Origin of the sequence: Vibrio methylphosphonaticus, assembly GCF_023634655.1 — a bacterium.
GTDB lineage: Bacteria > Pseudomonadota > Gammaproteobacteria > Enterobacterales > Vibrionaceae > Vibrio > Vibrio methylphosphonaticus.
This window is the reverse complement of record NZ_JAMKMS010000008.1, coordinates 1-57,671: the sequence shown is the minus strand read 5'-3', so window position 1 is coordinate 57,671 and position 57,671 is coordinate 1. Positions and strand designations below refer to the sequence as shown.

The following is a 57,671-nucleotide window of genomic DNA, read 5'->3' as shown; positions in this document are numbered from 1 at the left end:
GAGTAGCTACTTTGTGACCTACGCTATCGGTCTACTATTTTGGGGACCGCTCAGCGAAAAGTTCGGACGAAAGCCGATATTATTAACGGGTATTGGCGGTTATATGCTCGCAAGCATCTTTTGTGCCTTAGCCGGTAATATCGAACAGCTCATCGCTGCACGAGTACTGCAAGCCTTCGCGGGTAGTGCAATTACCGTAGTCGCAACGGCTATTGTTAAAGATCTCTATGAGGGCAGGGAACGCGAAAAGATTATGGCGACCATCATGTCACTGGTGATCATCGCACCTATGATTGCACCCGTGCTTGGTGCATTTTTGCTGCAGATTGCGTCTTGGCGAATGATGTTTGTCACCCTAGCGGTGTTCGGTTTCTTCGCTTCCATACTGGCGTTTTGCTACAAAGAAACGCTCGAGACTAAATACGATGGCTCTATGCTACGTTCGTGGAGCCGACTTGGCGTTGTCATGAAAAATCCGCGATTTGTTGCGTTACTCGCTATTTTTTCCGTGACACCGATGGCACTCATGGCGTTCTTGGCGAGCGGATCGTATATCTATATCAATGGATTTGGTTTAACAGAACAAGAATTTAGCTACGCCTTTGCTTTTAATGCCTTGTGTGCTTCCTTTGGACCGACTCTCTATATGAAGCTGTCACGTCACATCTCGGTACAAAAGGTCATTTCACTTTGCTTTGCTCTACTTGCATGTGCTGGCATTCTGACTCTCACCATTGGGGATACCTCTCCTTGGCTATTTGCCTGTATTGCGGCCCCAGCTACTGTCATGGTCATTGCCATGCGAGTACCTGGTACGAACTTAATGCTAGACCAACAAGATCATGACACCGGCTCTGCCGTCGCCTTAATTCAGTTTTTTGCGATGATTTGCGGCTCCATTGGCATGGTTTTAGTGTCACTTCGCCCAGAATCCCTAATCAGTAACTTGGGCGCAATTCAGCTATTTGTCGGTATCACCGGGGGACTATTATGGTTATTGGTTCGTCATCGCTCATTTGTGACCGACAACTTGGCAAAGTACAGTAATCAAAAACACTAATCATATAACCGCTAGTCGATAAGTAATAACCACTTATCTCTTATCAATGACGACCACGATCCCGTTGCTCTACGCCGACGCTTTATGCGTCGGTGTTGTCTTTTGGGCTAAAGGTTTTTTGAATCTAGCGGTTTTTTGAACCGAAAAAGAAAAAGTGGTTAGCGGGCTTTGTATTTGTGCAGAATATCTTGCGGGATATGACAGTAATCGTTAGGGCGTACAGTGAGCCTATCTTGATGTTCATCGTCACTTTTCACATAATTTGATAGCGGCAATACTTCTATTGCAATCCTATCAGCGTCTTCTCTGGCTCGAAGATAATTAGTCACTTTTAGCAAATGCTCCGAGTGAAGACTATAGACACCCGTTCGATACTTCTCCCCTACATCATCACCTTGCCTATTCACACTGTATGGGTCGATGATTTCGAAAAAGAAATCCATTAACTCTTCTACCGATACCTGCTTTGGATCGAACTGAGTACGAACACACTCGGCATAGCCGTCATAGGTGGCCGTGGTGGTATCCGAAGTGCCGTTAGCTCGCCCTGCTTGCGTTGACGCAACACCCGGTAAATGGCGCATAAATTCCTGCACACCCCATAGACAACCACCCGCAAAGTAAATCTCTTCCACCTGTTACTCCCATCGAACACCTGTATCGTTAGCGACGAACTGTAGCAAAAATAGCCGCCTAGCATAACTAAAAAAGGAGAATGCCTTACCTAGACAGTATCACGCAGATACACTAACTTAGTCTTGACCTGTCTATAACTTCATAGTTTACAGTCCAGTTAATACATCGATGATGTGGAGTACTAACGTGTATCGAATCTCAGAGTTAGCGAGCAAAGTTGGGCTATCGCGCAGCGCCCTACTCTATTACGAGAAGCAAGGCCTTATCCAAGGTCATCGACTCGATAATGGGTATCGCGTCTATAACGACCATGATGTGCAAAGAATTCTTTTGATCCAGCGCCTACAAGCTGGTGGGCTGACGCTTAAAGAGTGTCAATCTTGCTTGCAAGCGAAGATTGATCGGCACTTGCTACTTGAGCGGTTAACAGCCTTAGATGAAGAGATTGCGCACAAGCAACAATCTCGCCAGCTGCTGGCGGCAATGTTGGGCGAAGCAGATACCCGCAGCTGGCATGAGCAAACCGACAAGCTTGCCCCCGATGCACATTTAGATTGGTTAAAGAAGCAAGGCTTTAACGAGAAAGAAGCCCTGCGATTAAAATGGTTATCAAAAAACATGAATGAACATGAACAGTACATGGCAGACTTTATGACTGTCTTTGAAACACTTGAGCGATGGGGACCTGGCAGCGAGAGCGAAACCTTACGTGCTCTTCAAGAACTTCCAAACACACCCAAGAAAATTCTTGAAATTGGCTGTGGAAAAGGGTTAGCGACAACAATGTTGGCAACTCATAGTAGTGCAGAAATAACCGCGGTAGATAATGAACCAAGCGCTCTAGAACAGCTGACACAGCGACTAGAAGCCACTGCGCTATCATCACAAGTCACCCCGGTGTGCGCCAGTATGACGGAGCTTCCATTTGAGCACTCAAGCTTTGACCTTATCTGGGCGGAAGGCAGCGCCTATATCATGGGCGTCACTAACGCGTTATCACAATGGAAGCCTCTATTAGAGCACGATGGCCTACTGATGGTCAGTGACATGGTTTGGTTAACCGATTCACCAAGCCAAGAAGCGCAATCATTTTTCCAAAGTGAATATCCCGATATGCAAACGGTCGAGACTCGCCTTGAACAAATGGATTCGGCAGGTTATGAGGTAGTGAGTCACTTCACTCTCAGCTTAGAGGCATGGCAAAATTATTATCATCCACTTAAGTGTCGTCTTGAGGCACTTGTTCCAACGATGGTAGATTCCGCCGCATTGAAAGACATCGCAAAAGAGATCGACGTGTTTAATCATGCGATTGGTGAATATGGCTATCAGATGTTCACGCTAAAGAAGCGCTGATAAGAAGAGCCAGCGGTTTTGCTGGCTCCTTATTTATTGATAGGTAATTACTCAGTAGGGTAAGAGATAAACAGAAGCCGTTTAGCGTCCAACGGATAGCACAATCTTACCGACATGATTTTTCTCTTGGAATGCAGATTGAGCTTGTTGGATCTGCTCTAATCTAAAGGTTTTGGCGACCAAAGGTTTAATGCGGCCTTGTTCAATATGTTGAACCAAATTACCAAAAACTTCTGGCTCCAATACCGTACAACCAAAAAAACTCAGATCTTTTAGATAAAGAGTTCGTACGTCTAATTCAACTAATGCCCCGCCAATAGCCCCCGATACCGCATAGCGCCCCTTAGGACGAAGTACCTCTAAGAACTGCGGCCATTTTTCACCAGCCACTAGGTCAATCACGACATCAATGCTATTGATACCTAGCACATCCACTAGATGGTCATCTCTATCTATTACTTGGTCTGCCCCAAGAGTAAGCACTTGCGTACTTTTGCTTAGACTTGTAATGGCAATGACCGTCGCACCACGAGCCTTAGCAAGCTGAATCGCGGCAGAACCTACTCCACCTGATGCACCAGAAATCAGCACTCGCTCCCCACTGCGAACATCTGCTCGAGTTAACATGTTCTCGGCAGTCGAGTAGGAACAGGGAAAGGACGCCAGCTCTACATCACTGAGCGTTGAATCGACGTTGTGGGCATGTTGCGATGAAATCACGGTGTACTCCGCAAAGCCACCATCACACTCCGAACCGAAGTACCATGGTGGGTTCATAGTTTCGCCATTGACGTCGTAGAGACAAGGTTCAATGAGTACACGTTCGCCAATTCGGGCTTCATTGACAGACCGACCAACCGCGACAATTTGGCCACACACATCGGCACCTTGAATACGAGGCAGGTTCAATGCATTTCCTCCCCACCCCGCATCATCGCTGTTATTATCATTTTTTGAATACCAACCAATACGAGTATTAATATCGGTATTATTAACGCCGGCGGCAAAGACCTGAACAAGCACTTCATGATCGTTTGGCGTCGGAACGGGGATATTAGCGCAATACTCCAACATCTCAGGTCCACCGTGCCCCTTCAAAAGCACACCTTTCATCGTTAACGGTACTGCCATCATTATTTCTCTCCTTTTAACAAAGTGAGCACAGTCGCATGTGCCGATTTTAACGTTTCATCACCCATAATTGGCCAAGCATTCGACACACCTTCATGGAGTAAGAACAATTGCATGGCAAGATCATCACGTAAGCTTTGCCCTCCCAGAAATCGTCTCACTTCCTCTTTATGTGCCTTCACGGTTTGGTTGATGACGGCATGCTCAGGAAATGCTGCGATGGCACTCATCGACAGACACCCATTTTGAGCATAACTTTCCATCCATTGTTTAAGCTTGTTAAAAATATGCAGAACCGCGTTAACCCCTTTTTCAGGTGAGTCCGCTAATAAAAAATTGAGGTAACGTTGATGTCGATGTTCCAACGCCGCCACGATCATGTCTTCTTTGGAAGGGAAATATTTGTATAAGGTTCTTAAGCTCACGCCACAAGCAACTTTAAGCTGAGCGACACTCGGCTCGGCAAAACCCTGCTCGCTAAATGCTTGCTCCAAACTGGCCGCAATTTGTTCTTTCATCGTATGACCTTTAGGTAGAACGTTCACTCTACACAGAGTAGAACGAACGCTCTACTTTTGTCAATCAGCAAAAATTACGCTTCCCATTGAATCGCCCCAGTGTTATACCTATATATAACACCAAATCACGCAAGGAAGATATTCATGACGAATTGGCACGATCGCCAACCGATTTTTCGTCAACTGGCTGATCACATCACTCAACAAATCCTGCAAGGGGTTTGGCAAGAGGGTCAGGCCTTGCCTTCGGTACGAAGCGTCTCTGCGAATATGAAAATCAATCACCTCACCGTCATGAAAGGCTATCAATTGCTCGTTGACGATGGGTTGGTAGAGAAGAAACGCGGTCAAGGTATGTTTGTGATTCCCGGTGCAAAATTAAAACTTTTAGCCGATGAAAAAGCGCGCTTTCTTCAACAACAAATACCGCAAATCGCCGCCACATTACAACATCTGGATATGTCACTGTCAGAGTTTATCCAGCAACTAAAACCACATCTTGAAGGTGATCAATGAGCGCACTTGTTAGCGTAAAGCACGCATCTAAGCAGTATCATACAAAGGCTGAAGCCTTACATGACGTGAGCTTTGAATTACATGCCGGCCAAGTTCTTGGTCTGCTCGGACATAATGGTGCCGGAAAATCGACCTTGATTAATGCCCTGCTTGGCGCGCACCAATACCAAGGTACTATTCGTATCAATGGTTTTGAGCCCGTCACGCAACGCGATCAAATCATGCAAAGCTTATCTTACATCTCTGATGTCAATGTGCTGCCAGGTTGGATGACGGTCGCGCAGCTTCTCAATTATACCGAAGGCGTTCATCCGAGCTTTAACCGCAATAAAGCAGACGAAGTCCTTAACCAAACCGACATAAAATCCCGAGCACGCATCAAAACCCTTTCGAAAGGAATGAAGGTTCAATTGCACCTCGCGATTGTGATCGCCACCAATACGCAAATTTTAATTTTGGATGAGCCCACTCTTGGGCTGGATCTGGTCTACCGAGACACATTCTATCGCCATCTATTAGAGTGGTTTCACGATGGCGAGCGAGCGCTCATCATTGCCAGTCATGAAGTAGCGGAAATTGAGCATCTACTCACCGATGTGTTGATTCTTAAGCATGGCCGCCCAGTCCTGCACACTTCAATGGATAGCATCAGCGATGATTACTTTATTCTTGATGCTAGTGATGAACATAAAGAGCACATTGCAACCATGAACCCGTTATCTTCTCAAAAAGGGCTAGGCACCACTAAGTGGCTACTTTCGTCTCAATATGCCTCACAAGCCCAAGCGCTTGGGGAGAGGTATGGCGTGAAGTTAGCGGATCTGTTTTTGGCGCTACAGAAGGAGAAAGTGTAATGCGTTCGACTGTTGCTATGTTACGTAAAGAATGGTTAGAAAATCCGCTGGTTACGCGCGTTCCTTTGTTTATGTTTGCCTGTGGATTGCTCCTTTTTGTCACTTTGATGAGCAGCTCAACCTTACAGCACAATCTATTTTTTCAAATGAATTTCAGCGGCGATGTCAGTGAGATTCATAGAGAAATGGGTGACGACGTCAATATGTTAATCGCGGGTGGTGTGGGACTACTTTCCATTTTACTTGGCACCCAATATTTCCCTAGAACACTTCGTAAAGAACGTGTGGAGGGCAGCCTGATGTTTTGGCGCAGTATGCCCGTTAGCGATGTAAAAACCCACCTCGTTAAACTTGTGTTTGGTTTATTGGTGATTCCTTTGGTGTGCTCGATATTGGTCTTTTTTGCCGATCTGATGCTGTGGATGCTCAATGCCTCAACTGACCACCAGCTGGCGCTGCTCTATCGTCATGCATCTCTCATGGACGTTGTGCTCAACTGGTTTTCATTTTGTTTGAGAATGGCAATAGCCGGCGTTCTTCTATTGCCCTTCGCACTGACCGCAATGGCGATTTCGCAGAAAGTAAATTCACCACTATTGGTGTTATTAATTGCCATTTATGCGCTACGCTGGATGCCAATCGCACTATTTGGTTATTACGGTGTCGACCAGTTCTTTTCCAACATATTCTATTTACCTCTGCATGCCATTCTTGCCGCTAATCCACTGAGTGCCATACCCGAAGCGGGTTGGGCTCACATCGCGATTTACGTGGGCATTGGCGTGTTGGCTTGGATGACGAGCCTTAGATTTCGCCGAACCGTGAGATAATCCGTTTAAGATATGAGAACAAGCGAGGAGACTATCCTCGCTTGTTTTATTAAAACTTCACCCCAACAGTCACGCCAAACTGGGCGTTTTCTTTCACCGGAGTTCTTGCTTCTTGATTATCTGTCAGATAAAGGCTCTGTACTCGTGTATCGACATAAATACCTAACGGTGCAGTCAGCCTAATACCCGCCGCGGATGTAAGATAATTTCCTGAGAAGCTCTCTTTATGAATACCAGTACCTTCATGGTTCGAGTTCGTAGGAACGGCAATCGGTCCGGTATTGTATAACTCTCTGCTGCCACTCACATGCGCGCCGCCAATCGCAACGTAGGGCTTGAGATCCCAACTGCCGCCTAAATTGAACGCGTACCCTACCTCACCTTCAAGTCGAGCATCATAGCCATCAGTATTGCCACCAGAGTAAACACCGGATGAATACTGGTTATGCTCGCCTTGAAACTTCATCAATGACGTATTAATTGAGAAGATCCTATTAAAATCATAGCCAAATTCGATTTTTGGCTGCGCTTTTAGTGTCCCTATCGTATCCACTTTCATCCCTGTTGTTGCGCCAGCGCCTATTCGAAAGCCTGTATAGTCATTGCTCGCGTGAACCATACTTGAGCAGCCAACCATCAGTGCAACTAACAGTACTTTTTTCATTTTAAAACCTCAATTTTTTGGAAAATGGTGCGCCAATCGACGCAAGTTACAACCCTCTAACCCCGCATTAATGCGGGGGAGAAGGAGAGGTCAGTTAATGATTACTCAGAGCGAAATGAGTCAGTTCAACTGGCAATTTAATGGTTTCTACAGGGCATTCATGCGCGAGGCTTTGGTCTCGCTTGGCTACCCGTTCTAATGCCGCTTCCTCCCATCCTTGGATGCGTTTTGTCGCGTCTCCATGTATCGGCTCAACCCCCGTGTCATATCCCTCGATAAACACGTCGTTATTCTTAATCTTTGAGTAACACGTATGCTGGTCACCATATGGACAATTTGATATCACCACATACACATCTTTTTCGGCATACCATTCAATGGCTGTGCCATCCTTAACTGGTGGCGTTGGGCACATTCGAGCGCGAGTGATACGATTTTCATCTTGAGTAAAACGGTTACCTTGAAAGATATTCCAATCATTACGGTCTGAAAAAAACTGAATCACTTCCTTTCGAATCTCCGAGTCTTCAATGTTGGCAATAGCCGGATTACGTCCAAATCCGTGAAGAAAGTTTTCATGGCATGAATTACGCACGTTCTCTTTGCCTTGAGCTAAACCGATCAGTTCTGGTGAACAATGCGCGGCCAACCAAATATGAGAGAACTCTTCTGGCAACTCATCATATGGAAACTCATCTTCGATGAGTGTTGCCATTTTTTCGAAATGGCGACTTTGAGACCAAATACCCGAATAAAGTCGCTGATTTAAGCCTTCGACTGCCGTTGAACTTAGGTGGCAACTGTATTGCTGTAGATCTGGCGTCACCATCAATACGTCCATAATTTGGGTACGTCCATTGTTGCCGTCTGCATTTGGACGCTGCTCAATACGAATGACTTGCCCTTTTTTTACTAAAAATGCATTTCCGGTTTCCGCTTTGAGTACATCCGTGTAAACCCGTTGTCGGGTCCCTTTCGATTTTGTAGCTCTTACTCTTTGATAAAATTCAAGATCCGGACTAATAGCTCGCGCAAACGTTGCTACCGGATCGACATCCGAGTTATAGCTAGAATCGAAATTATCTAATTGAATTGCAGTTTTTTTGCACATAAGTATTTACCTATGATGGCAACGTCCATGTAGGCGATGGTCGAGGGTTCCGGGCTCGACGTCTAAATAAGTGTCTAGCATCCTTGCTCTAATGGCTCTCCCTTTAACAAACCCGTTCTCACTATTTGTAGCTAGACGGTTTGAGAATATTTTGAATTTTTTGCTTTAACATGCTGACTAACGGCTTTCCTAAGATAGCAATGGAGACAAAGAGAACCACTTCATTAGCAGCAAAACTGATCCCTGCTAAAGAGAGCGTATCGGCTGCTGGCCAGTTCATTGATGTCCCCAAAGCGCCTACAAGCGCGGGTACCGCAAACATGCCTATGTTGGTCAATATGAAGGCGGCTAGTGCCACCTTCTTTAGTGGTGTATCGACCAACGCTTTAATGCCTGTTTCTGGTTGATGTGACATACCGACCCCAAGTTACTTAATTGAATTGTCTTTCGTCGCAATGCGCTCATAAATACGCTGTTCCCATCCGCCAATCTTGCCAAGGTGCATAGTTTCTGGCTTGATTCCAGTATCAAAAACGCTGACGTAAACTGGATTCGGTTTTGCCTCTGGATAAGGCAGAGCTTGGTCCGCATAAGGGCAGTTACTCACAACAACATAAATATCTTTTTCCGCATAAAACTCGCAGCCTACGCCATCTGCAACAGAAGGAGTGGGTGCCAATACGCAACGAGTAATCCCATTGTCGTCTTGCGTAAATTTATTAGGCTGGAACATATTGACATCATTTCGATCAGCGAACATTTGCACGACTTTACGACGCTCAATTTCGTCTTCCATCGCGGCAATAGCCGGAACACGGTTAAAGGCTTGGATAAAGTTCTCCTGACAGCTGTTTACATTCCCTTCTTCGCCGTAGCACATGTGCAGCCATTCCGGACAACAGTGCGCTGCAAAGAAGATATGGCTAAAACCGTCATCCATTTTTTCATAAGGGAACTCATCTTCAACCAGAGTGACCATTTTCGCCATATTGCTCGAGGTCAGGGGTAACAAAATGCACATCGATAATTTGCGTGCGGTTATTATGCAAGCTCGGGCGCTGTTCAAAACGAATCACTTGGCCGGCTTTCACTAAAAATGCGTTGCCCGTATGGGGCAGTAGAATATCGTCATAGACATGCTGGCGAGTTTCAAACGCTTTTGTGCCGCGAACATGGTCATAAAATTCAGTGTTTGGAGAAACTTTACGCTCGTATGTTTTTACTGGGTCAATGTCTTTGTTATAAACCGATTGGATGTTAGTCGTCATAGTGTTTACCTTCTCGTGTCACCTAGTTGAGCGCATCCATTCAATGTTGTTGTCAGTGCGTGTTTAGCGCTTTCCCCTCTGACACCGACTATATTAGTCATTTTTTTTAAATACAAATTCAGTAAACCTTAAGAAAAACTGACAGGTCATACATGCAACGTCGGCTTGGTAGACGAAGTTGCAACGGACAACCAATGCTCTACTATTAAGTAGAAAGAACACATTCACTCTATAAGGTGTAAATATTACTGACATGTTGACCGTCAACTTGCTACAGCTTCAAGCCTTTGTCAGCGCCGCCGAAACGGGATCATTTTCCGCTGCCGCCAGAAAGATGAAGAAAACCCACTCAGCGATAAGCATGACCATCTCCAATTTAGAATTAGACCTGAATCAAGAGTTGTTTGACCGCTCCACGCGAAACCCAACCTTAACGCCAGCAGGAGAGCTACTTCTCAAAGAAGCCAAGCTTGTTGTCGCGCAATGTGAAAACTTTGAAAGGTTGGCAAATGACATTGAGCCAGAAGAAGAGGTCGAATTTACGCTCGCGCTAGATAGCGTATACAGCGTCCCTTTTGAAAAAGAGATATTGGCGATGCTGGCAACGCAGTTTCCCCGCTTAAAACTCAAGCTGATTGAGAAGACCTCATCGGAAGTGATCAGCTCGGTCATAAAAGAGCAGGCTCATATTGGATTCACCTTACTAGAGCAACCGATATTCAGTAACTTGGGGTCCATTGCCCTCCCCCCAGCTGAATTGTTATACGTTGCCACGCCGGAACATCCGCTAGCATCCCTAGAGACCGTGTCTCTCATCGACTTAAAACGTCACCGACAAGCTTACTTACCGAATCACGCCAATAACAATGAGACGGCAATTTCGCCGAACATTTGGGAATGTGAATCCATCTCTGCTGCGAAAACAGCCATCGGTTATGGGCTATGTTGGGGCATGGCTGTCGAGCCCTTTATTCGGCCTCAGATTGAATCTGGTCAGCTAGTTAAGCTCAATGTCGAGCCATCACTGAAAAAACAAATACCCGCGGCCCTAATATGGAAGGTTGGCGCGGAAACAGGGCTGGTTCACAATGCGATCAAAGCACTCTATGGATTTGGTCGGTAAGCCTCACATTCTGGCACTTAAAGCAGTTTAATACGCCGATAAGCATTGCTTATTACAATTATAGAAAATGGTGAATATTCAACATTACAGCGACTTGTTATAACTATGCCAAAAGCAACCACCATTTGGCAGACCCCTATGAAATACATAATCCCAGCTTTAGCGATTCTTACTCTCTCAGGCTGTAACTCATCGACAAACGATACAACCGTTAGCCCCCAAACCCCTCCGGCAACTCACCTACCTCAAGGAGATACGCCAGAAAGGCCTCACCCAGATGCAGGTCTGCCCGGTCACCTTCCCGGTGATTTAGTTCCTGACAGATTACCAATCACTTGGTACCCTGAAGCCAGCAAACGCTATGGGATGTCTATTGAGGCGTTAGATGCAGTGTGCCGATATAAAGGTGAGCATCCGCAGATGGATATTCATATTTCCTGCCAATGGGAACAAGAGCAACTCACTATCGTTTACTTTACTTCACGTGGTGAAATAGAGCCGTCCTACTTTTATGATCATGCGTTTATTTGGGTTGTGAATGACGATCAAATCTCTCAAGGTAATATATGGCCAGCCATTAATCACAATGCCGTTGGACTAGAAGGACGCACGCTCATTGTCGCCCCTGATGCTGCAAGGTTTAATATTGCACTGCAGTGTGAAAATGAAAAGTGCAAGAATATTACCCATATGCTTAATAGTGAAGCAAACCAGACTCGCATTCTATCCGATGGTACGCCCTATTATGGCTCAACGGATTTTAGTATGAACATCTATAAACAATCTGAAACTTTCTATTTCCATGCAAGCTACCAAGAGTTAGATACTAATGTCGTTCATACTAATACACTGCATCTTCTCGACGACTTCCCAGCGTTAATGCATGAAGTTTTAGCGCCGGCTTTCGGTTATTAAGACAAAAGTATGCAGCGGGCTTTATACGCAAAGGTTGTCTAAAAGCAACATAACACGTTTAGTATTTAAGTATTTACTAACCCCGTTTATGTCGCTTTGCGTCATCCACTTAAATTGCGCTTGAGCCTAATCCAAATTAGTCTTGTTGGTTTCAAATATGTTTTTAAATGACTGAATCAACCATTGAGTGAGCGGGTTTTTTTCACATCGTGGATGACAATAGCTTTTCACGTCTGCGATGATACTTTCTTCAAGCTGCTCGACGGGTAATAAGCTAAGTAAAGGGTACTTTTCAATCGGGAAACTGTCTGTTGAAATAAAGAACATATCCGAATCTTGGACAACATCCAGTATCACCAAGGGGTACTCTGAACTAAACCCAACCGTAATGTCATACCCATATTTTTTGAAAAATGTCACTGCAGGGACGTCGGGGCCGTCGTTGTAACCTTTAATATAGAGACGCAACAATTGGTAATTTGCCAAATTTTCTAAAGTGACCGCTTGTTTTGTCAGAGGATGATCTTTGGCAACTAGAATCGCAGGAGATATTTGAGTAATGAGTTCAGTGGAAAGTGACTGAATATATGCCATATCTTGCGCTTCATGATAATTCATCCCGAGGTCAACACTACCAGCTTCAATATCCTTAAAAGTCTGTTCCCCCCAAACAACCAAGTTAATTCTAAGGTTTGGTGCGCGCTGAATAAAGTATCGGTACACTTCGCTACCCAGACTAAAGACATGCGCTGGTGCCAATGCAATTGTCACCTCTTGATCCAGTTTCTGTGGGTCAAATTCGTCCTTATGATTGAGGATTGCAGATAACCCTTCTAAGTAAGGCTCTACTTTCAGCGCTAACTCTTCAGAATATGGGGTGGGAGCAAGCCCATTTGGGACTTTAACAAAAAGCGGGTCATCAAACTGAAATCGCAGTTTCTTTAACGCTTGGCTAATTGCAGGTTGTGAAACAAATAAACGCTCAGCAGCCTTTCGTGCGTTTTTTTCTTGATGAAGAACAATGAAGGTACGCAAAAGATTAAGGTCTATATTGATGAATCGATTCTTAGCCAACGTGTCATCCCATACACAAATATTGTTGTGATATTAGCACAGTAATCTAGGATTAGTTGCGTAAAAACCTATTGTTTAAAATGCTATTAATGATACTCGTACCACTCAAGAGACTAGGCGTGACCGCTCAAAATCAACGATTTTATATAGAAGCATTGAGCAAAATTAATCACCAAGCTGCATACCCCCAAATACTTATTACCACTGTCCTATAGTAAACCTAAGATCACCTTATAAAGGATAGAGTAATCGTCACATCACCGGCGGTTTCACTGAGCAGAACTTTAGCGACCGATTCTACCCTTTAATAGGTTGCGTTGAGCAAGCAACCCAAAGCAAATCACGAATTCCACACAAAAAGACTCTCAGTGACTAACGAACTTGCTACACTCGTGGTTCTGTTTCATCAAGGATTGAATATGGCAGACCTACTTTCTTTTAGCCTAATTATTATATTATTAGTCATGTCTCCGGGTCCCAATGGGGTGCTCATTCTCAGAAGTACCTCTCTGTTTGGGAAAACGGCTGCACTTTGTAATATTGTTGGCTTTATTCTCGCCATGTTTGTTCAGGCTAGTTTAGGGATATTTGGAATCTCGGCGATATTGCTAGGCTCTCCGTACTTCTTCAACACGTTAAAATACATTGGTTCAGGCTACTTTTTATACGTAGGCATAAAAATGCTTGTCGGTTCCTTTGGTACGAAGGCATCAACAAGTGTACCCGGCTTGAAACACTACACCGCCCCCAAAGCATATAAATCCGTTCTTGAGGGCTTTCTCACTCAGTTTTCAAACCCCAAAGGTATACTGTTTTATTTGGCGGCCTTTCCTCAATTCGTCGACTTTGATAACTTCCGATATTTCGATGCCTATCTATTGGTAGCGATTCACGGCGTTGTGTTATTGACTTGGTTTTATACCGTGGCACTCATTATTCTAAAAATGAAAGGTAATGTACAAAATTCGGCAGCAGGTACCTGGGTCAATAGAATCGCAGGTATGGTAATGATTTATTTTGGGTGTGTACTGTTTTTGCAGTAACCATACCGTTTTTACAAACAAGGAGTCTACCTCCAGTCCACGCACTAACATCATTAGCAGTGCTAAAAGCTGAACTTCATTTTTCAACACTCAACAAAGGAAAACTCCCGCGGGACTCTTGGGATAAAAATCAACAATATGGCCACTTACCATGGACGTCATGTTGCGATTGTAATATGAAAATGTGCTTTCTCAACCTTATTCAAACAACCCGACCAATGATTGCCCGCCAAACCATTTAAATATCAAATCAATTCTCACCTTTTTTGTTAACTCCCTCGCAAGTCATCCATTTTGACGGCTGATGGGATACACACAAACCATGCATAGTTACTAGAATACAGCCCTGTCTATTTAAGGGTAATATCATGAAATTAATAATAAAAACATGTTTAATCACGCTAGGCCTCGTTTCTCTAACAGGTTGCGTATCTTCCAAAAATGCACAACAAACCGCACCGGATATTAATGCCAATACACAGTACAGTGACATCAGTCTGGCATTCCATGATCAGCGTCCTTACATCTTAGATAACGACAAAACCGTCGCATTTGAAGGCATAATACGCTCTGGTTTTGGGATTCCTTATTCCTACGAAACCTACACCAAGCAACCGTTAACCGATTATCTCTCAGATAGATTGTCTGCAGGTTTTGAAAAAGCGGGGGTCGACGTCACACAAGTCATTACGACACCGCTGATGGACACGACTGAAGTTAAAAGTGCCTTAGTCAGTGCCGGTAATAAGTCTATTTTGTTTGAAATGCGCAACTGGAAGTATGATACCCACGCCTTTAGCGATGGCGTGTATATTGATGTCACGATGACCATCTTAGATTCGAAAGGAAAATCGCTGCTGACTCGAGTTTATAACGTAGAGGATAATATCCCAGACAATGGAGGAGATTCCATCATTAACAATGTCCAACAAGCGTATCAAACCCGATTTGAAACCATCTTTGCCGAGCAAGATGTCTTGGATGCGTTAAAGAAATAGCCATTCTTTTCATAAAAAAGTGCTCAACATTATCTGATGTTGAGCACTTTTTTGCGGCGCTGAATTTCACGCCTTCAATATAGCCTGTCCACGACTATAGCTAATCCACTACTATCGCCAATCCACTAGCTCACTATTGAGCCTGAGCTCTCATGTATTTTACCACGTCAAATACTGCTTCATATTCTTTGTTGAAGTGATCGTACGGCGCAGGTAACTCAGACTGAATCATGCTATTAATCGCCACGATAATGCCTGACTCAGGATCCGCCCAAATCAATTGACCCGCCCAACCACTATGGCCAAGGCCATACTCATTCATAATCGCCGATTTATAATAGCGACTTTCGATGTGCGTCAACTCTGCGGGTACTGGCTCTCCCTGTTTGTTTGCCACTTTCATATCCTGAATAGCTTGCTGCTTGTCACTAATCAGTAAGCGCCCATAACGCGCAAAATCAATGGTTGAAGACATCATCGACGCGCCAATCACCGGCGTTCCAGCAAAATCGGTACCCATAAAGACGGTATTTTCTCCCCCAACCTCGTGAAACAAGTCACGAATCTGCTGATCAAGCCCTACGCCAGTTGCCGACTCAACCAACCAGCCAAGTACACTGGTATTGATGGTGGCATAGTTTGCAATGTCGCCTTGCCACTCATTGCTTTGCCCCATCTTCTCTATCGACTCAATCCAATCACGCAATTCCAAGCGCTCATCGTTACGCTGCATACCGATCACACGCTCATCCTTGTCAAAGTTCGCGAGCGCTTTGGGATCGCCTTTATACGCTGCCAGCTCAGCCACCGAATGATTCACATTCATCGCCGCCACATCACCAACCGTTCTCCCTTTAAATCCAGTACCAATAGACGGGATATATTTTTCAACTTTATCAGTCAGCTTAATTTTACCGTCAGCAATGGCTTTATTGAGCAATATATAACCTATTGACTTAGTTGCTGATTGGTCTGAAAACGTCGTCGAACGATCATGGCCATTACGGTATTGCTCTAGTAACACGTCGCCGTTAGCCGTCATCACGACGATACTGCCTGTCGCAGGGTGATTCAATAAGCGAGCAACTGAAGGAATCTCATGTAAATGGTAGTCACGTTTTTGGTGATCAACCGCAAACACATCTTGTGCGTTAACCGCGATTATGTTTGGGTAAAAACTCGGCATCATTGCTTGGCCAACATGTCGCTGTTGCTGCCAGCTATCAATGGTCACGGGAACCTGATTCGATGGGGTACCGTTCAGATTGGTATTATTAGCAAAAGCATTATCGGCAAAGGCAAGTCCAATCGAGGCAGCTAATGAGGCAACCACAGCGATGGTTTTCATGGGTTTTTTCATAATGTACTCCTTCATGTTGCAAGGTACTGGTTGAAAGTCCGTTTATTATCTATATTATTTTCATTAGTAGTTACTAGGTTTCCTATGCATTAATCATAGGATGAAATGGTGAGTCGTATCATGATTAAACCGGATTTACTGAAATCTTTTATTGCCTCTGCCGATTGTGGCTCCTTCAGTGCCGCGGCGCGTGTACTAGGCAAGCATCTGACTACGGTCAGCGGTAATGTCGCCAAGCTTGAAGATGATTTGGGCGTGATGCTATTTGACCGAGAAGGGAAATACCCGCAACTCACTGAGGCGGGCCGAAACCTATACGATGGCGCAAAAGTGGCCGTTGAGAGCATCGAGCGTTTCCAGCGTAACGCCCAGCAACTCTCAATTGGTATCCCTGCGACAATGATGATAGCCATTGATGAAGAATTGGAGCTTCAGCCATTTCTATCGTTACTAAAAGCACTGCAAAAAAACTGGCCACATATCGCGCTAACCATACTATCTCTACCCCCAGAAGACATTCTTCAACGGGTTCGTGAACAGCGTATCGATTTAGCGATTACACCAACCTTAGAAGGAAACAGTCAGTTTTACGAGTTTCGCGCGATCGGTAACTGCATGATTGATATCGTTTGTGGTCGGTCACACCCATTGGCGAAGCAACGCACTATTAGCAACGACGACCTGATGGCGTACACTCAACTTATTGCTCCCTCTACTCGCAGCCTCACCGTGCTGCGTGAAAGCGCAAAAATGTCCTCATCAATACTGGAAAGTAACGGCTATCATAATTTCCTTTCTCTGGCTCGCGCCGGGTTAGGTTGGGGCTTTTTACATCGATTAAATCAGCAACCAATCCATGATATCGTTTCAATCCGTCCAGAGTTTGTACAAACTCAATTACAAGTTCAATACGACGTGATCTGGCCAAAGAACCACCCACTAACCGAAGTGCACTCGTTTATCATTGAGCACATCAAACATGTTTTTCAAACCAAGCCTTTGAGTAAAAATAGCGATGCAAATTAATGCCCTCCCTTAAGGAAACGATAACTACGCTAAAAAGTTAAAATTAAAGTTAAAGTATAGAAAAATCGAATGGTAACTAACTCGAAGTATTAAAGGATCAAAAATAACATAGGGCACTCTCTTCCTTATATCAGAGGTCCTTATGCGCCAATCCAATAAGCTTACAGTCTGCTTACTTCCCTTGGTACTAGCAGCCTGTCAACCCAAAACCGAAACCATCCCAGACGCCACCCTATCGGTCAATGTGCTCACGATTACAGAACAGCCGTATTATCATCAAGAACGGTTTATTGGAAAAACCGCAGCCATCCATAAAGTGGATATTGTTCCCCGAGTCTCGGGTTACTTAAAATCACGTCACTTTACCGAAGGAGAGCGAGTCAATAAGGGAGACTTACTATTTGAAATTGACCCGGCATTGTTTGAAATTGAGATATTACGCCTAGAAGCGGCATTAAAAGAAACCACCGCTGATTTTAATATCATCGACCAAAAGCACCAAAAAGCCATCGCCCTCGTCAAAAAGCAAGCGCTCTCCTCTTTAGAATTAGATCAGCTCACCGCTGAACGCACCTCTTCTCTTGCTCAAATCGACGCCGATAAAGCTGCACTCTCACGTGCCAATCTCGAACTCTCGTATACCAAAATCAAAGCACCCTTTGACGGCATCATTGGCGCGAGTCAATTTAGTTCAGGCGCATTAGTAGGACCAGACCATCAGGCATTAACTCAAATTGTAAGCTTTGATTCGGTATACGTTAATATTCAATTAGATGAGAAACAACACGTCAATAACTTACAAGAACAACTCATCAACGAAGGTGCGTTTTCCACACCAAACTTTACCCTTCAACTCGCCAATGGCGCGCAGTATGACCATCAAGGCGAGTCAAACTTTATCGACAATCACATGGATAGCCTAAATGGTACAATACGCTTTAGAGTCAAATTCCCCAACCCAGATAACTTACTGATCCCAGGTCAATTTGTCACAGTAACGAGCATAGATAGCCAGCCGACTTCGGCTATCTTAATTCCTCAATCAGCGATTCAGGAAGACCAACAAGGCCGCTATGTTCTCGTCGTGAATGATCACAATATCGTCGACGCTAAATATATACAGGTCAGTGAACGAGTTCGTGACAACTGGCTGATTGAATCTGGAATATCCGCAGGTGAGCGTGTCATTGTAGAGGGACTACAGAGCTTAACGTTAGGCATGGAAGTCGATGTGAATAAGAGAGGATAGCATCATGGCTGAATTTTTTATTAATCGACCAAAATTTGCGATCGTTTTGTCGATCGTCATGACCATCGCTGGCTTGCTCACGCTCTTGAAAATGCCGGTTTCCCAATTTCCAAATATTGTCCCTCCTTCTATCGAAGTATATGCCGTCTACCCTGGTGCGGATCACAATACTATTCGTGATACCGTCGCCAGTGTCGTCGAGCAAGAAATCAATGGCGTTGAGGGAATGATCTACCTTGAGTCTAAGTCCAATAACGATAATACCTACTTAGCGTATGTCACATTCGACATCGGAACCGACCCAGATAAAGCCCAGGTTTTAGTGCAAAACCGAGTCAATAAAGCCATGGCAAAGCTGCCAGAAGAAGTAAAACAACAAGGCGTCACCGTAGAGAAAGTCGCCAACTCTATCCTAATGACGGTCAACCCATACTCGCCTGACGGGAGATTCGATAATCTATACCTCTCTAATTACGCCTCACTTAATATCAAAGATGCTCTATTGCGCGTTGAGGGTGTTGGTAAGGTGCAAGTAATTGGTGAGCAAAACTACTCGATGCGAGTTTGGTTGAATCCAGAAAAAATGGCTGCTCGGGCGATAACCGCTGCACAAATTTCCGATGCTATTTCGGCGCAAAATACCACCGTCGCCGCAGGTAAACTTGGCGAACGGCCCACGGCTGGAAAGCAAGTGTTTCAGTACACCATTCAAACAAAAGGTCGCCTTCTTGATACAAGTGAATTTGAAAACATTATTTTAGCGTCCAATAATGATGGCAGTTTTATTTATCTAAAAGATGTGGCTCGGGTTGAGCTTGGTGCGGAACAATACTCTGCTATCGCCACCTATGCGGGCAACGAGAGTCCAATTCTAGCTATCTATCAAGCGCCTGGCGCCAACGCCGTACAAGTCGCTGAAGATGTCCGCAAGACAATGACTGAGCTAAGTGGGCGCTTTCCTCAAGGCATGGCATACGACGTCTCTTATGACTCAACAACATTCATCAAGGTATCGATGGATGAGGTATTCGAAACACTCTATATTGCCGTTCTTCTTGTTGTCGCCGTCACCTTTTTATTCTTACAAAGTTGGCGCGCCACTATTATTCCGGCAATCGCAATCCCTGTTTCGTTAATTGGTACGTTTGTCGTGATGGCTGCCATGGGCATTGATATCAACACCATTTCTATGTTTGGTTTAATTCTTGCGATTGGAGTGGTGGTCGATGCTGCCATCGTGGTCATTGAAAATGTCGAACGCCTCATGGAAGAAGAGCATCTTGATGCGAAATCTGCAACCTCAAAAGCCATGAAGGAGGTCACCGCACCACTTATTGCTTCCGCATTGGTTTTACTTGCTGTTTTTGGTCCTGTGTCCATTGCTCCGGGTATGGTCGGCCAGATGTATCAGCAATTTGGTGTCACTATCTCAGTTTCTACCATTATTTCCACCGTTGTAGCATTGACGCTCACACCAGCATTATGTGCCGTGATGCTCAAGCACGAAGAAAAGAAACAACGCGGAATATTGGCCGCTTTTAATACTATCGTAACCAAAATTACCGGTGGGTATGTCAACTCAGTCAACTTCTTAGGTCGTAGACTTGTGCTTTCAGCCTGCTTCTTCGCCGCGATTCTTGGTGGCATCGTGACATTTGCCTCAGTCACGCCCAGTGACTTCATTCCAGCAGAAGATCAGGGCTCGTTCATCATTGATGTCAATCTTCCAGAAGCGGCTGCACTTGATAGAACCGATATTATTGTCGACCAACTGGTCAACGATATTTCGTCATTTAGTGGTGTTAAGCACGTTATTGCCGCGAAAGGGTATTCACTATTAAAAGGCGCAGCATCACCAAACTCAGGCATGATGATTGTCGTTTTAGATAACTGGAGTGAACGAAACAAGCCGGAGCAAAGTGAGTTTGCTTTGGTCGCTCAAGCGCAAAGCCTATTAGACAATAATCATGACATTTCGGGTATGGCATTTTCTATGCCGGCAATTCCGGGTTTAGGCAATGCTGGAGGGTTAACGTTACAGGTAGAAGATCTCAATGGACGTCCGATCGAAGACATGGCACCCGCTCTGGATGGATATTTACACGCACTGAATCAGTCTGAAAAGATTGCGATGGCCTTTACCACATACAGCGCGAATGTCCCACAACTGTACCTTGATATTGATAGAGCCAAAGCCCTCGCACTTGGCGTTGACCTACAAGAAGTCAACCTCACTCTATCCGCTATGATGGGTAACTTATACGTCAACGACTTCACAAAGTATGGAAAAAACTACCAAGTGAATTTATTGGCAGAGCAGGAATTTCGTAATGATGAACAAGATTTAAGTCGCCTCTATGTCAGATCCGCTAGCGGACAAATGGTCTCTCTGGCAACTTTTTCTCGCTATGAGCCACTCGTCGGCTCGGACAATACCGCTCGATATAATTTGTACAACACCGCACAGGTACTTACCATTCCAGCACCCGGTTACAGCTCAGGACAAGCCATTGAAGAAATGGAGAACCTCGCGGCAAGTTCACTTCCATCAGGCTATGCTTTTGAATGGACAGGGATGACTTACCAAGAGTTGGCGGCGGGCGACGCCGCGCCTTACCTGTTCGCACTGGCGTTATTATTTACCTATTTGTTTTTGGTAGCGCAGTATGAAAGCTGGCTTATTCCTTTAGCCATTATTTTGTGTGTCCCGACAGGCTTGATTGGCGCATTAGGTTTGGTGTTTGCCACTGGCGGATCGATCAATCTGTATACTCAAGTAGGCTTGGTATTACTTATCGGCATGGCGAGTCGCAACGCGATACTTATCGTTGAGTTTGCAAAAACGCTAAGAGAGGACAATAAATTATCGATTATGGAATCAGCAAAACAGGCCATCGCTCTGCGTATCCGCGCGGTTATGATGACGGCTTTTTCATTCATTTTGGGCGTACTTCCTTTGGTTGTCGCCAGTGGTGCGGGATCCGCCAGTCGTAATGCGTTAGGCATCGCCAGCTTTGGCGGTATGCTTGCTGCAACCGTGATTGGTTGTGTCCTTGTTCCGGTATTCTTTATTGCATTACAGCGACTGCGTGAGTTCAGCCAGAAAAAGTACCCACCCTCACAGCCAGATCATCACGATAAGGAACAAGAAGTAGCATCACTCCGCTCCCAATAGAGTGACACCCAACGACAATTAGCGATTAGCGATTTAGCCAAGTTTAGCCAAGTTTAGCCAAGTTTAGCATCATGCAAAACTTGGCTTTTTTGTGAATACCACTTTTCCTAACACATACTGCCCATTTCATTGCCATGGGTATTTGTATTTGTATTTGTATTTGTATTTGTATTTGTATTTGTATTTGTATTTGCAAGGTAGACCTCACATCAGCTATTCAGAATACAAATAGTTTGTATTTTCTCACTCTGTCAGAACCTAGGTAAAGTGGAGCTGAGCCAAAGGAAGGGCCATTTATCAATTCTTTATTATGGTTTTATATAGGTAAATCAAATGCAAAAATCCATCTTACTTACGACTCTATTGGCCGCAAGCGCAAGCGCCTATCATCCATGTGATGCTGGCAATGAAATTACCGATGCGGTAGAAGGGGCGGTTGTCGGCGGTGTCGTGGGCGCTGTCGCAGGAAATGCGACCGCTGGTGCCGCAATAGGCGCAACCGCTGGTGTAATATCAGGCGCTTATGACGACGTTGATTGTGAGAATTATCTTGCCGACGAAATTGTTGCTGATGCGGTTCACGAAGATATTGAAGATGAGATTGTCGCTGACGCTCTGTGGGACTAATTAAGTAAAACAGCGCTGCCCCATGCCAAACCCTAATCCTCTAGGACTCTGGCACATGTCAATTGCAGCACTGTATCATTAATCGCCTTACTCTCTGTTTTCAAAATGCGCTAAGAATTCTCCACAATCTTTCTGAAAAATAGGCAGAGCAAAGGCGATTTTTTCTTCACTCCAATTCCACCAGGCTAACGCCTCTAAACGTGGTCCATAACTAGGGTCGTCAAAACGATCACGTAGAACTCGCGCCGGGTTTCCAACGACAATCGAGTAGGCAGGCACATCCTTTGTGACCACACTGCCCGCACCAATAATCGCACCATTCCCCACAGTGACACCCGGCAAGACAATCGCACCATGACCAATCCATACATCATGACCAATGGTGACTTTATCCTCTTCTCGCCATGCAAACACTTCGTCATCAAGTGTGGTTGGATTATCCCCCAACCCATACTTACCAGGGCGGTATGTAAAATGATGTAAGGTCGGGCGCCACCACGGATGATTACTCGGATTAACTCGCACATTAGCAGCAATAGACGTGAACTTTCCTACCTCAGTAAACATCAGATTACAGTCGTTTTGAATATAACTATAGTCACCTAATATGACGTTGTTTAGCACGCACCGCTCTGACACTTCAGTCCAGTAGCCCAGCTCTGTTTGATGGTACTTTACACATGGTGAAACACTCGGCGCCGCCGACAGTGTCGTTGATTGTGGTTGACTCATAATGTGATCTCCTGACCATCGCTTAGTAGTTGGATAGCGTGGGGCAGCGTATGCTGGTGATGGTTTAGCCAGTTGATAGTATCGTGACTCACATGAGCCAAGCCTAAATGGCCTGGCTGGCAGTCCTTTGCTATCTGAACGACCTGGTGTATATCGTTGTGGTTTTTCGCAAGGCGTGTCTCTTCGCATTCAATAGGTGGGTAATTACAATCCGTAATTATCCACTCTACATGTCGAGCGACAAGCCATGCTCTGGTCTCGTCGGGTAATCCATTGGTATCGGTTAAGTACGCCAAGCAGTGGCCATTCCATTCAAACGCATACCCTAAACATAATTTAGAATGCGTCAGTGGTAATGGCGTGACTCTGATGTCTTGCCACGTAAACGATTGAAACGGAAGGGCACGTTGGGAAAAATCCAACAACCCTGAATGCTTATAAAGATCGTCACAACCGCTCGGATCATCCGGTGAGATAACAGGGATCGGCTCCCCTACGCCCCACCGCAGATCAAACAAACTGTGCACATGATCCATATGATAGTGTGTCACCAATATGGTGTTGATCGTTCCAGCAGGGAAGCGAGTTAACAAATCAGGGGCGTTCGCATCTAATAAGAGAATCTGGCCGTCATGCTCAATGTAAGCCGATGTTTTTTCGCGTTTTAATTGGCTATCATTCATCGCTAGTCGGCACGCTTCACACGAACAGCCATACACTGGCATCATGGCGCTATTGCCCGTCCCCAACATGGTTAGCTTCATTGCGCCGCTATGGCCAACACTGAGTCCACCTCCGATTCTGAGCAAACCTCCAATTCTGAGCAAACCTCCAATTCTAAGCAAACCTTAAGTTGTTGACGCTTAGCCTCAAACTGGTCAACACTGGCACAAATAGACCCGCTATTATCAATCACCCAGCTTCCTTCTATACCCATACATCCTTCTGCATCCGCAACGCTATACGCTTGAGCTCGCTGCAAACGCTGCTCAATTTGCTCACTATTCTCTCTACCTCTTGCCGTAAGACGCTGCCTTAAAATAGATGCATCGACCTCAATCACAACCGGAATTAACTGACGAGGAAACGCACTTTTCGCTTGTTCTAACTGAGCACGAGAGCCGTTGACCACAACAGATAACCCTTGTGCGAGCCACGTATTGATTTCAACCCCAATGCCATAACATAGGCCATGAGCTTGCCAGTGCAGCGCAAATAAGCCTTTGGCTTGTCGGCTTGCAAACTCCTCATTAGTCAGAGAGACATGGTTTTCTCCTCCTGCGTCAGCAGGCCGCGTAATATAACGATGAGCGACCACAACCTCATGAGGAAGTTGCGCACGAATCGCATCTATTAGCGTATCTTTTCCAGAGCCAGATGGACCGATAACATAATACACCTTGGTGCTTAACGCGATGGAATCTGAGCTCGCACCGAGCGTCATTTCCTCTGGTATTATCTGATGCTGCATGGATTAAAAGACCTTCTTACCCTGACGCCAAACACGTGACACTAAAGGGTGCCCATCGACTTGACGAGCCAATACTAAGTCCGCTCGTTTACCTTCATCAATGATGCCTCTATCGTTCAAGTTAAGCGCTTCGGCAGGGTTCTTCGTCGCCAGCTTCACCGCTTGTGGCAATGTCAACGTATTGCGCTCATCCGCCGATAAAGTGTAAATGGCCTCGAGCAAGCTCATTGGATAATAATCCGAAGAGAGAATATCGAGCACACCTTGTGCGGCCAGCTCATAAGCCGCTACATTCCCCGAATGCGAGCCGCCACGAACCACATTAGGCGCGCCCATCAACACTTTAAGACCGAGCTCATGTGACTTTCTTGCCGCTTCAACGGTAGTTGGGAACTCCGCGATTGCCATACCTAATGCTTTAGATTCGAGCACATGTTCCGTTGTTGCATCATCATGGCTCGCCATCGGTGTATTGTGCTCGCGGCACTGGCGGCAAATCTCATCACGGTTTTGCTTCGACCAGCGTTGCGACAACTCTACCTGCATTTTTTCAAATGCCGTCATCTCACTATCACTCATGTTGTACTTACCTTGATAGTAAGTTCGGTATTTCTCAACATTCACGAACTGACGCTGGCCAGGGGCATGATCCATGAGCGACACCAATTGAACTTCTGGTAAATCGATAAAACGCTCAAACATTTCAACCGTCGTCTCATGAGGCACTTCACAACGAAGGTGCAAACGGTGCTCTGCGCGAGTCAAACCACGCTTTTGACTCTCTATAACGGTATTAATGAATAGATCGAGATTGGCTTGGCGCTTCTCTTCACGAAAGTCTCCCAGCGCGACCGCATCCAATACGGTGGTAATTCCAGAACCAATCAATTGCGTGTCGTGTGCGCTCATCGCTGAAAATGGCGGCCAATCGACTTTTGGGCGCGGCGTAAAATATTTCTCTAAGTTGTCAGTATGCAGCTCTATGAAGCCAGGCATTAAGTCGCCACCTTCCCCATCGTACGCACCAGGAATTTGACTTTGAGAATCCGACATACTGACAATTTTGCCGTCTCTCATCTCTAAAGAGCCCTTCACGACTTCATTTTCTAATACTAGGTTTACATTAGTGATAATCATGCGATGTTCTCCGTTACGCGCACGCGGAAATGGATGATGACGTTGAGGCCGATGATGGCGAAGCCGTGTCTGATGTCGGCTGCGACGCCCCTTTTTTAACGTCATAAAGGCGATCGGCTACTTCATCTCGAGTTTGCTCATCGTGGAATATTCCCACTATCGCCGCCCCGCGTGCTTTCGCTTCTTTAATCAAATTGACGACAACGGCGCTGTTCGTCGCATCCAGTGAGGCCGTTGGTTCATCCAAAAGCAAAATGGGATAATCAACAATGAATCCACGGGCAATATTGACACGTTGTTGCTCACCACCAGAGAAGGTTGCGGGCGCAAGATTCCAAAGGTGGGCTGGGACATTCAATCGCGTTAACAAGGATTGAGCTTTCAACTGAGCCTCTTCGCGACAGCCGCCCATTTCAATCATGGGTTGCATCACAACTTCTAAAGCACTAATACGGGGTATCACGCGAAGAAACTGACTCACCCAACCGATGGTCTGCTTACGAACATTGAGGATTTCTCTTGGTGTCGCGGTGGCGAGATTGACCCAGCGTCCCTGATGCGCGACTTTGATGTCACCACTATCGACCAAGTAATTGGCGTACAATGCACGAAGTAACGTCGATTTTCCTGAGCCCGAGCGGCCATTTAGCACTACACACTCACCACTCGAAACCGAAAAACTGGCGTTGGAAAGAACCGATAACTCCGCACTTTGTTGATTGTGCAAAACAAAGGTTTTACTTACATTCGAAACATGCAGCCGAGCATTCTGTACATTAGCATTCATTGAGGCGTTCCTTAGTTTTGCAACACAGATGAGACAAGGAGTTGGGTGTAGGGATGCTGAGGATCATCCAGCACTTGATCAGTTAGCCCGCTTTCCACAACTTCACTGCGGCGCATCACCATCAAACGATGAGCAAGTAGCCTCGCCACCGCCAGATCGTGCGTGACGATCACAACGGCAAGATCAAGCTCTGTCACTAAGCGACGGAGTAGATCTAACAGCTTCGCTTGCACAGACACATCCAGTCCCCCTGTGGGCTCGTCCATAAAGATCAACTTTGGATGCGTGACAAGGTTGCGCGCGATCTGCAATCGTTGCTGCATTCCTCCAGAGAACGTCGTCGGCATGTCATCAATGCGATCAAGTGGGATCTCAACATCCGTTAACCATTTGCTCGATGCTTCGCGAATATTGCCATAATGCCGCTCACCCACTGCCATTAGACGCTCTCCGATATTACCGCCCGCAGAAACACGAGCTCGCAGGCCATCCATTGGATGCTGATGAACAACGCCCCACTCAGTGCGAAGTAAGTGACGTCGCTGACTTTCTGCCATGGCATATAGGTCTTCCAGTTGGGTCACCTGCTCTTCACCTTTGCCTCGCACATACAAAACTGAGCCACTGTCTGGCGTTTGACGCCCAGACAATGATTTCAATAAGGTACTCTTACCCGACCCTGACTCACCCACAATGCCCAGCACTTCTCCTGGATAAATATCAAAGGACACATCTTTAAAGCCTTTACCGGGTGCATACAATTTGGTTAAGTGTCGAACCGATAACAGTGGCGTTTCAGCGTCAGTAGTGTGTTCATGAGCCGCATGTTCATGAGTCAAGCGTTCATGAGTCAAATGTTCATGGGCCAAAGACTGCCCTGGCTGGTCATTCAATACGTTCTTCATGCCACACCTTCTTGTGATTGCATCTTGTCATTCTCTGCCACTTGGTCGCGGCAATAATCCGTGTCGGAACAAACAAACATGTGGTTACCTTTATCATCCAACACCACTTCATCGAGGAATGTGTGTGTGGCGCCACAAATGGCGCAGGGGTCGTCCCATTTTTGGATCTCGAATGGGTGATCTTCAAAATCGAGACTTCTCACCTTAGTGAACGGAGGAATTGCATAAATACGCTTCTCACGTCCCGCGCCAAAGAGTTGTAACGCAGGCATGTTGTCCATTTTGGGGTTATCAAACTTTGGAATTGGTGACGGATCCATAATGTAGCGATCATTCACTCGAACGGGATACGCGTACGCGGTCGCAATATGACCAAAACGTGCAATATCTTCATACAGCTTTACGTGCATCACGCCATACTCTTGCAAAGCATGCATTTTTCGCGTTTCCGTTTCTCGTGGTTCAATGAATCGCAACGGCTCTGGAATCGGCACTTGATAAACTAATATTTGATCGGCCTGCAATGCCACTTCTGGAATACGGTGTCTGGTCTGGATGATTGATGCTTCACGGGTTCTTTCCGTGGTATTCGCATCTGCGACCGATTTGAAAAACTCTCGAATGGAAACCGCATTCGTGGTGTCGTCGGCGCCTTGGTCAATCACTTTCAGCGTGTCGACCTCGCCAATAATCGCAGCGGTGATTTGTACGCCGCCGGTGCCCCAACCATAAGGCATTGGCATCTCCCTACCACCAAATGGCACTTGGTAACCAGGTACTGAGACGGCCTTTAACAGGGCACGACGAATCATGCGTTTCGTCTGCTCATCAAGATAGCCATAGTTATAGCCTGTCACCCCTTGAGCATGACCAACCGGTGCGGATGACATTGTCTGTGTTTCACTCATGACTGGTTCTCCTGCATCAAGGCATCATGTTCTTTGTGCATCTTACGAAGCAGCTCTAGCTCCGCTTGGAAGTCGACGTAATGGGGCAATTTAAGGTGAGACACAAAACCTGCGGCCTCGACATTGTCAGAATGAGACAAGACAAATTCTTCATCTTGCGCAGGACTTGCCACTTCTTCATCGTATTCTGGTGCTTGAAGCGAACGATCCACCAGCGCCATAGACATTGCTTTACGCTCAGTCGCACCAAATGTCAGTCCATAGCCACGAGTGAGCATCGCCTTGTCTGTTTTGCTGCCAACAAAGCCATTGATCATCTGACATTCCGTTAATTCAATTTCACCAATATCAATCGCAAACCCAAGCTCTTCAGGTTGCAGTGATAGTGTTGCCATGCCAGTGCGAATCTCTCCGGCAAACGGGTGATTACGCCCGTAGCCACGCTGCGTTGAATAGCTAAGCGCGAGTAAGAACCCTTCATCGCCTCGCACCAAGTTTTGCAGTCGCGCAGAACGATCACAGGGATAATTCACTGGTGCCATGGTGATATCTTCCGGCACCTGTTCGTTATCTGATTCCACTTTCATCATGTCGAGATGTTCGAGTATTCCCATCACCTGGGGACACGGCTCACTCGGTGCACACGGCTCTGTATCCAATTGAGGCGCCTCGCCTTCAGCGAGCAGACTGAAGTCCAGCAGTCGATGCGTGTAGTCGTAGGTGGGCCCCAGTATCTGACCGCCAGGTAAGTCTTTATAAGTGGCTGAAATACGGCGCTCAATACGCATATCACTGGTATTAACTGGCTCTGATACGGCGAGACGCGGCAAGGTTGTGCGATACGCTCTCAGCAAGAAGATGGCTTCAACTAAATCGCCATTTGCCTGCTTTATTGCTAAAGCAGCAAGTTCGCGATCGTAAATGCCACCTTCGGTCATTACACGGTCTACCGAGCCAGATAACTGCTCACTGACTTGCGCGACGCTTAACTCAGGAAGATCCAAGCTACCACGACGTTTTTTCGCTTGAAGTTGATGGGCGCGCTGAATCGCTTTCTCGCCACCCTTTACTGCTACATACATGAGGACACCTCAACGTGAGTTGTGCGTGGCAAACACAGCACATCTTGCTGGTGGACGAGAATCAAATCGATGCCAAGCGGAAAGTCTGTCAATTCTTGCCGTGAGGTAAGGAAAGTAAGGAACTCGCTTGGTACGTTGCCAATGAAAGCGTCACACCGCGTTTCTATACCGGGACCCGATAAAGAAATACGCTGACCAGATGTGAGTGAATCGAGCTCTACAATGACGGTCGCCGCCTGATCAGGGTACTCCTCATTACCCTGATTAAACCCTAACCACTCACTGCCCAACGGTAGTAGATCCCCTTTCGCGATTACGGCAAAATCCGCGGCAATTTGCTCAGTCACAATAGGTGCGCCGCTATGAAAACGGACGTTATCAAGTACCGCTTTGTCTTGTAAGAGTGTGGGAGATAACCATACTGGCGTTGCGTTGTCCGCTAAGCTCAATAGAACCTGCGTCGCCGCTGCTTGCATCTCACCAAACCCATGGCTTTTATCTAACGTGACGTGCTTTCCTGGCTCCGACAAGGCTTTGAGTAACTGCCTGAAGCAGTGTTGGCTGTCATGAACAGCGTCTTGAAACGCTGGTGTAATTGTTGTCATGAGTGTTACCTGTTAGGTTGGCAAGTTCACCAACGCTTATTGATTGTCTTGGACGTTGAGCATAAAGAGACAAAAAAGCGATCTTCTCAGTTGACTTAACTCGTCGCTTGAGTCATTGCCTGCTTGATCGTCACGCTGCAACATCACCTGCATGATTTGGAAAGCGCTAGTCTTCCCCTCGAACCAAAGTAAAGAAATCCACTTTCGTTGCGGCAACTTCCGCGGCTCTTAATTGCTCTTGTTCTTGCTTGATCGCCGCTAATGGTTCTATTACTTTGCTAATCAACAGCGCCTGTGACGGCTTGGTTTGTAGAAGCCCATCAAGTACCGCCGCTAATTCAGCATGCGCCTTGTTTCGACCACGTATATAGCTGTAACCCAACTCACCACTGGCAAGCTTTACCACCGCCCGAGTGATGGTCGCGTCGCCCATATTGAATTGGCGCCCTGTCCCGCCCATCCTGGCTCGGATCTGTGTCAGACCAATTTCAGGTTGGCGTACCAATTGGTAATCAACCTCTAGCTGTAACGCCTGCCAATGATGCTGTAGGTCGCCAAACTGGCTTTGTGCTAATACAGACATCCACTTTTCTCTTTCAGTCACCGCGGTCATTTAATGCTCCATTACTATTTCTGTTGCGTCAGAACGACTGTTAGAGTGAGAAAACTCGGCCACAATGCTCGTCCCCTTAATGACGTTTTTCGTTTTGATTTTTAAGATGGGCGTTGTCGCAGGAATCTGCAGTAAACGACACTCTTCATTAGTTGGTGCTCTCGCGCCTACACTGGTTTCTTTGCGCTCTAATTCAACCTCCAAACCACGTTTTATAAACTGGTGTAGTGAACCACTTTGGAAATTTTTCAGTACTGGCCACCAATCTGTTTTCGGTAGATAATGATCAATAATCGTTCGTGGCATATCCTGCGTTCTACGCAACGTACGTATATGAATAATGCGCTGCCCTTCAGAGACATTTAGCTTGGTCGCGACCGTTAACGGCGCCGATATGATTCTAGATAGCAACACTTCACATCGCGGCTGCGCGCCTTGCTCGATCAAGTTTTTGGTAAAATGCGCTGCTGAATGAATGTGATATGGGTTGGGCTGCCGAACCACCAAGTTTCCCTTACCCTGATGGCGTTGAATCATTCCGGAGTTCACTAACTCATCAATTGCGCGACGCAAGGTATGGCGATTAACCTCAAACCTTTTTGCCAACTTTGATTCTGCGGGAAGGTAATCTCCTGGCATAAAAGACGTGTTCACTTCCTGTTCAAGCACCGAGGCTATATCCAAGTAAACTGGCATCATTTCCCTTCTTACTTATCTAGATATGTTGAGATAATTAGGCATGCATGCTGCCTAGTTAAATTCATAGCGAATGATGAAAGAAACCATGTCGCTACCATTCGATTTGAGTACACTTTGAAGGTAAAAGATGAAGATTACGTGTCGTTATTATGTCTAATTCGTAACAAAGGAAGGGCTTATACCACTTGTCTAGATAAGATTAAGTGTCTGATAGTTATCATTAACATCGAATGTAGTGACGTCGAACGAATAACTTATCTAGTATCAAGATTCATAATTCTTTGACGTGACCAGTGGACAAAAAATTCGCTCACTCTCTAGGTGCATACAAACTCGCATCCATATATACTTTGCGACAACTTCTCTAACCTTAAAGATAATATGAATTATTTGACGACCTTTCTAAAAGGAATGGCTATGGGCGCGGCTGACGTTGTCCCAGGCGTTTCGGGCGGTACTGTGGCCTTTATTACCGGTATTTATGACATGCTGCTAGAAAGCATTCGACGTGTGAACCCAAGTCTATTCGGCATCTGGAAGCGCGACGGATTTAAAGCAGCGTTCAATCACATCAATGGCTTCTTTTTAATCGCATTATTTGGCGGAATTCTCACGTCGATTCTAACGCTAGCTAAATTCATTTCTTGGGCGTTAGAAACACACCCTATCCCGGTTTGGTCATTCTTTTTTGGCTTGATTCTGGTATCGGTCTACCACATGCTCAAGCAAGTTGAACAAAAAACGCTTTCACGTTTTGTGTGTCTACTGCTCGGTGTCGCCTTTGCCTACTGCATTACCGTTTTGCAACCATCAGAAATGGATCCCACTAACATCAACATCTTCTTTGCTGGTGCGATTGCTATTTGTGCGATGATTCTTCCTGGTATTTCTGGCAGCTTTATCTTACTGCTGCTTGGGATGTACACACCGGTACTTGGTGCTGTTAAGGGACTGCAACTCGATGTCATGGCAATATTTGCAACAGGGTGTTTAGTTGGCCTATTAAGTTTCTCTCATGTTCTTTCATGGTTACTAAAACGCTTCCGCGATTTTGCATTGGTTTTCCTGACAGGCTTGATGCTCGGTACACTACCAAAACTATGGCCTTGGAAAGAAACCATTTCTTGGAGAACCAATTCTTCAGGTGAGCAAGTACCCCTTATCCAGGAGAACTTATCACCGTTTAGTTTTGAGTCTGTTTCTGGTCACCCATCTCAATTAGCCATCGCTATTGTTATGATGCTTGTTGGTATTGCCTTAGTCTTAGGACTAGAAAAAATTGCCGAGCATGGTGAGAAATAATCTTACCGTGAGCTAAAACGAAAAAGGCCCCGACAATGTCGGGGCCTTTTTATTGAAGATATAATTGACGACAAAAATAGGCTGTATCCGTTTTCCAGACTAACTCCCGTCAGAGTTTACATTCAGTCTTAGAATACAAAGTTAAGCATGACCGTATATAGGTTCGCGTCGGTATCACTGCCCGGAGAAGATACAAATGCACCGCTATCACCATTATAACTATTAAAGTATTGCCACTCCGCGTTTAACGAAACGTTATATCTCACATCATAACGCAAGCCTAATGTGGTGCTCGCACCAGCTTTGTCATTGTCCTCATCAAAGTCCTCTCCATAAACAGCATAAGGTGTGAATGCTGAGAGTCGGTAAGCAACCATCCCATACCAAGCCATTGCCAAATCATTCTTCTGACCTTCGGCCGTAAGTTTTAGGTTTCCAAAATCATACTCTCCCCCTAACGAGTAGAGCTTTATATTTTGATCGGGAGCTTCAATTTCTTTGTAAGCATAAAGCTGCGGAACGCCAAATTCATTGGGCAGATAGGTGTTCGATAACTTAACGGTTTGATCAAAATTTGAATCTAGATAGGCAAAATTCAATCGATAGTTTTCACCTATCAACTGAGCATTCGCCCCCCACATATTTTTTGTTTCAAACTCAAGCGTAGTATTCGAATTCAAATCGACTTCATTGTTGTCTTTAAACCCAACAAAAGGCGTTAAAGAAAGCTGTGTTTCATCGGATATATTGAGGTTCCATGTCACACTTGCTCCATTAAATGCAGTCACCCCGAGGATACTGTTATAGACCTCGGCGGGCGGGCGGGCAGTCGTATAAGCATGGCCAACATAGTAATATTCAGAAGCCAAAAATACGGGTAAACGCAAGCGCCCACCCCTAACCTCAAAATCTCCAATTGAATAACCAAGATACGCCCACTCCAATTGTGGTTCACTCCAATGGTCTTGCGGGCGCTTAACCACTTGCACTGAAGCTTTAAATGCCTCGCGATAGTAATCTAACTGGACGCCAAACGTTGTATCACAGTCGTAGCAGTTCTCATCACTAATATTACGATTCACCATCAATGGCGTTTCATTATCAGACTTGGTCCAAGACGTTGACCCAAAACCACTGATAGAAAAATTGTCTGAGATGTCTATCGCAGCTAAAGAGGAAGTGCTGATTGCAGATACAGCTAAAACGAGTAATTTATTATTCATGGTTATTTCTCCCCACTAACAACGTATAGAATTTTGGCTTCCTGAGGTATTGCGTCTAATGGCGCATACCCAATTCTATTCGGCTTTTCTTTTAACCAATGAATAAGTGCAGTAACCGTGGCATCACCGATTTCTTTTGGCGGTCTAGCTTTCCCAGAAAAAGATAAACTTGCCCAATAGGCATTCATTTGTGCAATATCTTTTCCTAATAAGTATTCATAGAACTCAGACCGCTCCGAGGAGCTTTCTGGCCAATCGGATATTTCTATTCGTTTCCCTTGAAGAGATTTAGCCTTACCTCGGTAAACCATTCTCGCTTTGCTGCGAGTCAGTTCATCAAAATTAGAATCAAGCGTAAACACGGCATATTCATTAGCAGCAAATGCTCGGCTTTCGGTCGATAAAATAATTATCAAAGCAAAAATCCCGAGTGTTAAGCCACTAATTAACCTTTGTTTAACTATCTTAATTACGCTGTAGGTTTGTTCCATTTCATCTCACTCTCTCGGATTCCTTTCCTAGACTACTGATAGATTAGTCCAGCATGATTGATGTTCAAGAATATAATTGATAGCACTTCACTAAATAAGACGTTGATCCAATGTAGAACATTTACCCTAGCTCTTGCCGTACTTACGACGCTAAATTTTGCAGAGCGTCAAAAAGTGCCGGATAGACCCTAACACCACAGACTTCACGACTAGAATCAAAACTCTCTCGTTCTAATATAGAAACTGCTCACCTCTTAATGTCATTGGCAATGACGAACAATAGGAATAGCCTTGCTCGCGCATTTCTCGCGCTTTTACAGTAACCCGATAACAAAAAGTTGCTTTTTATCTGTGTGATTTTTTTTTAGAATCGCTGCAGTCTTTCTTAATCATCCATTTAAGCGAAAATTATGAACAAAAGTATGATCACCAACTTAGTCGCATTAGGACTACTCGCTGTGGGCTATCAAATCGAAAACACCATTCTCCTATATGCCGGGCTTTTTGCTTTTTCTGGCGCCGTGACAAACTGGCTAGCGATTCATATGTTATTTGAAAAAATACCCGGTATTTATGGGTCTGGTGTTATCCCGGCTCGGTTTGAAGATTTTAAAGTAGCGATTAAAAATCTTATGATGGACCAATTTTTCACCGACAGTAATATTGATAAATTTCTCAAACAAGAAGTAGGGACAGGACTCTCTCTAGATTTAGAGCCAGTAATTGAAAAAGTCGACTTCAACCCTACCTTTGACTCCCTTGTCGATGTTATTGAAAATTCACAGTTTGGAGGAATGTTGGCGATGTTTGGGGGTACGGAAGCATTACAACCGCTTAAAGCCCCATTTGTGGAAAAAATGAAAGCGGCAATGGAAGATATCGCTCAAAGCGACTCTGTTAAACAAGCGCTTGTTGAACAATTTGAATCACCATCTATGATGGACGAAGTGAAAAACAATATTGATTCAATTATTGAACAACGACTTAATGAACTTACCCCACAAATCGTAAAAGAGATCGTACAAAACCTAATCAAACAACATTTAGGTTGGCTGGTGGTATGGGGAGGAATTTTTGGCGGTCTTATTGGTGTGATTTCATCGCTCGTTATGTAACGACCTAACCGCATCACTTTTTCAACTATCGTTCTCATCAACTATACAATAAAAAAAGCCAATCACAACACATCGTGATTGGCTCATAATACTGTGAACAATAGTCATTCACTAACAACGTCAGTTGGCTAGGTGACCCTCGGCTTAAGAGAGTCGCTGTCATTTTATTCGCATAACGTGCCACTCTGCAATAGCGCCAACTCATTTACCCCAGTTATATATAAAACTATTCGAACTGTGTCACATTCCTCTAATTGCCGTAAAATCAGATAATTACCAACAGGTCTCTGTCGTCAAAGCACGCTTATCACATTCAAAAGCCCAAAACTAAAGGAACAATCTATCCAGAAAATTATAAGAATAATCTGATGAGAGTTTAGGGTGCATATCAGAGTTTTCTTACGTCCAATGCAATATCTAAGTAGTGGTAATCTATTTGAACCTAAGAACGTCTACTTAAAACAAATATCCGCCCAACGGGCTAACCCTGCAGTCACAGAACCAAAATAGTTACCCGCCACTAAAGGAACATTGGGAAGAACCTCATTGACGGCTTGGCGCAATACTATAGAACGCGCGGAACCTCCCGTCATAAATACAACATCGGGTTGTATTCCCGCCTGCTTTACCGCTTCTGAAACTAGCGCTTTGATTTTTTGCTTCGGGTTATCTATCGCACTTTCCATCTCTCCTCGCGTAATATCAACGTCTACCTGTTCAGAAATCAGTTGAATGAAAGCACGATGTTGTTCAGCCTCGCCTAGGGCAATTTTGGCCTTTTCTGCTTCTCTAATCACGGCATACCCAAGTGTATCTTGATGAAGCTTCACTAACCTAGCCACTTTGTCCGACTCTTTTGCTTCCTTCAAGAGCATTTTGAGTTCTTTTATGTTTTCATGGGCATAGAACTTTCTCTGTGCCTGAACATCGTTAATCGCAATCGGATTCCAAAACTGAGTAACAGGGATATCAAGTCCAGAATGACGTTTAGTTCCCATTCCAAATGCAGTCATTAGACGACGAAAAGCAATATAGATATCCAAATCATTGCCCCCAACACGCTGCCCAGAATGGGCTATCAGAGAATCGGCCCGCTCGGAGCTGCCGGCCCAACTAGGTCCCATTTTTATAAATGAACAGTCTGTTGTACCTCCACCAATATCCACAACTAGAACATTCTTATCCTCAGACAATGTTGCCTCATAATCCAACCCAGCCGCGACAGGCTCTAACTGGAACGCGACATCTTTAAATCCTGCACGAGTAGCAGCGCGATGTAATATGGCTTCAGCTTGCAAGTTGGATGCCTCTCCACCACGACCAAGAAAATTAACAGGTCGACCTATAACCGTTTGGGTAAGTTCTTGGTTAAGCTGTGCTTCAGCTCGGTGCTTAACATTCGCCATCATTGCACAGACCAAGTCTTCAAAGAACGACAGCTGCATGTCACGCAACCCCATCGTGCCCAAAAAAGATTTTGGCGATTTGATGTAGTACACATCCTTTGGGTCTTCTAAGTAGAGCTCCAAAGCTTGTTGCCCAAACAAAACATCAGACGAAATGACATCGATACCTTCTTCTCTGTTCATTTTGATCGCACGTCTAAGCACCGTGTCGCCAACGTCATTCGATGGCTTTATGTTTAAACAACGAAATAGATATTCAGATACGGTTTCTGCGGTTGGAGCACAAAGTGTTGACGGAATATAATAATCTTCGCCTGCTAAAGGTATTTGCTGTACTGAACCATCGATAACATGTGCAACAGAGCAGTTTGCCGTTCCGTAGTCGAAACCAATAGCCATAAATATGTACCTCTAAATAATCAAGTGGGGAAAATACAGTCGCGCGGTTTTTATCGTAACTCTGAGGGGAAATAGCGAAGGTGAAACGCGTTGGCTAGGATACCAACCCTTATGTGAACTTCAACAAAATAACCGCTACTTAGGGGCTGTTTTTACACTGCTAACAATATGAATAAGTAGTATTCGATAGGTTTCTGCGGTTTGAGAGCAACAACGCCGTAATACATGTTTATCGATCCTAGGATTAGAACAGGGTTTACAGTGTAAACTCATAAAGAGGAAGTTAATACAACTGGTTTACATGTATTAACCTCACTCTTTTATCTTGTGAATCAATCAAATATCGCAATACTCTGTCGACTGATTGCGACTAACTGACCGACATTATTCCATACGTTAGCTTCAGCATGTGCATAACCTTGAGCAGCCTGTCGTGTATGGGATTGATACGCAAACCAGTCCTCCACTCCGACGGGCTCATGGGGATGAATAAATTCAAGGTTCCACATCATAGTACTTGCCGGTGCTGGTAGCTCCATCATTTGCAATACGCCCGGAGGCCATGCATCAACTAAACAGATGAGGTGTGCATCGGTAATTTCTTGGGGCGCCTGCTTAAATCGCATCCAACCATAGGAATGAGAGTCTTTACTGGATGTAAACGGCAGATGTCCACGCGCTAATGCCAAATCAATATGCGCTGTATAGTTCGGTGCTCCTTTGGCGACATCCGGAAAGAGCGGTAATTCATTTGGATCGGGCATTATATGATTGTCTGAATTTTTTACTCGAATTTGAGAATCACGATCGGAACCGAAGCAGGCTTGCTGAAACACCACAACTTGATCATTTTGAATCAATCTCGCACAAATCTGCGAAACACTTTTTCCTTCTCGTAATACTTCGAATTGAAAATGAAACGGCGCATCAACTAACAAAGGACCAACGAAATTAGTATTAAGTGATCGAAGGGCACGATCAATCTTTAACTTTGATCGCATAGCGGCATATAAGATCGCGGCCGACACTCCGCCAAATACAGTTCTTCCCTGCCCCCAAGATGAGGGGATCGTCATTGATCCATCATTCAAGGCGCACTGCGTCGCTTGTTCTATAAGTTTGTCAAAATGCATACTGCCACCAAATGTTAATACTTTGTTATTGGTGACAGTAACTGGTCTGATTAGGTAGTTCAAATACTATCGTGCTGATATGGCATCTGCGTCAACATTTATGATTAATCACTTGTCATCGATAGGGTGACACAAAGAGCATCAACCATCTACAGGACGGTTATTAACGCTTACGGGGAGGCAGCATATCCGTCATCGAGCCTTCGACAAGTTCTGCAGCAAAGGCGAACGTTTCTGATAAGGTTGGATGCGCATGGACCGTATGCGCGATATCCTTCGCGCGACTACCTAGCGTCATTGCGATAACGGCTTCGTGAATTAACTCACCCGCATTTTCTCCACAAATACTCGCACCAAGTAATACGCCTGTTTTCTTGTCAAACAGCGCTTTCGTCATACCATTTGAAGCACCTACGCTTTGTGCTCGACCACTCACTAGCCAAGGTACTTTTCCTAGATCGTATTCTATTGCTTGTTCTTTCGCTTCTTTTTCTGTCAAACCCACCCACGCAATTTCAGGGGATGTGTAAGCAACAGATGGAATTAAGGTTGGCTTGGTCGACATTCTGATACCAGCAATCGCTTCCGCTGCCACTTTGCCTTCATGTGTTGCTTTATGCGCTAACATTGGACCTTCGACAATATCGCCAATTGCATAAATCCCAGGGAGTGATGTTTGCATTGTATCGTCAACCGGAATTCGATGGTTACTATCAAGAGAGATATCTAACGCACCTAAATTAATTGTTGTCGTATTTGGACGTCGCCCCACCGCTACGAGCACCGCATCAAACGTCTGATTTCCTTTTATCTTTTTTCCCTCCATGGTGACAACTACGCCATCGTCCTCAACGACCATGTCAACGACTTTGGTGCGCGTAAGTATGTCGTAGCGCTTTTTAATGCTCTTTTGCAATGGTTGGATGACATCTTTGTCGGCCGCTGGTACCAGTTGCTCAGCCGATTCAACAATGGTGATATTGGAACCAAGCGACGCATAGACCTGCGCCATTTCTAAACCAATAATTCCACCGCCTATAATCAACAATCGGCTCGGAATTGATGTCAGATCAAGTGCATCCGTTGAGTCCCATATACGTTGATGCTTTGGCATACCAGGAAGATCAATAGGTTGGGACCCTGTGGCAATAATGGCATGATCATAGTTCACCACGCTCGTTCCCCTGTCGCCGGTTACTTGTAGTGAACGTTTCGTTTTAAACACACCAGTGCCTTTGATTCGCTGGATACCCCTCGCCTTTGCTAATTTGTCTATCCCGCTAGTCAATCCCTCAACGGTAGCGACCTTGTGCGAACGCATTGCAGCGATATCAACCTCCACCTTGCCAAATGACACCCCCATGGACTGGGCGTGCTGCGCCTCTGTAATCATGGATGTGGCATGAAGGATTGTTTTAGAAGGAATGCACCCCTCATTCACGCAAACTCCCCCTAAGGTTTCGCTACTCTCAATTAGGCATACTGAAAGCCCTAAGTCCGCCGCTCGAAAAGCGGCGGTATAACCACCGGGTCCGCCACCTAAAACCGCTACATCCACATGAATAGATTCCGACATCAACGTTCTCCTGCCATATACTGATATTAAACACGAACTTACTTGCTCTTACTTTCAGCAGTATAAACACTCTAAATGTCTGAGTAGTGTCAATTTTTCCCGTATAGTGACTTCAGATTGGTTCAATATTTTATTTCAACTAATCAGCTGATAATATCTGCGCCACCTTGCATTAATTAGACGAGTTTCGTTGTGAGCACGCGTTTTAAAACCTCCTTTTTATCCATGGCTATATCGTCAGTAGCGATATTGTCACTTACGGCATGCTCGTCACATCAAATGAACCAGCTTGGTCTGCGTTCTTCATCGGTTAATACCTACCCTAATAACATGGGTACAGTCGAACTTTGTGAAGTCGCAAATGGCTATCGAGCAACAAACCAAACCGCAGTTTCGGTAGACTCTGAAGTATGGCGTAGAAAGCTTTCTAACGAACAATGCGACAATATCGTTAAAGAACTTTATATGAGCCACTTCATTCGCTCTCTTTCAAATACCACAGTGACGCCCGCTAACAAGCCGAGTACGCCATACCCAACCCCTTTGCCCGCTGAGCCAGTCAAACCCAATTAGCAACCTATCGTTTAGCATCAAACACGCTTGACCTACTCAACGACGTTGTTTATGCACAAAAATAGCTGTCCATTCATGCCATTGCTTCCTTGAAAGAGCGCTCACGACGTATACTTTGTCTGTCACCCAAGATAAAGGATTTAGGAGCGATAATGGAGTTATCGGTAGGTCAAGTTGCGAAGCGCGCTGACATCGCGGTATCTGCGATACATTTTTATGAACAAAAGGGATTAATAAGTTGCCACAGAAATGCTGGTAATCAGCGCCGTTACGATAGGTCGGTTTTAAGGCGCATTGCCGTCATTAAAACAGGGCAACAACTCGGTATGACATTAGAAGAAATAAAGCAGGCAATGAGTTCACTCCCAATTCACCGGGCGCCTTCCCAAAATGAATGGGAAACAATGGCAATAGAATGGAAACAAAGTCTAGACGAAAAAATTACGCTAATGTCTAGATTGAGAGATGAATTAGGAGAATGCATCGGCTGCGGTTGCTTGTCATTAACCAAATGTAAGTTACGTAACCCTGAAGATGAGCTTGCCGAAAAGGACACTGGCCCCGTACTGTGGAAAAGTCCTAAGAGCCAAAACTAACCCACTAAATCCTCTTCTTTTAGTTTTGGTACAAAGTGCATTACATTGTTTTTAAGATGAAAACTAGCCGGGCCGTGTGTGTTTTTCGTTGTGATTTTTTCACCACCAATGCAAACCGTCACACGAGTATGAGTTTGAACTAACGATTCTGCGGTATTAATTTCTAACTTGGCAAACAACTCTTCTTCCAGCGCTGCCTTTTTAGTATTAAGACTGTCAATCGCGTCGGTATTGGTACTGTTTAGATCAGCTAGTTCCTGATTTTGTACTTCGCTACGCGTTGATTTAGGAATCTTCTTTAATTCAATTTCGCGACGAATCGCCGCCATTTTAGCTTCTTGTAATTCGGTATATTGCGCTTGTAAGGCGTCGATTTTGTCTACATACACCTTGTGGTTAGAGAAGGTTTCAATATAAGTTGCCGTGTCACCCTCAACACCGAGGTGATTGCAAACCACTTTCCCACCGACTAGTGCTTGTCCCCCACTTAATGTTCCCTGTTTTTTATTGTTGCCTTGAACCCATAAATCCCCATCACAACTAAGATCATTATTCAGGCTATGAACGGCTAACTTAATATCCCCTTTTGCAGATAACTCAGAAAATTGAGCATAGTTAGCAACAATATCCCCTCCAGATCGAATTAGACACGTTTTGTCTTCTCCATCATCAACGTTATGTCCGATGATACCCTTTGAGATAATGATATCACCGTTCGCCTCCAACTTTGCCGATTCGACAAAGCCTCCAACCGTTATAGAGCCTGAAGCAACCACTTCCATTTGCGCTTCAACATTTCCAGAAACAACCACACTACCCTCAAAACGAATATGCCCCGTGGAAATATCAATCTTTGACAGACAAAGAGCATCGTCAACATCAACAGTATTCGTTTTGATAATAGGCATACCTGAAATGGTAGAGATAAGTAAATTTGGGTTTTCGTCAGAAATAGTCGTACCTTTGCCAACTTTCAGCTGTGTATCTTTCACAGCTCTAGGAGGGATAATACTGCCGGTCACGGTATAACCATTTTGTCCGGTTAGCGCCGGTATGCGCTTCATCAGTTTCTCACCTTGGCCCACCATCACCATTTCACCAAGGTCGCGCATATCAACCTTATCCGAGTCAACCAGTCGTTGAGGTTTCAGTACTCGGGACTTGGGATCAAGAATAAGTGGGATAAATTGACTGTCTTTCCCTTCAACCGGGCGCTTTCCTATCGCAACGGGTTGAACGTAGGTTTTACCCGCCTCCAATTGCCGACTAAGTAGTAAGACTTTTTTTAAAGCGAGTTTATTGATGCCCTTGAGCACCTTTGCATCAGCCAACGTTTTTATCACTTGCGCACCAGTCAACGGTTCACCACCGTAAGCACCTTCGACCGTCATGCTCGCCAACATATCTTGTTCACTCATAGTGACAGATACCGAGGCGTTTTTTTTGTAGGCCAGTATCATCCCCTGAAAGGCTTCTTTTTTTGCTTGTTGTGCAAATGCAATAAATTGATTAACGGCGGCTTCATCAATATAGAATGACTTAACGTCAAATTCAGAAAGCGCATTTTCAAGTAGGCGTTTTTCTAGACTCAGTCCTTGTTCGTCTTCTTGCGGTAATACCGCAAGAACCTCTTGTTTGTTATTAGACAATTGGAGAACACTTTTCCACATGACAGGTATAACTTCCTTATTAACCGCCCACGCTTTTCAAACAAAGTGTGATCGCGCTTCAACGAATAGGGTTTATCTTAATCCAGTCTCAATCTTGAGACTATAAAAACTTCCTAAAACTCGCGCGGCGGTCACGTTGTATCACTTGATATTTACAAGCCATCGTTTAGTTAAACCCAGACTTACAATCAACATGTCCAACGACTTTAATAAAGTGCATGAGATTTACAGTGTAAAACTAGATGATGCTGGTCAATTTACACTGTAAAAACACAGTGCTGTTTTACAGTGTAAATTGAAGCAATAGTGATACCCTACGATTTACACTGTAAAAGTTGAATATAATGGTTAATATCTTTTCTTAGCTCAGCTTCGGATTGCTTTCTTCCCGAAAAATTAAGATGCCGAGAACACTCTTGCCATGTCCAGTGCAATAGACCAACCCCAATAAGCAGCGCGCTATCTACGTGAATTTGACGACTAGCTAAGATACGAAAAAACGAAGGGAAAGCCCAACGACAAGTTTCAAGCGCATTACCACCATTAGCATACAACTCTAACAGCGTTGGTACGGACTCCTCGGGAAATGAATGGCTGCTTTCACTAAACAACGACCATGCTAATTTTGGCTCTAGCTCTCGATTAGCAACCATTAGCTGAGATGGGATTGCGTTATTAAATATAACTCGAGCCTGCTTTATCCATGTATCAGAGATAGAGTTCATTGGTTTTACAAGCGCAAGGCTATAAGTGCCACTGGATTGATCTTTAGATGCACCAAGCCTCACTGGCAGATAATCACTATCGAGCCAGAAGCTTAGTAAAGGAAGCGTAAGCCCAAACGAAGTTGCGAGATAATCCACTGGCCTAGTTGTATTCGCTGCGTAGCGCGACAACAGTTCGCTACCAATTCCTTTAGAGTGAAGCATAGGATGGACGGCTATTCGCATAATACGGGCACATCGCTGTGTTCCAGGTTCGGAAAGCCCTAAGTGGTTACTCAAATCACATGGAATCAAATGTCCTTTAGGGCGTGAACGACCAAGCATGATCGAATCTACCGTTTCGATAGAGAGTGCACCTTCGTAATGAACAAGCATACTCGCAACAACGCGCTGTCCAACTGTCATGACGTGAAGCTCAACATTGTCATCCTGAAGAAGGAGCATCAGATCGTTAGGCGACGTTTGATAATGAGCGTTGACCAATAATGCAAATGACTCTGACAGCAAAGGACTCTGACGTATTTGCTCTTTACTCGTAAACGTAGTCATCGATAAGCCCAAACTTCCCGAAGGTTTATCCAGTAAGACTGGGTCAACTTCAGCCAGCTCACTGCCAAGCATAAACGTTGTTGCGCACCACGCCTCGAGAGGGTCATCCATTGCCCATCTAACCGGCTGATCCATCTGATAAACTCTAGTTCCCGATCGAGCTTCTAAAAGCCAAGGAACAAATTTGAGGCTAAAGCCTCTTCCGCAGCCCTCGTAACCATGAATCGTTGTTGTCATTACCACGCGGTGATAATTCTCGATAATCGACTTGAGCATTGAAACGGGTGTGGCAGCGGCTTCATCAACAAAAAGTAAATCACATTTTGGGCGTTGTTCTAGTAATTCGTCCGGAGCAACAAAGATAAGGGAAGCGTCAAGATGCCGGTTCGATACGTCTGCATGTTCAAAAATTGGCGCGACCGCTTGTTTACTTGGCGCGACCACAATTATGGTTAACGGTGCTTGTGCTAAAAGTCGTTTAGCCGCCAACCCCAATGCGCTACTTTTGCCGCGACCACGGTTAGCCGTCAAAACCAATGGTCTTTTCCTATGTCCACTTAATACTTTTTCAATAAGCGTTATCGCTTGGCTTTGTTGGTCATAACACGCGTCACCTTCGTTAAGGCTTAATGCCTGCATTTTGCTTAGCCAATGGTTATCATCACGAAGGCTCCCCTGCCCTTCAGACAAAATGGGAAGAGGAAAAAGATGGGACTGAAGCCAAGGATCAAGTCCTGAGATAGAACGACATACCAAAATTAAGCAGCCACCGCCCACTAAGCTACCAACTGCGGCGTTAAAGCTATTGGCGTCGAAACCATCATCTAATGACACAACAATAGAACGGCTTTCTACACCAAGAAGCTGACGACCTTGTTTAGCAGAATAATAGCGAGTCCCAAATAAAGTATTCCCACCTAATTGGCAAACTGGCAAGTTGTCGCTGTCTTGCATAAATTGAGAAATAAAGGCTTGAACCCAATCTGAGTTTCCCTCGAGTATGAACACACCACGGGTAAAATGTTGCCTCGCGGCGTAAAGAAGAGGCTTAATAGATTGATATTGTTCAGAGGTTATATGTGACATAGCGTTGTACATTAAAAAAGGCTACGTCTATATTAGCATAAAAAAATACCCCGCTTATGCGGGGTATCTGTTATTGAATTTTAGATTTAATGAACGTTAATATCTCGTCCATTGTTTGGTCATCGACCTTCTTTAAATTGAGCGCTAAGTTTGGCCCTTTGCGAGTGTAGCTTGCTCGCCCTTTAACTAAATCTGTCTTAGTCACTTTGGTACGTTTTGGCGGCACAAGTTCGTGCATCCAATTTTCTAACGTTTCGGACACTTCTTTGGTAATTCGTGCAACGCCATGAGCGCGGCTTTGTTGCCAAATATACCCATCCGTTTCTCCACAACGAGCAATCAACTTGAACTGATTATCATCGCCAAGTTCGTTAAATTGTTTATGCAGCTTAACGATTGTTGGTCGCCCTAAATCACTCACATTTGGATAAGCTTGCAATAACTCTAAAGGTAAATCGGCAGCCTTAAGTGCGCCACTAACTAACGCTTCGCTACACTGAAACATTTTTGCCAGCGCTTTTTGGTCTTCAGCTTCGCCACTGTCGAGTTTGGCTAACATTTCTTTACCCTTCTCATATAATGATAAAGGCTTGTGAGCGTTCGCGACATCCGACAAAAACTTCGCGTGGTCGGCATTGATATTGTTGGCAACATAAATCAAGAATTCTTGATTAGCGATAATACAAGACATTCGACGACGGCTACCGTCGAGAACTTCGATGCTACCATCATCTTGACGACGTCCTACTGCTGGGTATTGCTGTCCTTTATCACGTAATGTTGCAAGTACATCCGACAACGCATGCTCATTTAAAAATGATTGTTCACGAGCGTTTTCTTGGAAAACAAAAGTCGTGCTTTCAATTTTTTCGGCTGGGATACGAATCAATTCAAATGAAACAAGATCTTCACCAGCAACAGCGAGTTCAATTACTTGTGCTTGTTCTTTCGCAGCGCTTTGCGCCTCTTGAGGCGTAGAAGCACGTCGTTTATTGGCTTTTCCAAATAGTTTTGCATTCAGATCAGAAGTTTTAATTGCCATCTTCTATTACCCTTGGTTCAGTGAAGCCCAGTTGCTATGTAACACTCTTTCTAATTCTAGTGCACTTTTCTGTACCGCATCTTGCGCGGTCGCTAATGTCTTTTTACCACCTTCAAAATCACCGGCAGTAAGATCAAAAACCGTACTATAAGTATCGGCGCACGTTTCAAATGCTCGGCTACGCGGAATCGTTGCCATCATAACTTGATCGCCAAGTAAGTAATTCATTTCAGTTAATACCGATACTTGCTTTTTATTATCATCTTCAAAGATAGTTGGCATCAAGCGCACAAACTCAAGCCCTTTCCAATCGTCTGGGAACATCTCGTACACCGTTGGAAGATGTTGGAAAAAGTTAACGGTTGATGCCCAATCGAGTCGTTTTGCAGCGCAAGGAATAAGTAGTGCATTAGAAGCGTACATTGCATTCCAAACAAGTGGGTCAACGTGAGGACCTGTATCTATCATTATGATGTCAAAATCCTCGGCAATCTTATCGGTGAGCTGCTCTTTTAGCAGCTTAACGATATCGAGTGACTGATTTTGCGATAGGTTTTGCCATGCCTCCGCGTTAAACATGGCATCCTCAGGGAAAGCAGAAATTGTCTTCAAATTCGGATATTGCGTTGGCAGCAACACATTACGGCGTAAAAACTCTAAATCGATTTCAGTCCCTTCAGGCACATTTTCCAGCATTACATCTACTGCAGAATAAATATTATCGTGATCTGAAGAGCTAATTTGGGGGTTCAAAAACAGGCGCAATGAACCTTGTGGGTCTAAATCTATTAAACAAATGCGATAGCGTTTTTCTAAGTTCAAAGCTAAACACGCAGCTAAGTGAACGGCGCTCATCGACTTCCCTGTTCCACCTTTCTGGTTTTGTACATTAATAATCCAAGGTTTGTTTTCCTGATTATTTTTTCGTTCATGGAATTTAGGCACTGCAGCAGCATCCATCAACATATGGGCTTCTTGCAACGAGATAGAATAATGGTTGGCATTATTTTTTGTAAATTGATGCCCGTCAGCTTCTAATTTGCTGATCGCATCATCTAGTTTTCGACGCGTTAAACCAGAACGCGTTTCCATCATAGCCTTAGACATAGGAGGAAAATGTTCTTCACTTCGTTCTTCTAATACTATTTCAATACGATCGGCTTGCACCTGCTGAGTGAGCTCTGCGAGGCGACAAAGATTATCTATAGTTTGTTCTCTTTTCATACCTAAGTACCAGTCAAGTAACCTAATCAAATAACGTACAGCATTATCGTACATTCTCACAAAAAAGCTGTCCATACATTTAATGAGTATAATTGCACTTATTTTGACAATGTATTGTCAATTTGTGATTTAAGACGATTAATTGAACAGAATTACACACCACTTTGCCTTGAAGTGAGTAAACTTTAAAAGTGTTACAGCGTCACTCATTTACAATGTAAACAACTCATCGTCCGGAACGATTATGATTGTCCGCTAAACTACGGCAGCTGATGTTTGTATTTAAAGCGACAAGGAAAAATGGAGGGTCATAATTAAACGAGTAATCAGCGCCTTGTAATCAAGAAAATATGTACAATGAGAATTAGAGATGAATTTAGACGAGAAATTGATGGTCATTGATACAAAAAAAATATGGAAACATGATCAAGGTAAGTCTTCAATTTTAACGAAAAAATACAAATACGACTAAAGCATGATCAAGGGGTAGCGAATCAATCGTTCCCGTATGACTAAACTCAGAACAAGATCGTAAATAGGGAAGAATGATCAAGTACTATAAGCCACGGAAGCATGACGTTTTGATAGTAAACTACGGCCGATGCTAGGTGGAATAAGGGATATAAGCGATTAAAGCGTGCGTTATTAATAAATTGAAATACAAAAGAGGCATTCTGCGCCTCTTGATCATGTTTCCTAAAGCACAGTGACGCTTGGCAATCTCACGTATACAGCCAGATACGTTAATCAAAAATCACAAATTAAATGTCATTGCTTAAAAAACACACAAAAATAAGCATGTCTTCAATGTCTTGATCATTCTTCCGTAGATAATCCAATGTATTCATGACGAAAATCGAAAATAATTAGTGGGTAAAGAGAGTAACTTGTGGATAAGTCATTTTTATAACTTGATCATTGTTCCTAATCCCTTATGATCACCTTTCCACTATCTTCATGATCATTGTTTCTTTTCTTAATGATCATGCTTTCCGTTTTTAATGATCATCGTTTCGATACAAACATGATCATGCGTCCCAGCGATCAAAAAAATATACATTTTAAAACAACAGCTTATAGGCAATTTCAAGCCCAGATCATTAGATCACTTAATCATATTAGATCAGTATTATCAGATAGATCATAAACATAGATCGATAAAAATAATCCTTTATTTATGATCTGTTTTTCATTATTCTTTGGAACAATATCGGAATTACGGATAGTGTGATATAGATCTAATCATGAGTGATAATAATAAAGTCCTGATCAAACTCCCAAGAGATCACAAAGGGGGACATCTCTTTGAAATTACAGAAGCATCCGTAGATTGGATTGAACAATACCAGCATTTCAAGGGCGTCACTAAAAGCATCCTTGAACTCCTCAATCTCATCTCTTTACGCGGATTTAGTTCAAAAGATGGTTATGTATCAACAACCGAACTTATTATTGCAACCGACGGCAAACTAACGCGAGCAGCGATACAACAACGACTCCGAGCGGCCGTTAACATTGGTTTATTTTCTCAACTGCCGGTTAGGTTTGAAGAAGGTTTAGCTGGGAAAACGATGCTACATCGGTTTGTTAACCCAAACCAACTCGTTTCAGTATTAGGCGCAACCAGTCTTGTTACCGAATCCGTTAAGCAATCGGAAAAACAAAAAAAGTCTAAAGCACTCGCTCAAACTCAAGTAAATAAACGTTTGTTAAATGAACATGGTTTATATACACCACCAGCTATGCGCGATGAAGCTGACCAATTCATAGTATCGCCGACCAATTGGGCGGGCATCATCGATCAAGCACTCGCGCCACCAAGAACGAGAAAAAGCTATCAAAAATCCATGGTATCGATCTCAGGTACTCGTGCGGTAATTGAAACACGATCATCCAAAAACATCATGACAGTCGATGATCTGATGACATTGTTTGCGTTGTTTACCCTTACCGTTCAATACCATGATCACCATCATGAAGAATATCAACTCGATGCTAAACATGTTCCCAATAAGACACCGCTCTACATTACTGATATTTTGTCATTGAGAGGCAAAAAGGACAGTGGACCGGCTCGTGATTCTATCCGTGATAGCATTGACCGCATTGAATTTACTGACTTCCAACTTCATGAGTTAACGGGACGCTGGTTAAGCGAAAATATGCCTGAAGGCTTTAAAAGTGATCGCTTCCGCTTTATCGCCAGAACCATTACGGCCTCTGAAGAAGCCCCTCGTGAAGGGGCTGATGGTGAAATTAAAATCAAACCAAACTTATATATTTTGGTTTGGGAACCTTCGTTTTATGAAGAGCTGCTGACACGAGATTACTTTTTCTTGTTTCCTCCTGAAATCTTGAAACAGCACACTTTAGTGTTCCAGCTTTACTCGTATTTCCGAAGTCGTATGGCACGTCGTCATACTGATTCGTTATTACTTTCCGAATTGAACCAGAAATTGGCACGCAACATTGAGTGGCGACGTTTTTCTATGGATTTGCTTCGCGAGTTAAGGCGCCTGGGTGAAGATCCTCAATCAGATAATGAGTTTGACGTTAATCTATGGGGTTATCACCTCACATTAACGTGTTTGGATCCTTTAGCTAAGTTGCCTGACTTTCAAGTAGATATTCGCTGCGATGTGGAAGAAGTGTTGCGTTATTCTCGAGCGCGCACCACAAATGCTGGTAAACGTAATATGGCACCAACGCTTCCTAACCCTTTGAGACATGAGTTGGTAAGTCGCAAGCAGCTTGACGAGCTTTCATCCATTATTGATGGTGAATTTGAGCCTATACAGCGGAAAGCACCATCGCCGAAAGGTAACTTAGGCCGTCGAGTTAAGCAGCGTAAGCACCTTGTAGAGATCAATGCTGATGAGATTACCATCGTATTATCTAAATATACTTCACCAGAGGCTCTAGAACGCAGTATAACGGCGTTATCTGCGATGACTGGACATTCACTGGCTTCAATTAAACAAGAGTGCTACGAGCTTATGGAGAAGCTTGATTGGCTACGTGTCGATAATAATGTGATTCCGTATGAAACCTTAAGCCAAGTCGTAGAGTTATATAATTCGCGGCAGGAGAACAAACATTTGTCGATTGAACGGCTCATATCGGCATTAGCCGTGCGTAAAAAGGTGTGTAAAAGCGTGTACCAAGGTCAAGTTGACGAAGCTGTGTTTCGAGTGTTAGATGAAGTCTCCATCTAGATTTTATTTGTTAGAAAATTTGTTGAGATACAAACATAACGCTGACAAAGCATTGACAATGCCAAGGGATAAGGTGGCTATTATTTATCCCGAATAGACAACCTTTTGTCCTCTCTATCGAAACATGTAGATTGGCTCATATTGTTACATTCATTCTGATATATTTTTGGCGAGTTCTTTTGAGCTCGCTTTTTTTTTGCCTGTTTGAAACCCGCATTTGATTGCAATGTTGGGTTTAGTTGGGGGAAAAAATCGTCTTGCTTGATATGAAAAATAGGGATCTGGATCACGTCTGTTTTTGACAGTGTAATCCTCAGAATGTACGTGGCAATTTTATCAATTTCAAAGCTAATTTCTGACATTTTTTAACTTCTACTCAGAAGTATTGATTAAGTCACACTCTGAACTTATTTCCCTTAACAACAAAATTATCCTTTGCTACAGATTAGGTGTCCTAGACATGGTTTATCTGGAGGAAACAATGTCCATTAATTCTATCGACCATGAAGATATGACGTCTATCACGACAAAATGGGATCACTCAGAAGAGTACATGGAAGAACAACGCCCAGCGAAGCAAGTTAAATCAGCAGAGGCGAGAAGACGCATTGAAGCGTTGAGAGAAATCAAAGAGAGTGGATTGACTCTTGAAGAAGCGAGAGAACTCGGTTTGATTCATTGATCGCGAGAGCGTCAAATAAGAGGGTGGCATATTGCCACCCTTTCGTATTTTTAGCGACTTGATTTGAGTTAAAGGCTTCATCGGTGCTATATTCTGCGATCACTTGAACTAATCAACGAATGGCTATGTCTTACAACTTATCGTTACTGCCTCCAGCAGAGAAAAACAAAGTTGAGCTGGATAAGCAGGCCTCTTATGTCGTTTGGCAGCTTAAAGAGGCAAAAGTGGGTCCTGATGCCATCAGAACTCAGCTTGAAAATATCCGTGATGAAGCTGAAAAAGCGTGGTTTGAGCAATGTGTAGCCAAATACAAGAAGATGATGGGTGTGTTGTGATCGTTTACATGACCCATCACAATTGATTTGCCTCCGTGATTTGATAAAATCCTCGCATTAAATTGAATAAGAGAGAACATCCCGATGGGAAGAAGTTTTGAAGTGCGCAAAGCCTCAATGGCAAAAACTGCAGGCGCAAAAATTAAAGTTTATTCCAAATACGGTAAAGAAATTTACGTTAGTGCTAAAAATGGCGGTAGCGACCCTGATATGAACTTAGCGCTTAAGCACCTGATTGCTAAAGCGAAAAAAGACCAAGTTCCAGCGCACGTTATTGATAAAGCACTAGACAAAGCTAACGGCGGCGGTGGTGAAGACTACCATGCAGCACGCTACGAAGGATTTGGACCAGGTGGCGTTAGTGTTATTGTTGACTGTCTAACAGATAACGGTAATCGTACGTTCCAAGATGTTCGCCAATGCTTTGTTAAAACTGGCGCTAAAATTGGTGGTCCTGGTGCGGTAGCTCATATGTTTGAACACCAAGCTGTATTCCAGTTTAAAGGTGAAGACGAAGAAGCCGTACTTGAAGCGCTAATGATGGCAGACGTTGATGTCGCTGACATTGAGCTAGAAGACGGTGTCATCACTGTCTTTGCTCCGAACACAGAATTTTTTAAAGCTAAAACAGCGCTTACTGCAGAGTACCCAGAGCTGGTACTTGATGTAGAAGAGATCACTTTCGTTCCGCAAACGCACACTGCGGTACCGGCGGAAGATGATGAAAAATTCCAGAAGTTCCTTGATATGCTTGATGATTGCGATGATGTTCAACAGGTTTATCATAACGCTGAAGCGTAATGAATATTTAGCTTTAGGTAGGTTGCAGAGGGCTATTCGCGCCAACTATGACGATATCTAAGATGCATTTGTAAAAGCCCGCATTCGCGGGTTTTTTTATATCTACCCTCCGCTTCTTGCAACTTTTTATTCTTTATTCTCTTGCGGCGATGGAACGATGATCATGGCAGCGATTGCATTGGAGTCTTACCCCTTGATCATTCTTCCTAATTGGTAAGCATAGTACCAATGAAGCGGTGAAGTCGGCTCGTTCAGCTTTGTTACTATGTACGAATAGGGGGCTCATAGTGATTGTTGGTTGATTTTCGTGTACAAAGACCTACTAACGAACAGTAATTCACGCTGAGCTTATGGAAAGATATCTCATTCGCTCACTGTTGTTGTGAATTCAATAAAAACAAAGGAGAGTGTGATGAAGGTGAGTTTTATTGGTCTTGGCGTGATGGGGTATCCAATGGCGGGGCATCTTGTTCAGTCTGGCTTTGAGGTAACCGTCTACAACCGTACGACTGAAAAGGCACAGCGCTGGGCCTCGGAATATGATGGCCGCTATGCGGAAACGGTAGCCGATTGTGTCAAAGATGCCGATGTGGTTGCTGTATGTGTCGGCAATGATGATGATGTGCGCCAAATGACCACTTCATCGACTGGTGCTTTGGCGAATATGAAGCGTGGTGCGATTCTAATTGATCACACTACAACGTCAGCCATTCTAGCGGAAGAGTTGGGGTTAGCGGCGACAGCACAAGGTATTGAGTTTATCGATGCCCCTGTTTCCGGAGGGCAGGCTGGAGCTGAAAACGGCGTGTTGACCATAATGTGTGGTGGCAACGAGGACGTTTTTTCTACACTCCAACCGGTATTTAATGCGTATGGGCGCTCATCGGTCCTAATGGGAAGTGTGGGGCAGGGACAGCGTGCAAAAATGGTTAACCAAGTTTGTATTGCAGGCGTGCTCACTGGATTATCTGAAGGCTTGATATTGGCACAAAAGAGCGGTTTAGATATCCCCGCGTTAGTCGATTGCCTTAAAAATGGAGCGGCAGGCTCGTGGCAGATGGAGAATCGAGCTAACACAATGGCAGAAGATAAATTTGACTTTGGATTTGCGATAGATTGGATGATAAAAGACTTAGGCTTTTGCCTTGATGAAGCAAAACGTCAAGGTATTACGCTCCCATTGACTCAACAATCGATAGAACGCTATCAAGCGTTATCTGTTCAAGGGGAAGGACGTTCCGATACCTCTGTGCTGCTTAAAGCGGTCCGTAGCGACTCAGAAAGTTAGATTTTACAATGTAAATTTGAGCGTGAATCTCGTGTGAGATACCGCATATAGAGTACAGCGCTCACTAAACAAGATGCGACACGATAGGTGTGGCATCTTTTTAGATTTAAGCTGTTATTCCTTTACGCTTTTTGAGTCTTCGATATTTAACACGTATCGCCAGTTTTCATCAATTTGTGTAAATGTTTGCAGACAAATATCTTTTCTTTCGTCGCGATAATCTTCTTCTACTTCATCGAGTAGTGTTGGATAGTGCTCTGGGTCGCTTCCATAGACAAGGCACAGTGCACTAAAGTAACGCTGTAAATCAAAGCTGTGCTCACCAATATATTCCGATACCTCGTAGTACTGAGGGCGATCTTCTGACTCAAAAGAAAACATGTCAGCAGCGCTGATAACGGCATCACTACCGCCATTTACGTAGTTGATCATCAGTACGGCTGCGAAGTTATCGACCGCATCTTCTTCTTTCCCTAGAATTGGGATTTGTTGGTCAGCGATATAAGCGTGTCCTATTTCATGCAACAACGTGTGCAGCATGGTATCCATCGCACCTTGCTTGGCCGGTTTACCAAACTTTTTTTGATAATCGTGTTTTAAGAAGTACTTAACAGAGTCAGTATAAAACTGGTAGGGAATGATAACTTGGTGCTGTTGGGGATCATATAATGGACCATCATCCCCTCCATAAACGACAGTCAGAGGTTGATCAAAGCGAAAATAACGCTCGGATAAATCAGACACGAGTGTGTTTACGTCACTGTCTTTTAACATTTGCTGTACGTGTTTATCATCAGAAGATAGTGCTGGTTGGTATTGATAATTAATGGCGGCGTGGCTGTGGATTGCAAAGGTTGTGATTAGCAATCCGGTTGCAGTGAGAGACTTCATTGTCAGTTATTGTCCTTATCGTTAGGGCGATTAGGTGTAAGGTATGACATGTGCTACAATCCGCCACCTTAATATTCGCGCTGTGTAGTTATCTTTTTTGACTATATTGTCTCGCTCAGTATAGACGCCATTTTCGGTAAAAGCTGATGCGTATTTGCTCAAAGCCACTTTGTGCATCAATACCTTGAGTTCAAGTTACATTCCCATTAAAGAGAGTAGGTTTAACCGAACACGGTTGTTGGGTGACGTTGTTATTGTCGTTATCTATCCTACATTCTTACTACACGCATACAATTTAATCTAACCTCATTAAGGAAGATGAGCGATAAGCATATAGAGAGGTTATATGAGCAACACTATCTCTGTTGGAACGTTGGAATCCTTTTTGATCGCAATTAGTGTTCTTTTTCTTGGGCACATTATCAACAGTAAATTTCCCACGCTAAAAAAGTACAACATTCCAGAACCGATTGTTGGCGGCTTGATTGTTGCCTTTATCATTACCGGTTTGCATTTTAACGGCATTAACTTAGAGTTTTCTTTGCCATTGCAGAAGACATTTATGTTGATGTTCTTTAGTACTGTAGGTCTTGCTGCCAATTATAAGCAGTTACTAAAAGGGGGGGCGAAGGTATTCCTCTTCTTAGCCGTAGCGTCAGCCTATATTATCGTGCAAAACAGTGTTGGTGTCGGTATGGCGACAGCACTTGGATTAGAGCCTTTGATGGGGATGATCGCAGGGTCTATTACGTTATCTGGTGGTCATGGAACAGGTGCGGCTTGGGCTCAGACTTTCACTGAAACTTTTGGTATTAGCAACACACTCGAAATTGCAATGGCATCAGCGACGTTTGGGTTGATTATTGGTGGTATTATAGGCAGTCCGGTTGCTCAACGCTTAATTGACAAAAACAACCTCGAATCTGAATACGGTCGTGGCAACGATACACATGAACGCTTCCCTGAACTCGTGACTTACAATGAGTATGAACGAGACCGAGTAACGGCTAAGAAAGTGGTTGAAGTGTTATTCATACTACTATTGTGTGTGACAGGTGCTAAGTATTTGCATGCATGGGTAAATAGCTTTGAAGTGTCGTGGTTGATGATCCCAGATTTCGTTTACGCCCTCTTTGTTGGTGTGTTTATTACTAACATTTGCGAAGTATCAAAAGCTTATAAAGTCGATGCAGAAACCGTTGATATACTTGGTACAGTGTCGTTATCATTATTTTTAGCCATGGCGTTGATGAGTTTACAGCTTTGGAATATTTTCGACTTGGCAATCCCGTTCTTGGTGATACTGGCAGTACAATCGGTCATTCTAGGTGTGTTTTCTTATTACGTAACATTTAGAGTGATGGGTGGAAATTATGACGGTGCGGTGATAGCCGGTGGACACTGTGGCTTTGGATTAGGCGCTACGCCGACGGCTGTAATGAACATGGGTTCGATCGTCAATAGATTTGGTCCGTCTCCTCAAGCCTTTATGGTGGTTCCTATCGTCGGTGCATTCTTCATCGACATCGTTAACCTCATAATAATTCAAGGGTTCATTAGTATAATCGGCTAAAATCAATTCACTATTTAAAAAGTCTCGCAAATGCGAGACTTTTTTCGTTTTTGAGACAATGATAAAAAACATAACAGAAAGGTTTCCAATATACATTTGGTCTGGTATTTAAATGTAAAGGAAACGTGAAATTCATGATTTGAATACGCGTTACCGACATTAGTAATTCGAACAGGCTAGGTCGAAATGTGAGATTACGTCTTTGAGCAGGAAGTAATCCAAGGAGTGAACCATGAGTGTATTGTCTCTTATCGGGTTGGTGCAAGTATCGGGTACTTTGGTACTCGATAGTGCTGGTAAATTAGCATTGCTGCCAGAAGGTGCAACTCCTCGTCCAGGGGATGTCATCATCGACGTGTTAGACAACGCGGAAGTTGGAGATGATCTTAGTGTGCAGTTTGTGTCCGAAGACAATACTCTTGCAGAAGTAGATGTCGCCGATTTGGACGTAGAACAGATAATTGCGCAAGTAGAAGAAGGAGTGGATCCCACTCAATCTGAAGAGCAAGCTCCGGCAGCAGGGGTGGAGAGCAGTTCCAGCCCCACTCTATCTAGCAGTATCGCCCGAGATAGTGCTCAAACAATCGCTCAGACTCAGTTTGAGACAGCCGGTCTTGAAGCTCAGGGGCTTTCTGTTACTCAATCACTCACTCTACTCCAATTTTTAAGTAATTCAGCCCCCGTTGTATTCAATAATTCACGAAATTTTGACGAAGAATCGCAAGACAACCTCCTAGCGCTTGCGCTTCCAACCGATGCTAACAATGATGTGCTTACGATTCGAATTATCAATATTCCTGCGTTAGGTTCAGTCACGTTAGGCGATGGTTCTACAGTCTCGGTTGGGGATGAATTAACGATAAACCAACTGGCTAACCTTCAGTATGATGCGCCTTTGGATTATATCGACGGTGACGAGGTAGGCAGTTTGGGTTATACCGTCGATGACGGGCGTGATGCGCCAAACTCAGTTCAAACTGCGGATGTAGAGATAACGCTTAACGAAGTGAACGACGCGCCAGTGGCTTTTGATGACGAAGTCGTAACCAATGAGGATTCACTGTTATCCGCTTTTCTCCCTGAAGCCTCAGACGTGGATGGTGTGATCGCATCCTACGCACTGCAAGACGATGTCCCAGCAGACAAAGGCAGCCTAACGTTTAACTCAGATGGCTCATACAGTTTCGATCCGGGTGAAGATTTCCAAGGGCTCAGCAATGGTGAGTCGGAAGATGTGACGTTCACCTACATCGCCTTGGACGATGAAGGCTTAGCGAGTGCGCCACAAACCATCACCATCACG

Annotated in this window: 55 protein-coding genes (1 of these 55 running past the window's edge); 24 read left to right on the top strand and 31 right to left on the bottom strand. The window is 44.3% G+C overall.

Annotated features, from left to right (window positions below; translation table 11 throughout):
- Positions 1–1,060, top strand: partial view of a multidrug effflux MFS transporter gene (locus tag M9196_RS11120; RefSeq protein WP_455153103.1) — the 3' portion only. It extends 158 nt beyond the left edge of the window; the window shows 1,060 of its 1,218 coding nt (coding positions 159–1,218); its start codon lies off the left edge, out of view; it ends in the stop codon at positions 1,058–1,060.
- A gap of 158 nt (positions 1,061–1,218) precedes the next feature.
- Here the strand turns inward: M9196_RS11120 and M9196_RS11115 are convergent, their stop codons facing one another.
- Complete coding sequence (locus tag M9196_RS11115; RefSeq protein ID WP_250617620.1) at positions 1,219–1,695, bottom strand: peptide-methionine (S)-S-oxide reductase; 477 nt, start codon at positions 1,693–1,695, stop codon at positions 1,219–1,221.
- A 187-nt stretch (positions 1,696–1,882) separates the two neighbouring features.
- Between M9196_RS11115 and M9196_RS11110 the strand changes: the two genes are divergently transcribed.
- Positions 1,883–3,052, top strand: a complete 1,170-nt coding sequence (locus M9196_RS11110) for a MerR family transcriptional regulator (protein WP_250617619.1) — start codon at positions 1,883–1,885, stop codon at positions 3,050–3,052.
- 81 nt (positions 3,053–3,133) lie between these two features.
- Here M9196_RS11110 and M9196_RS11105 read toward each other — a convergent pair whose 3' ends face one another.
- Together M9196_RS11105 and M9196_RS11100 are read right to left on the bottom strand one after the other, a co-directional pair.
- Positions 3,134–4,189, bottom strand: coding sequence for an alcohol dehydrogenase family protein (locus tag M9196_RS11105; protein ID WP_250617752.1), 1,056 nt, complete (start codon positions 4,187–4,189; stop codon positions 3,134–3,136).
- Positions 4,186–4,701 (bottom strand): TetR/AcrR family transcriptional regulator, encoded by a 516-nt coding sequence (locus M9196_RS11100; protein ID WP_250617618.1) that lies wholly within the window; start codon positions 4,699–4,701, stop codon positions 4,186–4,188. The genes M9196_RS11105 and M9196_RS11100 overlap by 4 nt, the downstream gene beginning before the upstream one ends.
- A 144-nt stretch (positions 4,702–4,845) precedes the next feature.
- Between M9196_RS11100 and M9196_RS11095 the strand changes: the two genes are divergently transcribed.
- The 3 genes from M9196_RS11095 to M9196_RS11085 are packed head-to-tail and all read left to right on the top strand — an operon-like array spanning position 4,846 to position 6,901.
- On the top strand, positions 4,846–5,217 hold the full coding sequence (locus M9196_RS11095) for a GntR family transcriptional regulator (protein ID WP_250617617.1): 372 nt from the start codon (positions 4,846–4,848) through the stop codon (positions 5,215–5,217).
- Entirely contained in the window at positions 5,214–6,071 is an 858-nt protein-coding gene (locus M9196_RS11090; RefSeq protein ID WP_250617616.1) for an ABC transporter ATP-binding protein, read from the top strand. The genes M9196_RS11095 and M9196_RS11090 overlap by 4 nt, the downstream gene beginning before the upstream one ends.
- On the top strand, positions 6,071–6,901 hold the full coding sequence (locus M9196_RS11085) for a hypothetical protein (RefSeq protein WP_250617615.1): 831 nt from the start codon (positions 6,071–6,073) through the stop codon (positions 6,899–6,901). The genes M9196_RS11090 and M9196_RS11085 overlap by 1 nt, the downstream gene beginning before the upstream one ends.
- Positions 6,902–6,950: 49 nt before the next feature.
- Here the strand turns inward: M9196_RS11085 and M9196_RS11080 are convergent, their stop codons facing one another.
- The 5 genes from M9196_RS11080 to M9196_RS11060 form a co-directional block, all read right to left on the bottom strand.
- Positions 6,951–7,565 (bottom strand): outer membrane beta-barrel protein, encoded by a 615-nt coding sequence (locus M9196_RS11080; RefSeq protein WP_250617614.1) that lies wholly within the window; start codon positions 7,563–7,565, stop codon positions 6,951–6,953.
- A 94-nt stretch (positions 7,566–7,659) separates the two neighbouring features.
- On the bottom strand, positions 7,660–8,676 hold the full coding sequence (locus M9196_RS11075) for a DUF1989 domain-containing protein (protein WP_250617613.1): 1,017 nt from the start codon (positions 8,674–8,676) through the stop codon (positions 7,660–7,662).
- A gap of 121 nt (positions 8,677–8,797) precedes the next feature.
- Positions 8,798–9,091 (bottom strand): hypothetical protein, encoded by a 294-nt coding sequence (locus M9196_RS11070; protein WP_250617612.1) that lies wholly within the window; start codon positions 9,089–9,091, stop codon positions 8,798–8,800.
- Positions 9,092–9,103: 12 nt separating this feature from the next.
- Positions 9,104–9,664 (bottom strand): hypothetical protein, encoded by a 561-nt coding sequence (locus M9196_RS11065; protein WP_250617611.1) that lies wholly within the window; start codon positions 9,662–9,664, stop codon positions 9,104–9,106.
- Positions 9,639–9,944 (bottom strand): hypothetical protein, encoded by a 306-nt coding sequence (locus M9196_RS11060; protein ID WP_250617610.1) that lies wholly within the window; start codon positions 9,942–9,944, stop codon positions 9,639–9,641. Before M9196_RS11060 ends, M9196_RS11065 begins: the two co-directional genes overlap by 26 nt.
- A 253-nt stretch (positions 9,945–10,197) precedes the next feature.
- Between M9196_RS11060 and M9196_RS11055 the strand changes: the two genes are divergently transcribed.
- Together M9196_RS11055 and M9196_RS11050 are read left to right on the top strand one after the other, a co-directional pair.
- Positions 10,198–11,067 (top strand): LysR family transcriptional regulator, encoded by an 870-nt coding sequence (locus M9196_RS11055; RefSeq protein WP_250617609.1) that lies wholly within the window; start codon positions 10,198–10,200, stop codon positions 11,065–11,067.
- Positions 11,068–11,205: 138 nt separating this feature from the next.
- Positions 11,206–11,982 (top strand): hypothetical protein, encoded by a 777-nt coding sequence (locus M9196_RS11050; protein WP_250617608.1) that lies wholly within the window; start codon positions 11,206–11,208, stop codon positions 11,980–11,982.
- A gap of 126 nt (positions 11,983–12,108) precedes the next feature.
- On the opposite strand, the gene M9196_RS11045 is transcribed toward M9196_RS11050, so the two are convergent.
- Complete coding sequence (locus M9196_RS11045; protein WP_250617607.1) at positions 12,109–13,056, bottom strand: LysR family transcriptional regulator; 948 nt, start codon at positions 13,054–13,056, stop codon at positions 12,109–12,111.
- A gap of 419 nt (positions 13,057–13,475) precedes the next feature.
- On the opposite strand from M9196_RS11045, the gene M9196_RS11040 reads away from it, so the two are divergent.
- Together M9196_RS11040 and M9196_RS11035 are read left to right on the top strand one after the other, a co-directional pair.
- On the top strand, positions 13,476–14,099 hold the full coding sequence (locus M9196_RS11040) for a LysE family translocator (protein WP_250617606.1): 624 nt from the start codon (positions 13,476–13,478) through the stop codon (positions 14,097–14,099).
- Positions 14,100–14,467: 368 nt separating this feature from the next.
- Complete coding sequence (locus M9196_RS11035) at positions 14,468–15,097, top strand: hypothetical protein (RefSeq protein WP_250617605.1); 630 nt, start codon at positions 14,468–14,470, stop codon at positions 15,095–15,097.
- 133 nt (positions 15,098–15,230) lie between these two features.
- Here M9196_RS11035 and M9196_RS11030 read toward each other — a convergent pair whose 3' ends face one another.
- Positions 15,231–16,457: a serine hydrolase domain-containing protein gene (locus M9196_RS11030; RefSeq protein ID WP_250617604.1), complete on the bottom strand. Its 1,227-nt coding sequence runs from the start codon at positions 16,455–16,457 to the stop codon at positions 15,231–15,233.
- 120 nt (positions 16,458–16,577) lie between these two features.
- On the opposite strand from M9196_RS11030, the gene M9196_RS11025 reads away from it, so the two are divergent.
- The 4 genes from M9196_RS11025 to M9196_RS11010 all read left to right on the top strand — a co-directional run bounded on the left by M9196_RS11025 (position 16,578) and on the right by M9196_RS11010 (position 22,534).
- Positions 16,578–17,483, top strand: coding sequence for a LysR family transcriptional regulator (locus M9196_RS11025; protein WP_250617603.1), 906 nt, complete (start codon positions 16,578–16,580; stop codon positions 17,481–17,483).
- A 142-nt stretch (positions 17,484–17,625) separates the two neighbouring features.
- Positions 17,626–18,732, top strand: coding sequence for an efflux RND transporter periplasmic adaptor subunit (locus M9196_RS11020; protein WP_250617602.1), 1,107 nt, complete (start codon positions 17,626–17,628; stop codon positions 18,730–18,732).
- 4 nt (positions 18,733–18,736) lie between these two features.
- Positions 18,737–21,907: an efflux RND transporter permease subunit gene (locus M9196_RS11015; protein ID WP_250617601.1), complete on the top strand. Its 3,171-nt coding sequence runs from the start codon at positions 18,737–18,739 to the stop codon at positions 21,905–21,907.
- Positions 21,908–22,240: 333 nt separating this feature from the next.
- Positions 22,241–22,534 carry a DUF1269 domain-containing protein gene (locus tag M9196_RS11010; RefSeq protein WP_250617600.1) on the top strand — a complete coding sequence of 98 codons (294 nt, stop codon included), beginning with the start codon at positions 22,241–22,243 and terminating at the stop codon, positions 22,532–22,534.
- Positions 22,535–22,621: 87 nt separating this feature from the next.
- Here the strand turns inward: M9196_RS11010 and M9196_RS11005 are convergent, their stop codons facing one another.
- The 11 genes from M9196_RS11005 to phnF all read right to left on the bottom strand — a co-directional run bounded on the left by M9196_RS11005 (position 22,622) and on the right by phnF (position 31,470).
- The gene (locus tag M9196_RS11005) at positions 22,622–23,266 is read right to left on the bottom strand and encodes a DapH/DapD/GlmU-related protein (RefSeq protein WP_250617599.1); all 645 of its coding nucleotides are present in this window, start codon (positions 23,264–23,266) and stop codon (positions 22,622–22,624) included.
- Complete coding sequence (gene phnP, locus M9196_RS11000) at positions 23,263–24,030, bottom strand: phosphonate metabolism protein PhnP (protein WP_250617598.1); 768 nt, start codon at positions 24,028–24,030, stop codon at positions 23,263–23,265. Before phnP ends, M9196_RS11005 begins: the two co-directional genes overlap by 4 nt.
- Positions 24,027–24,737: a ribose 1,5-bisphosphokinase gene (gene phnN / locus M9196_RS10995; RefSeq protein ID WP_250617597.1), complete on the bottom strand. Its 711-nt coding sequence runs from the start codon at positions 24,735–24,737 to the stop codon at positions 24,027–24,029. The genes phnP and phnN overlap by 4 nt, the downstream gene beginning before the upstream one ends.
- A 3-nt stretch (positions 24,738–24,740) precedes the next feature.
- A complete protein-coding gene (gene phnM, locus M9196_RS10990) occupies positions 24,741–25,874 on the bottom strand; it encodes an alpha-D-ribose 1-methylphosphonate 5-triphosphate diphosphatase (protein ID WP_250617596.1) in 1,134 nt (377 codons plus the stop codon).
- Between the two features lie 13 nt (positions 25,875–25,887).
- Positions 25,888–26,661, bottom strand: a complete 774-nt coding sequence (gene phnL, locus M9196_RS10985) for a phosphonate C-P lyase system protein PhnL (RefSeq protein ID WP_250617595.1) — start codon at positions 26,659–26,661, stop codon at positions 25,888–25,890.
- Positions 26,662–26,672: 11 nt separating this feature from the next.
- The gene (gene phnK / locus M9196_RS10980) at positions 26,673–27,500 is read right to left on the bottom strand and encodes a phosphonate C-P lyase system protein PhnK (RefSeq protein ID WP_406707678.1); all 828 of its coding nucleotides are present in this window, start codon (positions 27,498–27,500) and stop codon (positions 26,673–26,675) included.
- A 62-nt stretch (positions 27,501–27,562) separates the two neighbouring features.
- On the bottom strand, positions 27,563–28,474 hold the full coding sequence (locus M9196_RS10975) for an alpha-D-ribose 1-methylphosphonate 5-phosphate C-P-lyase PhnJ (protein ID WP_250617593.1): 912 nt from the start codon (positions 28,472–28,474) through the stop codon (positions 27,563–27,565).
- Positions 28,471–29,556, bottom strand: coding sequence for a carbon-phosphorus lyase complex subunit PhnI (locus M9196_RS10970; protein ID WP_250617592.1), 1,086 nt, complete (start codon positions 29,554–29,556; stop codon positions 28,471–28,473). Before M9196_RS10970 ends, M9196_RS10975 begins: the two co-directional genes overlap by 4 nt.
- Positions 29,547–30,161, bottom strand: coding sequence for a phosphonate C-P lyase system protein PhnH (gene phnH / locus M9196_RS10965; RefSeq protein WP_250617591.1), 615 nt, complete (start codon positions 30,159–30,161; stop codon positions 29,547–29,549). The genes M9196_RS10970 and phnH overlap by 10 nt, the downstream gene beginning before the upstream one ends.
- 166 nt (positions 30,162–30,327) lie before the next feature.
- Positions 30,328–30,774 (bottom strand): phosphonate C-P lyase system protein PhnG, encoded by a 447-nt coding sequence (gene phnG, locus M9196_RS10960; RefSeq protein ID WP_250617590.1) that lies wholly within the window; start codon positions 30,772–30,774, stop codon positions 30,328–30,330.
- Positions 30,775–31,470, bottom strand: coding sequence for a phosphonate metabolism transcriptional regulator PhnF (phnF, locus tag M9196_RS10955; RefSeq protein ID WP_250617751.1), 696 nt, complete (start codon positions 31,468–31,470; stop codon positions 30,775–30,777).
- Positions 31,471–31,854: 384 nt separating this feature from the next.
- Between phnF and M9196_RS10950 the strand changes: the two genes are divergently transcribed.
- Complete coding sequence (locus tag M9196_RS10950) at positions 31,855–32,775, top strand: DUF368 domain-containing protein (protein ID WP_250617589.1); 921 nt, start codon at positions 31,855–31,857, stop codon at positions 32,773–32,775.
- Positions 32,776–32,903: 128 nt separating this feature from the next.
- Here M9196_RS10950 and M9196_RS10945 read toward each other — a convergent pair whose 3' ends face one another.
- On the bottom strand, positions 32,904–33,998 hold the full coding sequence (locus M9196_RS10945; RefSeq protein ID WP_250617588.1) for a porin: 1,095 nt from the start codon (positions 33,996–33,998) through the stop codon (positions 32,904–32,906).
- 2 nt (positions 33,999–34,000) lie between these two features.
- Complete coding sequence (locus M9196_RS10940) at positions 34,001–34,489, bottom strand: hypothetical protein (RefSeq protein WP_250617587.1); 489 nt, start codon at positions 34,487–34,489, stop codon at positions 34,001–34,003.
- Between the two features lie 410 nt (positions 34,490–34,899).
- Between M9196_RS10940 and M9196_RS10935 the strand changes: the two genes are divergently transcribed.
- A complete protein-coding gene (locus M9196_RS10935) occupies positions 34,900–35,604 on the top strand; it encodes a DUF445 domain-containing protein (RefSeq protein ID WP_250617586.1) in 705 nt (234 codons plus the stop codon).
- 452 nt (positions 35,605–36,056) lie between these two features.
- Here M9196_RS10935 and yegD read toward each other — a convergent pair whose 3' ends face one another.
- From yegD to lpdA, 3 genes are all read right to left on the bottom strand, one after another.
- Positions 36,057–37,409 carry a molecular chaperone gene (gene yegD / locus M9196_RS10930; protein WP_250617585.1) on the bottom strand — a complete coding sequence of 451 codons (1,353 nt, stop codon included), beginning with the start codon at positions 37,407–37,409 and terminating at the stop codon, positions 36,057–36,059.
- A gap of 332 nt (positions 37,410–37,741) precedes the next feature.
- Positions 37,742–38,542, bottom strand: coding sequence for an acyl-CoA thioesterase (locus M9196_RS10925; RefSeq protein WP_250617584.1), 801 nt, complete (start codon positions 38,540–38,542; stop codon positions 37,742–37,744).
- Between the two features lie 163 nt (positions 38,543–38,705).
- Entirely contained in the window at positions 38,706–40,118 is a 1,413-nt protein-coding gene (lpdA, locus tag M9196_RS10920) for a dihydrolipoyl dehydrogenase (RefSeq protein ID WP_250617583.1), read from the bottom strand.
- A 192-nt stretch (positions 40,119–40,310) separates the two neighbouring features.
- Between lpdA and M9196_RS10915 the strand changes: the two genes are divergently transcribed.
- A complete protein-coding gene (locus tag M9196_RS10915) occupies positions 40,311–40,691 on the top strand; it encodes a hypothetical protein (RefSeq protein WP_250617582.1) in 381 nt (126 codons plus the stop codon).
- A 152-nt stretch (positions 40,692–40,843) separates the two neighbouring features.
- A complete protein-coding gene (soxR, locus tag M9196_RS10910; RefSeq protein WP_250617581.1) occupies positions 40,844–41,287 on the top strand; it encodes a redox-sensitive transcriptional activator SoxR in 444 nt (147 codons plus the stop codon).
- Here the strand turns inward: soxR and M9196_RS10905 are convergent.
- From M9196_RS10905 to M9196_RS10890, 4 genes are all read right to left on the bottom strand, one after another.
- Positions 41,284–42,936: a DUF342 domain-containing protein gene (locus M9196_RS10905; protein WP_250617580.1), complete on the bottom strand. Its 1,653-nt coding sequence runs from the start codon at positions 42,934–42,936 to the stop codon at positions 41,284–41,286. The two genes, soxR and M9196_RS10905, sit on opposite strands and share 4 nt — an antisense overlap.
- Positions 42,937–43,271: 335 nt before the next feature.
- Positions 43,272–45,317 (bottom strand): GNAT family N-acetyltransferase, encoded by a 2,046-nt coding sequence (locus tag M9196_RS10900; protein WP_250617579.1) that lies wholly within the window; start codon positions 45,315–45,317, stop codon positions 43,272–43,274.
- Positions 45,318–45,387: 70 nt separating this feature from the next.
- Positions 45,388–46,359 (bottom strand): ParB/RepB/Spo0J family partition protein, encoded by a 972-nt coding sequence (locus M9196_RS10895; RefSeq protein ID WP_250617578.1) that lies wholly within the window; start codon positions 46,357–46,359, stop codon positions 45,388–45,390.
- Between the two features lie 6 nt (positions 46,360–46,365).
- Entirely contained in the window at positions 46,366–47,583 is a 1,218-nt protein-coding gene (locus M9196_RS10890) for a ParA family protein (protein ID WP_250617577.1), read from the bottom strand.
- Positions 47,584–48,827: 1,244 nt separating this feature from the next.
- On the opposite strand from M9196_RS10890, the gene M9196_RS10885 reads away from it, so the two are divergent.
- The 5 genes from M9196_RS10885 (at position 48,828) to M9196_RS10865 (ending at position 53,904) form a co-directional block, all read left to right on the top strand.
- A complete protein-coding gene (locus tag M9196_RS10885; protein ID WP_250617576.1) occupies positions 48,828–50,798 on the top strand; it encodes a replication initiator protein RctB domain-containing protein in 1,971 nt (656 codons plus the stop codon).
- A gap of 481 nt (positions 50,799–51,279) precedes the next feature.
- Positions 51,280–51,480, top strand: a complete 201-nt coding sequence (locus M9196_RS10880; RefSeq protein ID WP_250617575.1) for a PA3496 family putative envelope integrity protein — start codon at positions 51,280–51,282, stop codon at positions 51,478–51,480.
- 125 nt (positions 51,481–51,605) lie between these two features.
- Positions 51,606–51,815, top strand: a complete 210-nt coding sequence (locus M9196_RS10875; RefSeq protein WP_250617574.1) for a DUF3283 family protein — start codon at positions 51,606–51,608, stop codon at positions 51,813–51,815.
- 84 nt (positions 51,816–51,899) lie between these two features.
- A complete protein-coding gene (locus M9196_RS10870; RefSeq protein WP_250617573.1) occupies positions 51,900–52,616 on the top strand; it encodes a YebC/PmpR family DNA-binding transcriptional regulator in 717 nt (238 codons plus the stop codon).
- A gap of 412 nt (positions 52,617–53,028) precedes the next feature.
- Positions 53,029–53,904 (top strand): NAD(P)-dependent oxidoreductase, encoded by an 876-nt coding sequence (locus M9196_RS10865; RefSeq protein WP_250617572.1) that lies wholly within the window; start codon positions 53,029–53,031, stop codon positions 53,902–53,904.
- Positions 53,905–54,018: 114 nt separating this feature from the next.
- Here the strand turns inward: M9196_RS10865 and M9196_RS10860 are convergent, their stop codons facing one another.
- Entirely contained in the window at positions 54,019–54,795 is a 777-nt protein-coding gene (locus M9196_RS10860; RefSeq protein ID WP_250617571.1) for a DUF4344 domain-containing metallopeptidase, read from the bottom strand.
- Positions 54,796–55,141: 346 nt separating this feature from the next.
- Between M9196_RS10860 and gltS the strand changes: the two genes are divergently transcribed.
- Positions 55,142–56,368 carry a sodium/glutamate symporter gene (gltS, locus tag M9196_RS10855; RefSeq protein WP_250617570.1) on the top strand — a complete coding sequence of 409 codons (1,227 nt, stop codon included), beginning with the start codon at positions 55,142–55,144 and terminating at the stop codon, positions 56,366–56,368.
- A 232-nt stretch (positions 56,369–56,600) separates the two neighbouring features.
- Positions 56,601–57,671, top strand: a 1,071-nt coding sequence (locus tag M9196_RS10850; protein WP_250617569.1) for an Ig-like domain-containing protein, incomplete at its 3' end; no start/stop codon positions are given.

What these genes read in the sequence shown, in the direction of transcription:
- M9196_RS10925 (WP_250617584.1), bottom strand. Translation starts at nt 38,542, where the DNA reads ATGCATTTTGACAAACTTATAGAACAAGCGACGCAGTGCGCCTTGAAT.
- phnF (WP_250617751.1), bottom strand. Translation starts at nt 31,470, where the DNA reads ATGCCAGTTTACTTGGATATAGCCTCGGTGCTTGAACAGGAAGTGAAC.
- M9196_RS11040 (WP_250617606.1), top strand. Translation starts at nt 13,476, where the DNA reads ATGGCAGACCTACTTTCTTTTAGCCTAATTATTATATTATTAGTCATG.
- phnG (WP_250617590.1), bottom strand. Translation starts at nt 30,774, where the DNA reads ATGACCGCGGTGACTGAAAGAGAAAAGTGGATGTCTGTATTAGCACAA.
- M9196_RS11015 (WP_250617601.1), top strand. Translation starts at nt 18,737, where the DNA reads ATGGCTGAATTTTTTATTAATCGACCAAAATTTGCGATCGTTTTGTCG.
- M9196_RS10880 (WP_250617575.1), top strand. Translation starts at nt 51,280, where the DNA reads ATGTCCATTAATTCTATCGACCATGAAGATATGACGTCTATCACGACA.
- M9196_RS11065 (WP_250617611.1), bottom strand. Translation starts at nt 9,664, where the DNA reads ATGGCGAAAATGGTCACTCTGGTTGAAGATGAGTTCCCTTATGAAAAA.
- M9196_RS11090 (WP_250617616.1), top strand. Translation starts at nt 5,214, where the DNA reads ATGAGCGCACTTGTTAGCGTAAAGCACGCATCTAAGCAGTATCATACA.
- M9196_RS11020 (WP_250617602.1), top strand. Translation starts at nt 17,626, where the DNA reads ATGCGCCAATCCAATAAGCTTACAGTCTGCTTACTTCCCTTGGTACTA.
- M9196_RS11055 (WP_250617609.1), top strand. Translation starts at nt 10,198, where the DNA reads ATGTTGACCGTCAACTTGCTACAGCTTCAAGCCTTTGTCAGCGCCGCC.
- phnL (WP_250617595.1), bottom strand. Translation starts at nt 26,661, where the DNA reads ATGAATGCTAATGTACAGAATGCTCGGCTGCATGTTTCGAATGTAAGT.
- M9196_RS10865 (WP_250617572.1), top strand. Translation starts at nt 53,029, where the DNA reads ATGAAGGTGAGTTTTATTGGTCTTGGCGTGATGGGGTATCCAATGGCG.
- M9196_RS11035 (WP_250617605.1), top strand. Translation starts at nt 14,468, where the DNA reads ATGAAATTAATAATAAAAACATGTTTAATCACGCTAGGCCTCGTTTCT.
- M9196_RS11025 (WP_250617603.1), top strand. Translation starts at nt 16,578, where the DNA reads ATGATTAAACCGGATTTACTGAAATCTTTTATTGCCTCTGCCGATTGT.
- soxR (WP_250617581.1), top strand. Translation starts at nt 40,844, where the DNA reads ATGGAGTTATCGGTAGGTCAAGTTGCGAAGCGCGCTGACATCGCGGTA.
- lpdA (WP_250617583.1), bottom strand. Translation starts at nt 40,118, where the DNA reads ATGTCGGAATCTATTCATGTGGATGTAGCGGTTTTAGGTGGCGGACCC.
- M9196_RS10975 (WP_250617593.1), bottom strand. Translation starts at nt 28,474, where the DNA reads ATGAGTGAAACACAGACAATGTCATCCGCACCGGTTGGTCATGCTCAA.
- phnM (WP_250617596.1), bottom strand. Translation starts at nt 25,874, where the DNA reads ATGATTATCACTAATGTAAACCTAGTATTAGAAAATGAAGTCGTGAAG.
- M9196_RS11060 (WP_250617610.1), bottom strand. Translation starts at nt 9,944, where the DNA reads ATGACGACTAACATCCAATCGGTTTATAACAAAGACATTGACCCAGTA.
- M9196_RS10875 (WP_250617574.1), top strand. Translation starts at nt 51,606, where the DNA reads ATGTCTTACAACTTATCGTTACTGCCTCCAGCAGAGAAAAACAAAGTT.
- M9196_RS10935 (WP_250617586.1), top strand. Translation starts at nt 34,900, where the DNA reads ATGAACAAAAGTATGATCACCAACTTAGTCGCATTAGGACTACTCGCT.
- M9196_RS10895 (WP_250617578.1), bottom strand. Translation starts at nt 46,359, where the DNA reads ATGGCAATTAAAACTTCTGATCTGAATGCAAAACTATTTGGAAAAGCC.
- M9196_RS10940 (WP_250617587.1), bottom strand. Translation starts at nt 34,489, where the DNA reads ATGGAACAAACCTACAGCGTAATTAAGATAGTTAAACAAAGGTTAATT.
- M9196_RS10890 (WP_250617577.1), bottom strand. Translation starts at nt 47,583, where the DNA reads ATGAAAAGAGAACAAACTATAGATAATCTTTGTCGCCTCGCAGAGCTC.
- M9196_RS11075 (WP_250617613.1), bottom strand. Translation starts at nt 8,676, where the DNA reads ATGTGCAAAAAAACTGCAATTCAATTAGATAATTTCGATTCTAGCTAT.
- yegD (WP_250617585.1), bottom strand. Translation starts at nt 37,409, where the DNA reads ATGGCTATTGGTTTCGACTACGGAACGGCAAACTGCTCTGTTGCACAT.
- phnH (WP_250617591.1), bottom strand. Translation starts at nt 30,161, where the DNA reads ATGACAACAATTACACCAGCGTTTCAAGACGCTGTTCATGACAGCCAA.
- M9196_RS10945 (WP_250617588.1), bottom strand. Translation starts at nt 33,998, where the DNA reads ATGAATAATAAATTACTCGTTTTAGCTGTATCTGCAATCAGCACTTCC.
- M9196_RS10870 (WP_250617573.1), top strand. Translation starts at nt 51,900, where the DNA reads ATGGGAAGAAGTTTTGAAGTGCGCAAAGCCTCAATGGCAAAAACTGCA.
- M9196_RS10860 (WP_250617571.1), bottom strand. Translation starts at nt 54,795, where the DNA reads ATGAAGTCTCTCACTGCAACCGGATTGCTAATCACAACCTTTGCAATC.
- M9196_RS11030 (WP_250617604.1), bottom strand. Translation starts at nt 16,457, where the DNA reads ATGAAAAAACCCATGAAAACCATCGCTGTGGTTGCCTCATTAGCTGCC.
- M9196_RS11085 (WP_250617615.1), top strand. Translation starts at nt 6,071, where the DNA reads ATGCGTTCGACTGTTGCTATGTTACGTAAAGAATGGTTAGAAAATCCG.
- M9196_RS10950 (WP_250617589.1), top strand. Translation starts at nt 31,855, where the DNA reads ATGAATTATTTGACGACCTTTCTAAAAGGAATGGCTATGGGCGCGGCT.
- gltS (WP_250617570.1), top strand. Translation starts at nt 55,142, where the DNA reads ATGAGCAACACTATCTCTGTTGGAACGTTGGAATCCTTTTTGATCGCA.
- M9196_RS10970 (WP_250617592.1), bottom strand. Translation starts at nt 29,556, where the DNA reads ATGTATGTAGCAGTAAAGGGTGGCGAGAAAGCGATTCAGCGCGCCCAT.
- M9196_RS11095 (WP_250617617.1), top strand. Translation starts at nt 4,846, where the DNA reads ATGACGAATTGGCACGATCGCCAACCGATTTTTCGTCAACTGGCTGAT.
- M9196_RS11080 (WP_250617614.1), bottom strand. Translation starts at nt 7,565, where the DNA reads ATGAAAAAAGTACTGTTAGTTGCACTGATGGTTGGCTGCTCAAGTATG.
- M9196_RS11010 (WP_250617600.1), top strand. Translation starts at nt 22,241, where the DNA reads ATGCAAAAATCCATCTTACTTACGACTCTATTGGCCGCAAGCGCAAGC.
- M9196_RS11100 (WP_250617618.1), bottom strand. Translation starts at nt 4,701, where the DNA reads ATGAAAGAACAAATTGCGGCCAGTTTGGAGCAAGCATTTAGCGAGCAG.
- M9196_RS11005 (WP_250617599.1), bottom strand. Translation starts at nt 23,266, where the DNA reads ATGAGTCAACCACAATCAACGACACTGTCGGCGGCGCCGAGTGTTTCA.
- phnN (WP_250617597.1), bottom strand. Translation starts at nt 24,737, where the DNA reads ATGCAGCATCAGATAATACCAGAGGAAATGACGCTCGGTGCGAGCTCA.
- M9196_RS10885 (WP_250617576.1), top strand. Translation starts at nt 48,828, where the DNA reads ATGAGTGATAATAATAAAGTCCTGATCAAACTCCCAAGAGATCACAAA.
- phnP (WP_250617598.1), bottom strand. Translation starts at nt 24,030, where the DNA reads ATGAAGCTAACCATGTTGGGGACGGGCAATAGCGCCATGATGCCAGTG.
- M9196_RS11070 (WP_250617612.1), bottom strand. Translation starts at nt 9,091, where the DNA reads ATGTCACATCAACCAGAAACAGGCATTAAAGCGTTGGTCGATACACCA.
- M9196_RS11050 (WP_250617608.1), top strand. Translation starts at nt 11,206, where the DNA reads ATGAAATACATAATCCCAGCTTTAGCGATTCTTACTCTCTCAGGCTGT.
- M9196_RS10900 (WP_250617579.1), bottom strand. Translation starts at nt 45,317, where the DNA reads ATGTCACATATAACCTCTGAACAATATCAATCTATTAAGCCTCTTCTT.